The following is a 56,350-nucleotide window of genomic DNA, read 5'->3' as shown; positions in this document are numbered from 1 at the left end:
ACCATCAAGGTGGAAGGCGAGTACGCCTACGGCCTGCTGCGCACCGAAACCGGCGTGCACCGCCTGGTGCGCAAGTCGCCCTTCGACTCCTCGGGCGGCCGCCACACCAGCTTCTCCTCGCTGTTCGTCTACCCCGAGATCGACGACTCCATCGAGATCAACATCAACCCGTCCGACGTACGCACCGACACCTACCGTGCCTCGGGCGCGGGCGGCCAGCACATCAACAAGACCGATTCGGCCGTGCGCCTGACCCACATTCCAACGGGTATCGTGGTGCAATGCCAGGACGGCCGCAGCCAGCACAGCAACCGGGACGTGGCATGGCAGCGTCTGCGCTCGCGCCTGTATGACTTCGAGATGCGCAAGCGCATGGAAGAGCAGCAGAAGCTCGAAGACACCAAGACCGATGTGGGCTGGGGCCACCAGATCCGCTCCTATGTGCTGGACAACAGCCGCATCAAGGACTTGCGTACCAACGTGGAAGTCTCGGCCACCCAGAAGGTGCTGGACGGCGATCTGGACGTGTTCATCGAAGCCTCGCTCAAGCAAGGCCTCTGATCCTTTCGAAAGGAATCGATATGCTGCAACTGCGTGACGGGCAAGCTCCTGCCACCGCCATCCATCGTGCCGATTACCAGGCTCCGGCTTGGTGGATCGATACCGTGGACCTGACTTTTGACCTGGACCCCGCCAAGACCCGCGTGCTCAACAAGATGCGCGTGCGCCGCAACCCCGAGGTGCCGGCCCAGCCGCTGCGCCTGGACGGCGACGAGCTCAACCTGGCGCGCGTGCTGGTCAACGGCGCGGGCACCTCGTTCAAGATGGACGGCGACCAGCTGGTGCTGGAGAACCTGCCCGAAGGCCATGAGCCCGTGGAGCTGGAGATCTTCACCACCTGCGCGCCCGCCAAGAACACCAAGCTCATGGGCCTATATGTGAGCGAGGACACGTTCTTCACGCAGTGCGAGGCCGAGGGCTTCCGCCGTATCACCTACTTCCTGGACCGCCCCGACGTCATGGCCATGTACACCGTGACCCTGCGCGCCAGCAAGACCCAGTATCCGGTGCTGCTGTCCAACGGCAACCTGGTGGAATCGGGCGAGCTCGAAGACGGCCGTCACTTCGCCAAGTGGGTCGACCCGCACAAAAAACCCAGCTATCTGTTCGCCCTGGTGGCCGGCAAGCTGGTCGCACGCGAGCAGAAGATCAAGAGCCGCGCGGGCAAAAACCACCTGCTGCAGGTGTTCGTGCGCCCCGGCGACCTGGAGAAGACCGAGCACGCGATGAACTCGCTGATGCACTCCATCGCCTGGGACGAGGCGCGCTTCGGCCTGAGCCTGGACCTGGACCGCTTCATGATTGTCGCCACCAGCGACTTCAACATGGGCGCCATGGAAAACAAGGGCCTGAACATCTTCAACACCAAGTATGTTCTGGCCAGCCAGGCCACGGCCACCGACACCGACTACGCCAATATCGAGTCCGTGGTCGGCCACGAGTACTTCCACAACTGGACCGGCGACCGCGTCACCTGCCGCGACTGGTTCCAGCTCTCGCTCAAGGAAGGCCTGACCGTCTTCCGCGATCAGGAGTTCTCGATGGACATGGCGGGCACGGCTTCGGCACGCGCCGTCAAGCGCATTGACGACGTGCGCGTGCTGCGTACCGTGCAGTTCCCCGAGGACGCAGGCCCCATGGCCCACCCCGTGCGCCCCGACAGCTATATCGAGATCAACAACTTCTATACGGTCACGATCTACGAAAAAGGCGCAGAGGTCGTGCGCATGCAGCACAACTTGGTCGGCCGCGAAGGCTTTGCCAAGGGCATGAAGCTGTACTTCGAGCGTCATGACGGCCAGGCCGTGACCTGCGACGATTTCTCGCAGGCCATTGCCGATGCCAATCCCGGCTCGCCCCTGGCCCAGCATCTGCAGCAGTTCCGCCGCTGGTACAGCCAGGCCGGCACGCCGCATCTCAAGGCCACGGGCCGGTACGATGCGGCCGCCCAGACCTACACGCTGACGCTGGCGCAAAGCTGCGCGCCCACCGCGGGCCAGAGCGAGAAGCTACCCTTCGTGATTCCCGTGCAGATGGGCCTGCTCACGGCCGGCGGCCAGGAAATCGCCCTGCAGCTGCAGGGCGAAGATGCCGGCCAAGTAGCCAACAGCCGCATGCTGGTGGTGACCGAGGCCGAGCAGAGCTTTGTCTTCACCAATGTGCCCGAGGCGCCCGTGCCCTCGCTGCTGCGGGCTTTTAGCGCTCCCGTGGTGCTGGAGCATGATTTCAGCGACGCCGACCTGCTCACGCTGCTGGCCCACGACAGCGACCCGTTCAACCAATGGGAAGCCAGCCAGCGCCTGGGCCTGCGCATTGCGCTCAACGCTATTAATGCAGGAGCATCCGACGCCGACCTGCTGCCTGCCAGCTTTGTGCAAGCCATGCGCAGCGTGCTGCGCGACGACAGGCTGGACCCGTCCTTCAAGGACTTGGTGCTCACGCTGCCGTCCGAGAGCTATATCGCCGAACAGCTGGCCGAGGTCGATCCGCAGCGCGTGCATGCCGTGCGCGAAGCCATGCAGCTGCAGCTGGCCATCGCGCTGCAGGCCGACTGGGAAGCCACCTGGGAAGCCCACCGCGACACCGGCGCCTACCAGCCCGACCATGTGAGCGCCGGCCGCCGCGCACTGGCCGGCCGCGCCCTGTCCATGCTGTGCCTGAATGCCGTCAATACCGGCGACACGGTCTGGCCCGGCAAGGCCTATCAGCGCTGCAAGGACGCCGGCAATATGACGGACCGCACGGCCGCGCTCTCGGCGCTGATCTACAGCGCCAGCCCGCTGACAGAGCAGGCGCTCAAGCGCTTCCACGCCATGTTCCAGCACGATGCGCTGGTGCTGGACAAGTGGTTCGCCCTGCAAGGCGGCGCCGGCGATCGCAGCGGCAATGTGCTGCCCGCGGTAAAGGCGCTGATGAAGCACCCGGACTTCCAGATCAAGAACCCCAACCGCGCGCGCAGCCTGATCTTCAGCTACTGCAGCAACCCCGGTGCCTTCCACCGCACCGATGCGGCCGGCTATGTGTTCTGGAGCGAGCGCGTGATCGAGATCGACGGCTTCAACCCCCAGGTCGCGGCCCGCCTGGCCCGGGTACTGGACCGCTGGAAGAAGCTGGCCGAGCCCTACCGCACGGCCGCCCGCGAAGCGATTGCGCGCGTGGCCGCCAAGCCCGATCTGTCCAACGATGTGCGCGAAGTCGTGACGCGCGCGCTGGCCGACTGAGCGGCCTGAGCCCCGAACCGAATTTCAAGGAGTTGACACTATGAAGAAAAACATCAGCCTGACCCGCTATCTGGTCGAGCAGCAACGCGTGGACGGCCTGATCCCCGGCCAGCTGCGCCTGCTGCTGGAAGTGGTGGCCCGCGCCTGCAAGCGCATCAGCTTTGCAGTGAACAAGGGCGAACTCGGCGACGTGATGGGCACGGCCGGCAGCGAGAACGTGCAGGGCGAAGTGCAGAAGAAGCTGGACATCATCGCCAACGAGACCCTGATCGAAGCCAATGAATGGGGCGGCCACCTAGCGGCCATGGCTTCCGAGGAAATGGAAGGCATCTATGTGGTGCCCAACCGCTACCCCCAGGGCGAATACCTGCTGATGTTCGACCCCCTAGACGGCTCGTCCAACATCGACATCAACATGTCCATCGGCACCATCTTCAGCGTGCTCAAGAAGCCCGAAGGCCACCCCGGCGTGCACGACAGCGACTTCATGCAGCCCGGCACCCAGCAGGTGGCGGCCGGCTACTGCATCTACGGCCCTCAGACCACGCTGGTGCTGACCGTGGGCGACGGCGTGTCCATGTTCACGCTGGACCGCGAGCAAGGCTCTTTCGTGCTCATCGAGGAGAACGTCAAGATCCCCGAGGACACCAAGGAGTTCGCGATCAATATGTCCAATATGCGCCACTGGGATGCTCCCGTGAAGCGCTATGTGGACGAATGCCTGGCCGGCGTGGAAGGCCCACGCGGCAAGAACTTCAATATGCGCTGGGTCGCGGCCATGGTCGCCGATGTGCACCGCATCCTGTGCCGCGGCGGCATCTTCATGTACCCCTGGGACAAGCGCGAACCCCAGAAGGCCGGCAAGCTGCGCCTGATGTACGAAGCCAACCCCATGTCCTGGCTGATCGAGCAAGCCGGCGGCATGGCCACCAACGGCCGCCAGCGCATCATGGAAATCCAGCCCACGCAGCTGCACGAGCGTGTCAGCGTGATCCTGGGCTCCAAGAACGAAGTGGAACGCGTGACCGGCTACCATCTTGAAGCCGATAAAAACGCGCTATAATCTCTTCTTGTCGCCGGTGTAGCTCAGTCGGTAGAGCAGCTCATTCGTAATGAGAAGGTCGCGTGTTCGATTCATGTCTCCGGCACCAAGCAAATAAAAAAAGCCCGCTATCTAAAAAATAGCGGGCTTTTTCACACCCCATACTCGATGGCCAGATAGACCGCCCAGGCCACCAGCAGTATGACCAGCTGCAGAACCCAAAACTGGGACATAACCGAGGACATCGCCGCTCTCCTTCAAGTGCGTTGATGCACTCATAGTCTCACTGTGAGGCCTGCCAGCAAACGGAGACAGCTCGCCCAGCGCGGGCATTTTTGCATCTTCACCTTGGACCGCTTCACTGAGCTGCCAGACTCCGCGCCTCGACATGCTGTCGAACCAAGGCCTGATAGAGGTCAGGATCCAAACGGTAGCTAACCGTCATGAAAATTTGCTCAAGCTACCGTTTTGCCAGCTTAAGCGTATTGATACGCAGTTTTCTCAAGCCAACAATTCACCCATCGCAACAACAAACCGCGAAACACCCAAGGCCCAGCGACTCGATACCGAAGCCGACAGAAAGCAAAGGCGGGGTTAGCTCCTAGAGGAGCGCAGAAGGAGTTGCAGACGCGATGGGGCCAAGTGATCGGGCCAGCACCTCGGGTCTTTAGCAAGCAGCTGGTGTGATTCAGAGAGGATCAGGTGATCTCAAAGATGTCGCTATCTGACGAGGCGGCGCTCTCGTGATAGATATCGTAGAGATATTGAGGCAGTTCGTCATATGTGACTTCGGACGGAATAGCCAAGTCCACAGGGCCGCGCTTGCCATCTGCCCCTACGGAATAGCAGCGCCATTCAGCATTGATGCGCTCGATGGCCAGGATGTCGCCAAACACATTGAACCGGTATTTTTCCATGCTTGCTCCACTACTGAGCATTGCATCCTAGCCGCCACCTGTGCCTCCCTCAATCACATCAGCCCAGAAGGGTGAACAGTCCTCCTGTGATCTGTCGGCAGAAGCAAAAGACAGGTGGCGCGAGAACCAACACTCGCGATCCAGGCCCAGCTGGGCTAGATCAGAAAAGCACCATTCGCCCGCCCGAGTGGAAATCAGGAGGCTGGTAGCGGTTCAACCGACATATATGCCAGCCGCCACGCACGCCTGAAAGCGACCTGTTTGGACTGCATCTATGCAACATACAAACGCCACTCCGCATCCCCGAGCCATTTCAGTTCAGGAGCAACCATGGCCTGCCTAGGCATGAGCTCTGGCAAAGGCTCCAATGCACACAGCGCCAGGCACAGATACTCTCCCGTTCCCGTATACGCCTGCCACAGGCGTCCATAGGCGGTGAGTGCCACTTTCTCATCACACGCGGCACGAGGTTCGGTGCGCGAGGTGCCATAGTGCCATGTCAATTGGCGAATTTTCTCAAAATCCACTCCTGTGCCCAGGCACTTGAAGTAGGCCTCTTTCAAACACCACAGCTGCAAGAAGCACTGCTGTTGAACATCAGCAGGTTGCGCCAACAGCCACTCTTGCTCGGCTGGTGCACAAACCAAGGCAGCAAGTGCCGGTACATCACGCTTGCGTGAGCATGCTTGTATCTCAAGATCGACCCCAACTGGTATCGGTGCCTTGGCACATGCGAGCCATGTCCCACTGTGGGATAGCGACAGTCTTGGCAGCAAGGCCGCGCGAGCCTCCTCCGCCACACTACATCGTTCAACCCAGGGCGCTCGCTCGGCCGCACTCCCCAAGCTCCACTCTGAAACTGTCGCCTTTTCTTGTGCCAGTAGCAGGCGCAATGCATAACGGCAGCTCACAAACAAAGACTGGCGGGCGGGTGTATGCAGTCCCGCCAGTCTCCGCCGCTCCGAATCGCTCAACCATCTCGGAAAGGATTCTTGCGCTTGCGCGGCAATAGTCTCCTGCGTGGTCAACAACAGACCCCAGGGAACCGTCACACTCACTCGGCTACGCGGGCATAGGTTCCTTTGAGTGCCACGCCCGCCATGATGTTGCCGGCATGGCATTCAAAGTTCACCGAATCCTTGTGCGGATTTTTCTTGTAGAAGCTGTGCAGGTTGATCACAGCGTTGGCACCTCTTTGCTTGGCTGAGGCTTCAAACGCAATCAAGGCCGACAGCGCAACCCAGTTGCAAGCCGTGGCGTCATCCTTGCCGACACCATTGGTTTTTTTGTTCGAGACATCATCCCCCAGCATGGCACTGGCCTTGGGCGTTGCCGCACCAGACAGATAAAATTTCACGCTGCCGTCAAGTTTTCCTTGGCTCATGCCCATCTGCACCACATCGGCCAACGGCAACATCACCACGTCATCGCGCGCCTGTGCCAGGCTGGCAGCGGCCAGCGCCAGCACGCACATTGCTGTTTTTTTCATAATTTCTCCTTCTCTTATGTCAGACGGCAAATAGTCAAACAACGAAAAACGCAGTTTGTGCCGCTTATGCGGTACCGATTTGCTTTATCAGGTTGCGAATCCAACGGTTGTAGTTCGGGTGAATCCTACGCACGCCATTGGCATCTTCATAGTCGAGATTCACGCTGTTCAGATAAGCGATTTGATAGCCAGCATCGTCGTATTGCACAGCGATCGTGACCTGGTGCTTGCCTTGCTTGTTGTAGTGCAGCTCCAGACGGCCTGGTTCTTCCTTTGCTACCGCCCAGCCCAGCGGCTGGCTGGCCGCCACGATGCGATCACGCAGTTGCTGCTGTGTGGATGCCGCCCCCGTGGCCCACATGATCTGCGACGGCTCATAGATTTCTGTATTGCGCGCCATGGCACTGCCCATAACCAAGGCCATGGTGATTCCCAGGGCGACTTTGCGTACTGCTTGCATACTTCCTCTCTTGGTTGTTAATCGTTCCAGCGTCGGAAAATCAATGAGGTATTGATTCCGCCAAACGCAAAGTTATTGCTCATGATCACATCGGTCTGCAGCGCACGCGGGCCGTCCATGATGTAATCCAGTGCGGCACAGCGAGGATCGGGTTGGCTCAGGTTGGCATTGGCTGCAAACCAGCCCTCACGCATCATCTCAATGGACATCCAGGCTTCCAGCGCTCCACAAGCGCCCAATGTATGGCCCATATAACCTTTGAGCGTGCTGATGGGCACCTGCTGGCCAAACAACTGGTGTGTAGCCTGCGACTCTGCGATATCGCCCTGGTCCGTGGCCGTGCCATGGGCGTTGATATAGCCCACGGCCTCGGGCGCCAGGCCGGCATCGTCCAGCGCCATGCGCATGGCCTGGGCCATGGTTGCAGGGTTGGGGTGGGTCACATGTGTGCCATCGGAATTGCTAGCAAAGCCGATCAACTCGGCGTAGATGCGCGCCCCACGGGCACGGGCATGCCCCAACTCTTCCAGCACAAAGGTGCAAGCACCCTCGCCCAGCACCAGACCGTCGCGCTGCGCATCAAAGGGGCGCGGCGTAAGTTCGGGTGTCTCGTTTTTCACGCTGGTAGCAAACAAGGTATCGAACACCGCGGCCTGCGTGGCATCCAGCTCCTCGGCGCCACCAGCCAGCATGGCCAGTTGCTTGCCGCTCTGTATGGCCTCGAAGGCATAGCCCAGCCCCTGACTGCCCGAAGTGCAGGCGCTGGAGGTGGTGATGATGCGCCCCGTGGTGCCGAAAAACACGCCGATGTTCACCGCCGCCGTGTGCGACATCATCTTGATATAGGTGTTCGCGTTGATGCCCTCGGTGCTTTTCTCGGCCATCATGCGGCCGAAGTCGCCGATGGCGGCCGGTGTGCCAGCGGACGAACCGAAGGAAACCCCCATCTGCCCGCTTTTCACGAAGGGATCGCCCAGCAGGCCGGCATCTTCCAACGCCAGCTCGCTGGCACGGGTGGCCATCAGCGCCACCCGGCCCATGCTGCGCATGGTCTTGCGGTTGTAATGCGCCGGCAGCTCAAAGGGTGGCACCGTGCTGCCCAGCTGGGTGCTCAGGCCTTCATAGTCCTTCCACTCCTCCATCACACGGATGGCCGTGTGCCCCTCGCGCAATCGCTCACGCACCGTTGCCCAATCATGGCCTAGTGGACTCAGCGCCCCCATGCCCGTAACTACCACACGCCGCTTGTTGGCTGCACTCATCCGAGCATGCCTCCGTTGACAGAGATGACCTGGCGCGTGATATAGGAGGCTTCTTTCCCCATCAAAAACGCCACCACGCCTGCGACTTCATCCACCGTTCCCATGCGGCGCATGGGAATCAGCGCCAGCGCATGCTCCAGCACCTCTTCGCTGACCATTTCGGTATCGATCAGCCCCGGCGCCACGCAGTTGACGGTGATGTCCCGCTTGGCCAATTCGATGGCCAGCGATTTGGTGGCTGCCACCACACCGGCCTTGGCCGCGCTGTAATTGGTCTGCCCTCGGTTGCCCATCAGCGCCGACACCGAGGCCAGCGTGACAATGCGCCCCGGCTGACGCCGGCGCACCATGGGCATGACGATGGGATGCAGCACGTTGTAGAAGGCATCCAGATTGGTGTGCACCACGGCATCCCATTCCTCGCCCGTCATCGCGGGAAAGGCGTTGTCCCGGGCAATACCAGCATTGCACACCACGCCGTAATAAGCGCCGTGCTCGGCCATATCGGCCTCCAACGCCTGGGCGCAGGCAGCGCGGTCCGCCACATCGAACTGCAGTACGCGAGCCTCGCGGCCCAACGCGCGTATGGCCTCTGCCGTTTGCTGGGCTGGTGCACCAGCGCTGCGGCCATGCACCACGATGTCAAAACCATCGCGCGCCAGGCGCAGGGCAATGGCGCGGCCAATGCCCCGGCTGGAGCCAGTCACCAGCACAGTGGCTGTTTGGGGGGCCCTATTCATATCGCTCACTCACTCCCTGTTTCTCTAGCGCGTGAATATATGCGCTTCCATCCACCGGCTCGTACACCGAAATACGCGCTTGTGCCAACATGCAGCGCTGGCCATCCGGGGCGTCCTGCACGATCTCGCAAGCAAACATGCCCAGGCCGTTGTCGCCCACCAGTTCGCTGCGCACCGCAACACGTACCACAGAGCCCGGCGCAAAGTGACTGCAATGAGCCTGGTATTTGCGCGTGCCCAGCAAAAAACCCAGCTTGACGGGCTGCTGGGCCTGCACGGCCTGCCAGCCGGCCCAGGCCGCCACGGTCTGGGCCATGTATTCCAGCCCCACCCAGGCGGGCATGCCCGCGTCCTGCAGAAACAGGCCGTCGCGCGGCACTGTCACCTGGGCTTGCGCGCTTTCTCTATCGGCCTGCAGCAGCCGATCCAGCAGCAGCATTACGCCGCGGTGGGGTACATAGTTCTCAATCGGTAAAAACACAGTCATATCCATCCCGCCTCAAGCCGAAGCCAACAACAGCGCACAGTTGCTGCCGCCAAAAGCGAAGGAGTTGCTCAACACGGCACGCAGTGGCCGCCCGAGCGCCATGCCAGGTTGCACCAGGCGCAACGCAGGCAACAGCGGGTCGGCCACCCCATCCGACCAATGCACAGGCAACAGACCTCGGGGGTTGTCCTGCAGCAGCCGCCAAGCCATGGCGGCTTCCAGCGCTCCGGCCGCGGCCAATGTGTGGCCGGTCAAAGGCTTGGTAGAACTCACCGCTGTTTCGCGGCCCAACACCTGAGCTACCGCCAGGCTTTCCATAGCGTCGTTATGCTGAGTGGCCGTGCCGTGCAGATTGACATAATCCACCTGCTGGGGTTGCATTCCGGCACGCTGCAGCGCCTGCTGCATGGCCATGGCCGCGCCCTGCCCCATGGGGTCCGGGGCAGACATATGGTGTGCATCCTGCGTTTCCCCCCAGCCTGCCAGACGCACGGCAGCTGCCTCGCGTGCCAGCACAAAAAAGGCCGCGCCCTCGCCCAGGTTGATGCCCCGGCGCTGGGCAGACAGCGGATTGCAACGGGCATCGGACACCGCTTCCAGCGCGCTGAATCCCGCCACCGTGAAGGTGCACAGTGCATCCACGCCCCCTGCCACCACGGCATCCACCAGCCCGGCACGCAGCCAACGCGCGGCCGAAGCCAGCGCCTTTGCGCCAGACGAGCAGGCCGTGGAAATCGTGTGTGCCGGCCCTTGCAAGCCCAGCTGCTGGGCAAGGAAAGCCGCCACATTGCCCATTTCCTGCACGGCGTAATCAAAGCCCTGGGGAAAGTTTCGCGAGCCGCGCCACTGTGCCGCCGCCCGCTCGCCTTCTTGCACGCCGGCCGTGCTGGTGCCCACCACCACGGCCACGCGGTGCGCGCCCCAGCGGGCCGCCGCCTGGTCTATATCGATTCGCAGTTTCTGCACCGTATGCCAGGCCAGGGCGTTGTTGCGCGAGCGCTGCGGCAGCGGGGCAAAGTCCAGCGTCGGCAAGACAATATGGGCGGGCAAACAGCCCAGCGGCAACGGACGGCCCGGGGAATAACGCTCGGTGATCTGCAGGCTCTCTGGCAGTTGTTGCGCCCACAGGCCCGCGCGCAGGCTGGCGGCATCGTCGCCCAGCGCGCTGCAGGCGGCCATAGCCGGTACAAACACGGCGCCGTTCATGGAGCCTCCTGCGCAGCCGTGCAAGGCCACATGCCACCTAGCGAGGCCACATGCAGCTGCCAATCCACGGAGGCATAGCGAATATCAAACGCCTGCGTGCCTGCAGCCTGTATCGCCACCCGCTCCTGTCCCTGAAAGGCCAGACGCCGTTGCTGTGCCTGCTCCTGCAATGTCCAGTCCGCAGGCAAGGCCTGTGCCACCGCAGACGCCGGCCACAGCGCCAACTGCATATCGCTTAGCACCTGTGCCGGTGGCAGCTGTGTCGGCCACCAGGCCGACAGCTGCGTCTGCAGTTGCCGACCGTCCCAGACCAGCGTGCCCATGTGCTGCCCTAGATGGAACAATGCCAGGCGCACGCTGTGCACATCCACCTCCAGCAGGGCATCCAGGGCCTGGGTAGGCTGGCCCGGTGCATGCACCATCAGCTGCTGTTGCACGGCCACGCTGCAACCCAACGCTTGCGGTGCCAGCGCCAATGTCAGCCGTAACGGCGCCGGGTTATGGACCACCTGGGGCACGGCTGGGCCATTGGCACAGCCCACCACAAAAATGGTCACCAGGGCACACGCAGCTTGCCAAGCCATGGACGCTCGCATCATGCAGCTTCTGCCTGGAGCTGTGCCGGCTGGCACAGCTCACGCAGCACACGCAGGCGACGCTGGGGCTCGGCCACATAGGGATTGTTCGCATCCCAGGCATAGCCCGCCAAGATGGACGCAATCATGCGGCGAATCTCCGGCGCGTGCGACTCATGGAAGATCACGTCCTGGAAGCCGCCGTCATACCAGCCCTGCACAAAAGCGCGGAAGGTGTTGACGCCGGCCTGTAGCGGTACGGCGTAATCGGCCTGCCAGTCCACGGCCTCGCCCTGCCACATGCGGGCAATGCATGCGGCCGCCAGGCTGGCGGACTTGAAGGCAATGGTCACACCGCTGGAGAACACAGGGTCCAGGAACTCGCCGGCATTGCCCAGCAGGGCATAGCCACTGCCCCACAGCGAAGTCACATTGGCCGAATAGCCGGTGATGGAGCGGCCCGGCGTGTCCCACTGGGCATGGCGCAGCACCTGCGACAGGCTGGGAGCTTCGGCAATGATGGCCTGCAGGCGTTCCACTTCCGTTCCCTGGTAGCGCGCCAGAAACTCCGGTGTGGCCACCACGCCCTGCGAGCAACGGCCGTTGGAGAACGGAATCGTCCAGAACCACACGTCTTGGTATTCGGGATGCACCGAGATCAGGATCTTGCTACGGTCCATGTCTTGAGCCACGATGCGGTCTTCGATATGGGTGAACAGCGCGCCACGTACCGGGAAGTCCGAGGGGCGCTCAAGGTCCAGCATGCGCGGCAGAATGCGGGCAAAGCCACTGGCATCCAGCAGAAAACGGGCTTGCACCACATATTCCTCGCCCTCAGGCGAGCGCACGGTGACCCGGGGCTGGGCTCCCGACACATCCACCGCCACCACGGTATGACGGTAGCGGATTTCCGTGCCAGCCTTCTCGGCCGCATCGGCCAGCACCTTGTCGAAATTGGCGCGCTGCACCTGGTAAGTGGTACCCCAGCCGGGCGAGAACTTGTCGCGAAAATCAAAGGCCGTACGCAGTGCACCCTTGGCAAAGGCCGCGCCGTTTTTGTATTGGAAGCCGGCTTCCACCACATCCTGCAGCATGCCGGCCTGCTCTATGTACTCCATGCTTTGCGGCAGCAGGCTTTCACCGATTGAAAACCGTGGAAAGATTTCTTTTTCCACAATCAGTACCTGGCGCCCCTGTTTGCGCAGCAGGCCTGCTGCCACCGATCCCGAAGGGCCAGCGCCCATGATCAAAATTTCGGTCTTTTCTATGCGTTGCATTTCCTCACTCCTTTGTGGCTGGGGTTGTACCCGAAGGCCTGCCCTCACCCTTCTCGGCTTTGTTGTTCTTGATCAAGCAATCGCCGCGTCCCAGCCCGGAACAGCGGTGCCAGCACCAGCACCAGGGGCAGGCCCAACATCAGCGTCACACCAAACGCCCGCAGCGCCGGTGTGCTGGACAGGCCCAGCAGGCCAAAAGACAACCAGGTGCTGCCCGCACCGATCACCACGGCCAGCCAAGCATGCGGATCATCCTCGTGCTCCTGCAGAAAAATCCCATAGTCAATGCCCACCCCCAGCAGCAGCATCAGCGCCAGCACATTGAACAGCTGCCAGGGTTGGCCCCATACGGCCATCACCACCACCACGGCCAGGCTGGCCAGCACCGTGGGCAACCAAGCACGCCAGGCCTTGCGGCCAAAGTGCAGCCACAGCGCACCCAGCACCAGGCCATGGCCCAGTAGCAGCAACTCCGTCATGGAGACGCGGTAGCCCTGCAGCAGGCCCGAGATTTCAGCAGGCTTGTCCACCCAGCTCACCCCTTCCAGACCTTGTGCAGCGGTTTCCAGCCGCGGCAGCGCGGCCAGGCCTTGCACGCCGCGCAGCATCAGCATGCTGCGCACGGCCCCATCGCGCTCACCCAGCCACAGCTGCCTGGCCGCGGCAGCAATGGGCTGGTTCAGCCAGTCCTGAACGGTGAGTGCTGGGCCGGCCACCGCCTGAGGCGCCGCAAAGGCTTCGCCCAATTGCTGGCTGATGCCTTGCAGCACATCGGTCTGTACCCCGCGCACCAGCGCTGCGTCCTGGGCCTGCTGCTGTGCCGAAGGCACCCAGTCCGAAACAGCGGCATAGCCTGCCAGCTGATGCTGTTGCACCAGAGCATCCAGTCGCTGCTTGAGAGCCTCTTCCCGCTGGAGCACCTGTTCTGCATCGTGCCCCTGAATCAGGTAGAACTGCGCCGGGCTGGGCAAGCCAAGCATTTCGCTGACCCGCCGCTGCTGTGCCACCAAAGTTGGATCGCCGTTTTGCAGCTGGCGCACATCGTCCTGGATGCGCACTCCACCGCCCAACCACAGACCGGTCAGCATCAGCGCGCACAGCACAACCGAGCCTCGGGCCGCATGCCGCCAGCGCGGCCAGGCATTGAGCGTCTGCCCTATGCGCCAGGCCAGCCGGCTTTGCGGCACCTCGTTGCGATCCAGCCAGGGGAACCAGCACACCACCGTGACCATGGCGGCCGCCAAGCCCACCACGGAAAACAAGGCCATCTGCCGCAGGCCGGGAAAGGCCGCGGCACCCAGCGCCATATAGGCGATCACGCTGGTGCCCAGGGCCAGCCACAGCGCGGGCTGCAGCGCCCGCATCAAGGCATGTGGTGTGCGCTGCGGCTCGCCCTGGCGAGCCGCGAAATAGTGAATGCCATAGTCCTCGGCCACGCCCACTAGGCTGGCACCAAACACCAGGGTCAGCAAATGCACCTTGTCAAAAAACAAGGCCGTCACCGACAGTGCTACGGCTGTGCCCACCAGCAGCGACAACGCCACCAACGCCACCGGCCGCAGGGAACGAAAGGCCAGCCAGGCCAGCAGCAGCACTCCCGCCAGCGAACCCCAGCCTATGGTGTTGATCTCGCCATGGGCTTGCGTGGCAGCGGCTTCGGCATGCAAAGGCACGCCAGCCACCAGTAGCTGGGCATCGGGCCATTGCTGGCGCACCTGTGCCAGGGCTTCTTGCAGCGCTTCCTGCAACACCGGCTCGCCCGACAGCCTGAAGGCCGAGCCGGTCAGGCCGTACTGCAGCAACACCCATTGCTGCCCCTCGGCCGCCACCCACAGCTCGCCATCGCGCGGGCGAGCCTGACTTTGCGCGGCACGGGCCGCCCACCACTGAGTCCAAAGACCCAAGGGATCGCTGACCCAGTCCGTCAGGCGGGCCTGCATACCAGGCTGGTACAGGTCCTGCAAGGCCTGCTGCACCAGGACCTCGCGTGGCTGCTGCAGGTGTGCACGCTGCTGCGGAGTGAGCAAGCCTTGGCGCCAGGGCTGGTAGAAATCCAGCGCCGACTGCATGGCCGTCTGCCGCGCCAGCGGCTCCTCACGCAAAAGCGCTTGCTGTGCGACCAGGCTGGCGCGAAAGCGCTGCGCTGCCTGTCGGCTGTCGGACCACTGCGCCGTGCCCAAGAGCACCACCACCTGGCGCGACAGCTGTTCGGACAGTTGCTGCGTGGCCTGCGCCACATCCGGCGCCTGCTCGTTCAGCGGCAGCAGAGCCAGTACATCGGTGTCTATGCGGCTGTCTTGCCAAAAACGCCACTGGTGACCAGCCACAGCCAATGCCAGCAGCAGCCAGAGCAGCGCGGCCGCACGCCACAGCCGGCCAGGGCCTAGCGCAGTAGCAGAATGCGAGGAACTCATCTAGGCGACTTACTCAAAAAGCGAAGTATCTTGCGTGCGCAGTGCTTGCTCCGCAGCCGGATTCTCAATGAAGATCTGACTGCGATCACCGCGTGCTTCCTGCAACTGCACTTCCTGCACAAACTGCTGACCGCTCAGGTCCACTGCCTGTAGCCACTGAGCCAGCAGGGCGTCACGCGGCACCAGATGCAGCTTCCAACTGGAACCTCGTACCTGGCCGCTGACCTCGAAATACTGATCCAGCTGCACCAGGTCAGCAGCCATCACGGCAAACAGCATGGCGTTGATGGTGCGCAGCACGGGCTCGTCCTGGGCCTTCATCTGCATGGCCACGCTGCCATCAGCCCCGCGCGACATCAGGCTGTCGGGCTTGACGATCAAGGTAGAGGCAAAGGGTTGGCGTATCTGCCAGGCAATGCCTTTGCCGCGCGCCACCACAAAATCGCCAGAGGATTGCAGCGGCTGCTTGAAACCTTGCACCGTCTTGCGCTGGGTAAACTGGCCGCGCACCACTGGCGCATCCTGCACCCGCTGACGCACCTGGGCCAGCAAGACCTGGGCGGTATCGGCCTTGGGCGCTTCGGTTTTTGCAGCCGCTTGTACTGCACTGATGGGCACTACAAGGCCGAAAGCCATATACGCCGCCACGGCGGAACCGCGCAGCCATGAACCTAGACCTTGGCATAGAGACTGGCATATCACGGCTGCACTCCCAGTCGCTCCCACAGCACCGGCGGGCAGACAAAGCACATTTCACGCTTGGCCATGTCCACGGCCACCTGGATGGTGTGGGCCGTGTTCACCTTCTGCCCCGTGGCCGCGTCGCGGATTTCGTAGTCGATACGCAAGCGGTTTTCCCATTCGGTGATGGTGGCCCTGATGCGCAGCTTCTGGCCGAACACGGCCGGGCGCACGTATTTGAGGCGCATGTCCACCACCGGCCAGCCATAGCCGGAATCGCGCATGCGCGGGTAGTCGTAGTCAAACCGGGCCAGCAGCTCGCTACGGGCCAGCTCCAGGTAGCGCACATAGTTGCCGTGGTAGACGATCTCCATCACATCGATGTCGTAAAACGCCGGTGTGACCTCGATCTCGCAGCTCAGCCGCTCACGCGAAGCGATTTCTGGTTCAGTGGGCATACATGCTCCAGGCACGGTCGCGGATATCGGCCAGCAGCCGTTGCAGGTCCTGGTCCAGCGCACGATCTTCCTCCACCAGCGGCACGCGGGCGGCCAAGTCGGCCACCCAGGCACGCATAGCGTCGCCCACCGGCACATCGGCCTGCACACGCTGGCGCAGCACCACGGCTTGGCGCGCAGCAATCAGCATGGCGGCCACCACCTGCTCTGTCAGCTCCAGCACGCGCAGCGCATCGCGAGCCGCGATCGTGCCCATGCTGACCTTGTCCTGGTTATGGCATTCGGTGGAACGAGAGAACACAGAAGCCGGCATGGTGAGCTTGAGCGCCTCGGCCGTCCAGGCCGAGGCGCTGATCTGCACCGCCTTCAACCCATGGTTGATGGCACGGCGCTCGCCCTGGGCCGCCGACAGATTGGACGGCAGGCCCTGGTTGTAGCGCGTGTCCACCAACTGGGCCAGCTGGCGATCCAACAGATCGGCCACATTGGCCACGGCGTTCTTCAACCCGTCCATGGCGAAAGCGATATGGCCACCGTAGAAATGGCCGCCATGCAGCACACGCTCCTGCTCAGGATCGATCAGCGGGTTGTCGTTGGCAGAGTTCAGCTCGCCTTCCACCAGCTGACGCATAAAGGGCAGCGCATCTTCCAGCACACCGATGACATGCGGGGCACAGCGCAGCGAATAACGGTCTTGCAGGCGATGCGAGTTGCGCAGCGGTGCTTCGGCCACCAGGTCGGAGCGGATGCGTGCTGCCACGCGCTGCTGGCCAGGGTGGGGTTTGGCCGCAAACAGGGTTTCATCAAAGTGGTGGGCGTTGCCCGCAATCCCCACCACATTGGCCGCGGTGATGCGGCAGGCCAGTTGCCCCACATACTGGGCTCGCAGCCAGGCCAGGCAGGCCAGCGCCGTCATCACGGCCGTGCCGTTCATCAGCGCCAGGCCTTCCTTGGGGCGCAGCTTCAATGGCGTAGTGCCGGTCAGGCGCAGGGCCTCGGCTGCGGGCATACGTTCATTTTTGTAGAGCACCTCACGCTCGCCGCACAAAACGGCCGCCACATACGACAGCGGTGTCAGATCACCGCTGGCGCCCACCGAGCCTTCGGCCGGGATCAGCGGCAGGATGTCATGTTGCAGCAGGTGTTCCAGTTGCTGCAGCAGCGCCCAGCTCACGCCGGACAGGCCTTGCGCCAACGACGCCAAGCGGCAGGCCAGCACGGCACGTGTTTCCACCGGTGTCAGATAGCGTCCTGCGCCGCAGCCGTGGTAGGCATACAGGTGGTGGGGCAGCTCGGGCACCAGCGCGGGCGGAATTTCCACCGTGCACGAATCGCCATAGCCCGTGGTTACGCCGTACACCACGCCGTCCTCGGCCAACAGGCGGTCCAGAAAATCAGCACCTTTCTGGATTCGAGCACGAAACTCCGGCTGCGACGACAGCGCAGCTTGCGCCTGTTGGTAGGCAATGGCAGTGATCTGCTCGATCTGCAAGGGGGTGCCATCAAAAAAGATGAGCACAGGGCGAACATTCTGGGTCATATGGGGCACTCAAGACAAACCGGTCAAGGAGCGGATGGGGAAGCCGTGGCGGCCAACGCACCCTGCTCCCAGAACGGGAAAAAGTTGAACCAGTCATAGGGCGCTTTGCACAACAAACATTCCAGCTGCATCGCATACTGCTGGGCGTAGTGGACTAGGGCCTCGTTGCGCCGCGCACGCGGCAGTTCGACCTGGGTGGCAATGAGTACAAACTTCACGGCATAGCCCAGACCTTCGTGCACGCAGCCCATGAAGTACAGCGGGCATTTGAGCAGCGCGGCCAGTACATAAGGTCCACAGGGGAAAAGAGCTTTATGGCCCAGGAACTGGGCTTGCGTGGTCTTGCTGTCATGCACGGGCACACGGTCACCGGCGATGGCGATGAATTCGCCTCGCGCCACTCGCTCGGCAAGTAGCATGGCCGTTGCCGCGCTGAAGTCGGACACTTGCAGCAGACAAACGCCGCTGTTGGGTGCAAGGCGCTGCAGCAGTCTGTTGAATTGCTCGGCATGCCGGGTATGCACCAAGATATTCAGTCGCAAATTGGGGCGTTGCTTGGCAAGCTCCTGACACAGCTCTATACAGCCGATGTGCGCGGTGACAATGACGGCCCCCTGCCCGCGCTCCAGCAGCTCCACTAAAGGCTGGTGACCTTCAAGACGCACACGTTCCGCACCGTAGCTGCCCGTCAGTGCCAGCAACTTGTCCAAAATCACCTGTGCAAACATGCGGAAGTGCTTCTGACTCTGCCGCCAACCCGGCATGCGTGGCCACAGCCCATGGGCCCGTTGCAGACGCTGCAAATACTGCAGCGAGGCATGGCGCGCCAAGGGACGCGACAACCAGTAATACATCACCACCGGATACAGGCATAGCAGGAACGGCCAGCGCCCCAATATGCGGTACAAGTGGTACAGCAGCCACACGCCAGCCACAAAGGTGCTTTCGCCGATCTGCGCCCAATGGGTGCTTGCGTTCCTGCTAGACGATGGCGTCCCCCGCCCGTTGCGAGAGCGTGCTGCACTCATGCCGCGCGCCTTCCGATCAGCTTGCGCACCAACAACCACGGGCTGCGTAGCAGCATGCCGCCGAACAGGCGGGCATGCATGCCCGAGATCAGCAGGTTGTCGCGCCAGACCTGGAAATGCGACAGTCCATCTTGGGGATAGGTCACCGCCGTGGACTGGGTCACAAAGCGCAGGCCACGCCAGTGCATGCGCACCAGCACCTCGATATCGAACTCCATGCGCCTGCCGATGGTGGCGCTGTCCAGCACGGCCACGGTAGCTGGCAAGGGGTAGACGCGGTAGCCGCACATGGCGTCGCGTATGTCCAGCGACAAGGTATTGATCCACACCCACACATGGGTGAGATAGCGCCCATACAAGCGGCCCTTGGGCACGCTGGCGTCATACACCGGCGCACCGCACACCATAGCCTGAGGGTGCTGGCGGGCCTGGTCCACAAAAGCCGGAATATCGGCCACGGCATGCTGGCCGTCGGCATCGATCTGCAGTGCATGGCTATAGCCCTGGGCCAGCGCCTGGCGCAGGCCGGCCATCACGGCCCCCCCCTTGCCCAGATTCTGGGCCAGGCGCAGCAGTTGCACCTGGGGCTCATGAAGGGCTGTCAGCGCCTCCAGCACGGCGGCGCAGCGCGGCTCGGAGCCGTCGTCGACCAGCAGACAAGGCAGGCCTGACTGCAGCACGCCGTCCACCATAGGGCCCACGGTGTCCGGGTGGTTGTAGACGGGAATCACGGCAATGGGGAGAAAGTCCTGCATCAGGCCCTCCACTGAAGCAAGCGGCCGCTGGCATGGGTACCACGCACCGAACTGAGGCTGAACTGCAAACAACCGCTGTCAGCCTGCCAGCACAGCTGCAGCTCCACGGTATCGCCCGGCACAATAGGCTGCTGAAACTTGAGCAGCTGGGCATCGGCAAAACCAAAGGCCAAACCAAAGGCCTGCTGACCTAAGCTGGCTGCCCAGTGCAGCTGGGCCACGCCGGGTACCAGGGCCGCGCCGGGGAAATGCCCCTCCAGCACACGCAGCTGTGGTTGCACCTGTAACTGGGCCTTGGCCTGATTTTCCGAACGCTCCAACCAATGCGGCACAGGCACCACCGGGTTGAACAAGGTCTGCAGGCTTTGCTGCGTGGTCTTGCCCTGGCTATTCATGGGCATACGCGCCACATAGCGCCAACTGCGCGGCAAGGCCACCCGCTCCACCACATCTTCCAGCAATTGACGTAAGGCCAGACCCATGACGCGGCGGCCATGCTGCTGCAGGGCCTGCCAGCCGGCTTCGGTCAGTTCCACCGCCATGCCCACGCGGGCCATGGCAGCGCTGCCTTCCGCCCCCTGCTCCAATACCACGGCCTTGGCCAGCTGCACCCAGGCATGGGTTTGCAAGACTTGCTCCATGCCTGTCAGCGACACGCGTTTTTCCGCAATCTTCACCACCCGGTCGGCCCGGCCCTGCAAAACAAAGCTGCGCCCATCGGCGCTGGGCTGGGCACGGTCGGCGGTTTCCCACCAGGCCTGCGGATCAGGCAGGTGGGCCGAACGCACGGCCAGCCTCCCCCCATCTGCCATGCGCAGCGCCACGCCAGGCAGGCTTTGCCAGACATCGCCCTGCTCGGCACGGCGCCGCCAGGCAATGCCGCCGGTTTCCGAGCTGCCAAACACCTCGATGGGCGAATGGCCCAGTAGTTGTCGGCCATGCTCCGAAGCTTGGGCCGCCAGCGGCCCGCCCGAGGAAAACACGCCGCGCAAACATGCGCGGACCGGCGCCCAATCCAACTGGGTCGGCAAGCGCCCCAGCATGGCCGGGCTGGACACCAGCATGCTGGGCCAGGCCGACTGCAGCTGCTGTAGCAACTCTTCCGGATAGCACGCAAACTGCGTGCCCAGCAAACGCCCTGCCGACAGCGGCCACAGAATGCGGAACAGCAAGCCGTAAATATGGTGGTGGGATACAGTGGCCAGCACCTGCATGTCCGGTGCGTTCAGGTCCGCACCAAAAACGGCTTGCAACGCATGGACTTCGGCATCCAGCTGCGTGAGCTTTTTTTCAATTCGCTCCGGCATGCCCGTAGAGCCCGAGGTAAACAGTACCAACCTCGCCTGCGCCATATCCAGTGGCTGCAGCGCCACGGCATCCACAGCGACTGCGTCAAGGCAAGCGTCTATGGCACCGGGCAATTGCCCCGCACAAGCCTCCACCTGCGGCAACAGATGCGCCAGGGTCTGGGCCTGGGTGTCGCTGACCAGCACCGGGGTCTTACCCGCATGCCATGCACCCCACAGGGCGGCAGCAAAATCCAGCGTGCCCTCCATGTGCAAGGCCACATCGCGGCCCGGCAACGGCTGCAAAGCAGCACACCAGGCCTTTACCGCGTGTACCCATTGTTCATGCGTGAACATGCCGGCTGCAGACCGGGCCACGGCATGCGTGGGCGTCCGGGCCTGCGGCAAGGCCACCTGGGCCAACGTCAACGCTTGATTTGCCAGGCCTTGATTCACTGGGCTTTCATCCTCTGTTCTGTTTCTATGTTTGCACGATGGCGGGCTTGCACCCGTCGGCGCACCAGCCACTCCCCCGCCATCAGCAGCCCCATGGCCACATAGGCCAGCAAACCGTTGTACAGCGCCCAAGTGGCATCACTGCTGTAGAGCGCCGTATAGGCCGCTACCGCGCCATTGAGCACAAAAAATCCGCACCATAGCGCCGTGACACGGGCGGTATAGGCCACGGCCGCTGCCGGCAAATCCGACTGTTGCAGCCTTGCCAGGCGTTCGACCACGGAAGGTGGACGCCGCAGGCTCCAGCCGAACACGACCAGCAGCACGGTATTCACCAACACCGGATAGAGCTTGACAGCTCGGGCATCGCCCTGCCACCAGGACGCCAGCGCCAGCACGGCCGCACCTGCGGCCACCAGCCCCCAAAAGCCCTGACGGCTGCTCCATGCCCGCGCCAGGGCCAGCAGCACCAGTGCAGTGGCCAGCCAGTGGGCCGACAGACGGCCTAGCGCGGCATACACACCCAAGGGGTAAAGCAGCGTCAACACCAGCAAGGCCCAGGCAGCGCCTTTGCGCATGATGAGGAGCTCCTTTAGTGAACGGCGAGGTCTTCGCTGACCAGTCGCTGCAAGGCATCCACCACATCCTGTATGGTGCGTACCGACTTGAATGCCTCGGCATTCAGACGCTTGCCCACCAGGGGCTTGAGCTGCACGATCAGGTCCACGGCATCGATGCTGTCGATGTCCAGATCTTCATATAGACGGGCTTCGGGTGTGATGCGTGCAGCGTCGATATCAAAAGTGTCCTGAAGGATCTGGACAATGCGTTCGTAAATGGCGGCTTGGTTCATGAGGGCTCCAGGATCAAGACTCTGTGCGTGCAGTGGCTACAAAGGCGGCCAAGGCCTGAACGCTGCGGAAATGCTGGCGAGTCTGTTCAGAGTCGGCCGACATGCTCACGCCATAGCGCTTTTGCAGCGCAAGGCCCAGCTCCAGCGCATCAATGGAGTCCAGGCCCAGGCCGTCGACAAACAGCGGCGCGGCGACATCTATATCCTGCGTAGTGATGTCTTCCAGCGCCAGGCTGGAGATGATGAGTTCCTTGATTTCTTGCTCAAGCTGAAGCACTAGAAGTTTCCCCAAAAAATTGTTCCGACAGATGTTCCATGACCTGGCGCGCGGCCAGCGCTTCGCTGGTCGCGGCCTGGCAGAAAGGTTCGATGGCAATGTCATCCCGCACTTCGATGCGAAAGTGGGGTTTACGCACAGGCACCTGCCACCAAGGCATGCCCTTGGTCAGCAGGGGCGCGCTGCAATGGATATGGACCGGCGTGATGGCCACGCGGCCTTTCACCGCCACATGGGCCGCGCCACGCTGCAAGCGCACAGGGCCGCTCAAGGGCGTGCGCGTGCCTTCGGGAAAGACGATCAGGTTGTGGCCTGCCCGCAGCGAGCGCAGACAGTCGTGCAGCAGATCGGCACCGCCGCTGTTGGTGATAAAGCCCGCCGCCGCGATAGGACCACGTGTAAAAGGATTGCGGGCCAGCGCCGCCTTGACAATGCAGTCCGCCGAACGCACAAAAGCCATCAAAAACACTACATCAATCAAGGTGGGGTGGTTAGCCAGAATCAATAGACCGCGGCGCTGCAGTCGCTCCAGACCACGCACATCGTAGGAAAGCACGCCCAGGCCTTGCATCAGCGCCACAAAGCCGCGAAAGCTATAGTGAATCGCATGCTGCACCAGCCATTGACGCCGCTGCAGATGGCGCACAACCAGCCACAGCAGCGGGTATACCCCGCAGCGCACCACCAGGCCGCCCAGGCCAAAAACGGCAAAGCACAGCCCGGTGGCCAGCACACGCCAGCCACGATTCAGCCGTTCAATCATGGCAGCGCTCCCACAGCCATTGGCCTGTTCCGGCCTGCGCCCGAGCGTCTCGTGCCTGCGGGCTGTACAGCCTCGCCTGCTGGTCGTGCAATAAAAATTGCAGCACCTCCAGCCCATGGGGCAAGTGCGGCACAGACTTGGGAACGCAAGTTTCGCAGGTAGCCGCAGGCAGGGCCTGCAGCGTGAAACCGGGCTCCCCCGGCTCGGCCAGCGCCAGCAAGACGGCCCAGGCAAAAGGCAGGGCAGGCTCGTCGTGAAAGCATTCGTAGGGCGCAGGCAGCGGTGAGTCATAGCACACCACCATGACCTCGGCAGCGCCATCATGCAGCAGGCCCAAGGCCTCCATCACGCCAGCTTCGGGGGCTGCATGCATGGATGCAACGCATACTGCATTGGCGCGCATGCCACGCAAAATAGAGTGCTGCGCTCCTATACCGTTATGCACCGACAAGCCAAATGCCGTGGGAGACAACGGCTCCCCTGCCACCAAGTCCCGCAGCAAGGCTAGGGATTTTTCGGCATCGCCATAGCGCGAAGCCCAGACTATGGGCAGGTCCGCCTGCGCCGCCTCAGCCAGTACAGCATCGACCACGGAGACTGCCCACCTAGCCTGCGTTCCCAACCGGCGCCGCGCCATGGCGGGAATATGCGACAAATCCAGCGTCACCTCACCACACGGCCTCACAGGCTGCCTAGCCCATTGCTGCCAGCTCGCTGATGTTTGCAGTCCAGGCGCCAACGCCGACCATGCCTTCAGAGCCCAAACAAGGCGCACCCAATTCCCTCAATGATTGTTTTTATCGAAAATATCACCGCATAGCGAATGCGCCATGCGACCACCACCCTCAAAGAGGCGTCATTATACATATTGATACAACATTCCGGTCACGCCATGAGGTACTGCGCGACAGATACTGCTCACCCTTGAAAAAATTCCTGTTTTCAAGCCCCTTTATCGCACCATGCTTTTCCGCGTCACCTGTTTCCCCTATTTGAGGGAAACGGCTTCAACAGAATTTCCGTCAAACCCTGTGTCCCTGTCCCCAGACCCGTCAAACTGCCTGCAGCGGCCAAGACATCAAGGCGAATCACTAATACCCCCTCCAGCCCAAGACTAAGCAAGCACTGCCAGGTACCACGCCAGCAGCGTCTTTCTCAATAACATGCATCCGAAATTGCATGAGTAGAGGTAAGTTAGGCCGCCTGCTCCAACTCACCCTCTATGCAAGAACCCAAGAACAATCCCAACGCTCTGAAATTTATCGTCCGGATATCGCGCATCTCTCAAATATTCTCCACAAGATATTTGAAATATTCTCAATATGATTTTCAAAAACTTTAGTCAAAAACTATGATTTGAAGCATTTTTTGCCAATCAGCGCTTTTGAAAGCCATTAGAGCAGCTAACAACATCAACCCACAAAGCGTGCGCAAATGCTTGCAGTCGCCGGTTTCAACAACGCTTCGTGAATATCCAACCACCTTTCAAGACGGATACGCAGCTTGCCAAAGCCCGCAAACCATCCGCGCGCGCTCTCCACTAGCCGGCGATGCCTGCCTAGCTTTTCGCTGCTCTCGATACCTCGTCTTGCAAGCTTGCCGGCGATACCGCGTTGCCTCAGAGCGTGTTCAAAGTCTCCTGAGCAAGAGCACTAAGAATGCCAAGTGGACGAACTGCAAGCTGGTGTTGAGCCCCCGCTCGCAGTTCTTCCACAGCCTCCTATTCTTGTCCAGCCACGCAAAGCTGCGCTCGACGATCCAGCGCTTGGGCATGACCTTGAAGGTGTGCAGCTCGCTTCTCTTGGCGATCTGCACCGTCACGTGAGTGCCCAGAATCTCCTGCACGCCTTGCACGAACGGCCGGCCGATGTAGCCTGCATCGCACAGCAGGCTTTGTACTCGGCTCAAAGAAGGCTTGCAGCGCTTGAGGGCCTGCAGCACGCCCTTGCGGTCCGTCACCTCTGCCGTGGTCACCGCGACCGCATGCGGTAACCCCTGGGTGTCCACCGCTATGTGGCGCTTGATGCCCGAGACCTTCTTGCCAGCGTCATAACCCTTCAGGCCCGCCGTGTCCGTGTTCTTCACGCTCTGCGCGTCCACGATCAAGAACGCGCTGCATGCGTTGCGCCCCAGTTTCTCGCGGGCCGCGCCAACCCGATTTTTTTAACGCCTGCTCCAGCAGGCTGCCACCCTCGCGTGGCTCGCTCCAGATGGCAAAGTACGAATGCACGGTGCGCCACTTGGGAAAGTCACTGGGCAGTGCCCGCCACTGACAGCCTGTGCGCAGCAGATACAGAATTGCGCAGAACACCTCGTACAGTTCCACCTTGCGCGGGGCCGTCTTTCTGCGCGCGCTCTCCAACAGGGGCCGGATCACTTCAAACTGCTCGCGCTTGATGTCGCTGGGGTAGCCTTTTCTCACCCTGCGAGCTTCTCACATCAAGCAGACGAGACTTTGAACAGGTTCTCAGATAGAAACGGCCGCGTTTGCAGCCGCAACCTTTCCGGTTGCTTGCGCACCACCCCGGCAAGCCAGCAATGGCTGGAACCAGTCGCGCCTGTTTGCGCTGCTGACAAGGATCACCCAGCGGAATGCCTCTGGCATCTACGACAAGGCGACACTTGATGCCAAGCTTGCCTCCCTCTGTGGGGTAGGGGGCCCGTTTCCTGCCCTCCCGGGGGCTCGGCACCAGGGCGACGTCGTTTGCCCCGGGGAGCCCCCTCAGTACCGAGGCTCGCCCAGCGACAGCATGAGCCGGTTGGCCCAGTTGAAAAAGGCGGCCGCATGCAGCAGATCGGCCGCGGCCTGGGCGTCCAGGCCCTGCCTGCGCAGCTGCGCGATGTGGCCGGCAGCAAGCCCGTGCGGCGTATTTGTCAGCGCCACGGCCGCATCGACGATGGCATTCCAGCGCGGGTCCAGATCGGCCTGAACGCCCTCATCCAGCAGCCGCTGCACATCCTCCCGACGCTGCGCGAAATGGCTGGCAAAGCGCGCATGCACCGAAGCGCAGTAGATGCAGCCGTTGTGGCGCGAGGTGGCCGCCGCCGCCAGCTCGCGCTCGGCGCGTGGCAGACCGGCCTCGGGGTTGTAGAAGATGTCCTTGTCGGTGCGCGTGCGCGCGCCCAGCGTGTCCGGATCGCGCGCCAGCAGCCGGAAGTACGGCGACTTGGCGCGTGCAGCATCCACCAGGCCGGCGAGGTGGCGCGGTGTCAGTTCCGCTTCGTCCAGCGGCGCGAGCCAGGGTCGCCAGTCCAGCTCGACCTGGGTGAAGACCACGGGTTCGGAGCCAGGCACCACGGTCTCCTGCACCGGTACGACCGCCTTCACGGATGTGCTGCGCTGTGGCGCGGGGGCATCGCTGTCCCAGCCGGCCTCCAGCGCCTGCAGGCCGGCCACTACGCGCAACTGGAAGCTCAGAAAAGCCACCAGTTGCGAGAGCACGACGATATCGTCCGCCGCCCAGCCCGCGGCCTCCAGCGCGCGCAGCCGCCCGGGCTGCACGTCGCGCGGATGAAAGACCAGAAAATGCGCGTGCCGCAAGGCGGCCTGCAGACGGGTACCCAGCACGGCCTGCTGCGCCTCGGGCAGTTCGAACTCCAGGCCCGCACGGTTCTCGGCGGCCAGCGGCCCCGCAGGATAGTGGCCGTAGGGGCCCTGGGTTTGGCCGGCGGCTACCGCCTGTTCCAGGGCCAGGGCCCATTGCGGCGCCAGCGCCTGCAGTGCGCGCCGATGGAAGTCCGCCACGCGCGGCTGCTGGTGCAGCCAGGCCACAAAGGCCGCCAGCGCGTGGCGCTCGGCCGGCGTCACCCGAGCTGCCACCGGGGCCAGCGGCGTGAACAAGGCCTCGTAGCTTTTCTGGGCCTGGGCGCGGGTCTCGGGCCGCGTACGGCGCAGGCCGTCCAGCCAGCTGCCTGCGGCAATGCCGGCCAGTTGGTCGATCACATCGGCGGGCTCGCCGTGCGCAGATGCGGCAGGCGTTTGGGGTTCTTGCAGCAATTCGGTCATATGGGGTTCTCTCTTCAGGCAGCCTGCAGCGCGGGTTCGATGGCTGCAGATGCGGTGGCCGCCGGGCCGGCCCAGCCCAGGGCCGGAGCCACCGCGGAGGCGGTCAACTCCAGCGAGCGCAGGATGGCCTGGTGCGGCGGGTCTATGGAGTGCACCTGAAATACCAGGTCCGTGGTGCGCGCCAGCGCCGTATCGGCCCGCAGCGAGGCGATCACGTCGTCGGGCGTGCCCAGGTGCACGTCGTAGGCGGCAATCAGTTGCTCCAGCGGCGCCTGCGGGTCGACACGCGGAAACGGGCCGGCGACAGCCTGGGCATGGCGCTGGGCCAGACGGCGCAGCCCGATCTCGGCCCAGTGCAGCGCGTCCTCGCGGTGATCGGTCACGAACAGCGTGCGCGACCCCAGGATGCGCGGCGCGCCGCCTGGCGGCAGCGCGGCCAGGTAGGCGTCGATGATGGGGTTCTGGATCTCCGGCAGGGATAGCCCCGGCGCCTGGTCCGGTCGCGGCTGAGTGCGCGAGAGCATCAGCCCCTCGCCCGCCACTCCGGCACGTTGCGCCCCTTCCACGGAGAACGTGGCCTGCCACAGGCGCTGCAGCAGCTGCGGCGCCTGTGGATAGACGCGCACGCCGCCCGGCAGCACATCGCCGCGCCAGGCAGCGCGCAGCCGCTGCAGATTGCGCCCGAAGACGGCGCCGCGCTCGCTGCCGTCCACGCCGAAGGCCGCAAAGGATTCGGCCGTGCCGCCGGTGCCCAGGCCCACTTCCAGCCGCCCGCCGGACAGCAGGTCGAGCACGGCAGCGTCCTCGGCCACACGGATGGCGTTTTCCATGCTCAGCGTCACCACGCCCGTACCCAGGCGTATGCGCTGCGTGCGCTGGGCCACATGGGCCAGGAACACCAGAGGCGACGGCAGGCCGCCCTCGTTCTCGTGAAAATGGTGCTGCGCCACCCAGACGGAATCGAAGCCCAGGGCTTCGGCATGGATGATCTGCTCGGTCACAAGGCGATAGCGTTCGCCGGCGGGCGTGTCATCCAGCAAGCGGCTGAAGAAGCCCAGGCGTTTTTTCTGAGGAGTGGCGGGGTTGGACAAAATCAAGACTCCTTGTGCCGGGAATGGCGGCAATCAGTTCACGGGTGTAGTTGCTCTTGGGCTGGGTGAAGACCTGCTCCACCGTGCCCGCCTCCACCACCTGTCCGTGCTGCAGCACGGACACGGTGTGGGCGATCTGGCGCACCACCGACAGGTCGTGCGTCACGAATACATAGGTCAGCCGCAGTTGCTGCTGCAGCTCTTCCAGCAGGCGCAGGATCTGGGCCTGCACCGTCACGTCCAGTGCCGAAACGGCCTCGTCCAGCACCAGCACCTCGGGCTGCAGCACCAGGGCGCGGGCTATGGCCACACGCTGGCGCTGGCCGCCGGACAGGGCCTGCGGGCGGCGTTGCTGCAGCTCGGGCGCCAGGCCCACGCGGGCCAGGGTGTCTTCCACCAGCCGACGGCGCTCGGCCGCTGGCAAAGCATCGAAGTTGCGCAGCGGCTCCTCGACGATCGCGAATACCGTCTGGCGCGGATCGAGCGAGGCAAACGGGTTCTGATAGACCAGCTGCACCTTGCGCCGGAACTGGCGCAGCGCCTCGCGGCGCAGCGCGGTCACGTCCTCGCCCGCGATGCGGATCTGGCCGCCCGTGGGTCGCAGCAAGCCGACCAGCGCACGGATGGTGGTGGTCTTGCCCGACCCCGACTCGCCGACGATGGCATGCGTGCTGCCACGCCGCACCTCGAAGCCCACGCCATCCACCGCCTTGAACGGTGCACGCTGGCCGGGCACGGCGAACTCCTGGCGCAGCCCCTGGACCTGCACGGCCCAGTCGGGCTCTGCTGCATCCGCCGGCAATAGCCGCGCCGCAGCCACCGACAGCGCCGGTGCATCGGCCAGCAGCTGGCGCGCATAGGCGCTCTGCGGCTGGCGCAGCACCTCCAGCGTGTCCCCGGCTTCCTGCACCTGCCCCTGACGCAGCACCACGATGCGATGCGCCCGGTCGGCAGCCACCCCCAGGTCGTGCGTGACCAGCAACACGGCGGTGCCGGTCTCGCGCCGCAGCGTGTCGATCAGATCCAGGATACGGCGCTGCACCGTCACATCCAGCGCGCTGGTGGGCTCGTCGGCAATGATCAGCGCCGGCCGCAGCGCCACGGCCATGGCGATCAGCACGCGCTGCTTCATGCCGCCCGACAGCTCGTGCGGATACTGGCGCACGCGCAGCTCGGGCCGCGTCAGCCCCACCTTGCGCAGCAGCTCCACCACCTGCAGCTCTATGGCAGCGCGGTCCCTCCAGCCATGCAGCTGCAGCACCTCGGCCACCTGGGCGCCGATGGTGCGCACCGGATTCAGCGATGCCGTGGGGTCCTGCGGCACCAGGCTCACCACGCGGCCGCGCAGGCCGCGCCACTGCGCCTCGCCGGCATGGGTCACATCCTCGCCCAGCAGGCGTACACGGCCGGCCACCACCTGGCCGTTGGCCGGCAGCAGGCCGATGGCGGCCTGCGAAGTGGTCGATTTGCCGGAGCCAGACTCCCCCACCAAAGCCACCACCTCACCGGGGCGCACCGTCAGCGAGACACCGTGCACCACGCGGCGCAGCTGGCCGGCTTCGCGATAGGCAATCTGCAGATCGTCGATCTCCAGCACCGCAGCATCCGCTGGCACTGTGGAAGCGGAAGGAGCCGGCCCCGTCCAGGCCGCCTGCAGCAGGCGCTGCCGAAATCTCTGCCAGGCACTCATGATGGATCTCCCGACAACGCAACGCTGATGCGGTTGACCGCCAGCACCACGGCCACCACCGCCAGACCGGGCACCGTGGTCAGCCACCAGGCGGTGGACAGGTAGTTGCGGCCCTCGGCGATCAGCAGTCCCCATTCCGGCGTAGGCGGCGGTGCGCCATAGCCGAGAAAGCCCAGCGTGGCGATGGCCAGAATGGCCGTGCCGAACTGCAGCGCCGCCAGCGCCACCACCGAGGTCAGCGAGTTGGGCAGTACATGGCGCCACAGCACGGCACCGAAGCGCCCACCGCTGCCGAAGGCTGCCTCCACATATTCCGTGCGGCGCACGCGCACGACTTCGGAGCGCACCAGCCGGGCAAAGCTGGCCACCGAAGCCACGCCCACGGCAATCGCCGCGTTCACCGTACCGAAACCCAGCACGATGATGATGGTCAGCGACAGCAGCAGCGAAGGCACGGCCAGCAGCACGTCCACCAGGCGCATCAGCGCATCGTCGAGGCGGCCGCCTGCAGCACCCGCGAGCAAGCCCAGTGCGGTGCCCCCGAGCAGGCCCACGCCCACGGCGACCAGGGCCCCGGACAGCGAATGCACCGAGCCATGGACCACGCGGGCCCAGACATCGCGGCCCAGCGCGTCGGTGCCCAGCCAATGGCCTGATGCGGGCGCGCGCAGCTGCTGGCCGGCCAGGCCCACCAGCGGATCGTGGCCGCTGAACCAGCCCGGTACCACGGCCCACAGCAGCACCAAGGCCACCACGCTCCAGGCCAGCCACAGGCCCGCAGGCACCAGGGCCGCACGCCGCAGCAGGGGCTGCAGCGTCCGGCGTGATTTGGGTATGGCCGCCGCCGGAGCTGCAGCTTGCGTTCCGGCGCGCGGCGACGGCGTGGCCGGCGGCATCTGCAACGCCAGTCCTTTCTTGTGTGTCAATGCATTCATGGCTTCAGCTTCCCGCCCCATGGGCAAGCCGTGGATCCAGCCAGGGGTAGAGCAGATCCACGATCAGATTGATGGTCACAAAGGCCGTGGCGGACACCATCACCACCGCTTGCAGCACGGCCGTGTCCTGGTTGCCCACAGCCTGCTGGGTCAGGCTGCCCAGGCCGTTGAGGCCGAAGACCGCTTCGGTCACCACGGCGCCGGCCAGCAGCTCGCCGAACAGCATTCCGCCCATGGTCAGCACGGGCAAAAGCGCGTTGCGTGCCGCGTGCCGCAGCAGCACCTGCAGCTGCGATGCGCCCTTGGCCCGTGCCACGGCCACATAGGGCTGGGCCAGTGCGGCATCCAGGTTGCGCATCAGAATCTGCGCCAGGGGCGCGGAGATGGGGACCGCCAGCGTCAGCGTCGGCAGGATCAGGCCCTGCCATGGGCCGGGATTGATGACCGGCACCCAGCCCAGGCGGAAAGACACCCACTGGATCAGCATGATGCCCAGCCAGAACACCGGGATCGAGGCGAAGAGCGAGGGCAGCGACTGCAGCAGCATGCGCAGCATCCGCACCCTGGCCACGCTGGCCGCCAGCGCCAACCCCAGGGCCAGCAGCAGCGCCGCAACCAGCCCCAGCGCGGCCAGGCGCAGCGTGGGCGGCAGATTCGTGGCCAGGCCCTGGCTGACCGGGACGCCGGCCTGCAGCGAGTAGCCGAAATGCCCCGTCAGGAACTGCCCCAGCGTATGCAGATACTGGCGCCAGACCGGCTGATCGGCACCGTAGGCCGCCTGGATCTCGGCGATCTGCTCCGGCCCCAGGCCCAGGTCGGGGTTGAGGAACTTGATCAGCACCGCATCGCCTGGCATCAGCTGCAGCAGCACGAAGGACACCGAGAAAGCCGCCCACAGCACCACCAGAGCCTGGCCGCTGCGCCGCAACAGGTAGGCAGTCATCGCTTGGCCAGCCAGGTAGCGTAGAAGCTGGGCCGGCCCACGGCCTCGAAGTCCACATCGCGGACCCAGGTGGCGCCCGCGAAGGCTTGCGGCTCCTCGAAGATAGGAATCACATAGGCCTGGGCGATCAGGTAGCGCTGCACCTCCGCCGTGAGCTGCAATCGCTTGGCGCCATCGGTCTCGGCCGCAATCGCATCCAGCAGGCTATTGAGCTTGGCATCGACAAAGCCGTTGACCTTCTGGCTGACCCCGCCTTTTTGCAGCAGCACGTTGCGATTGGTGGGGTAGTAATTGCTCTTGATCACGTCCGGATCGGCACGTCCCACCATGTTCGGCGCCACCGGCGTCTTGGCGGGATCCAGGCCGTCCAGCGTCCTGCTGCCAGCATCTCCGGCCAGCACATTGAGCTTGACGCCCAGCCGGCTCCACTGCTGGGCCACCAGCTGCAGCGTCTCCTTGTTCTGCGGCTGCGGCAGCGACTCATAGGCCGTCAGCACCAGCTCCTGCCCGCCCTTCTGGCGTAGCCCGCTGGCGCCCACGGTCCAGCCGGCCTCGTCCAGCAGGCGCCGGGATTGCTCGGGGTCGAACTTGAGCTCGGACGCCAGGTCCACATAGCCGGCGGCCGATCTGGCGACCACCGATGTCGCCTGCGGGTAATTGGCCGAGAACAAAGTCTGCACCACCTCGGCCGTGTTCGTGCCGTGCAGCAGGGCCTGGCGCACGCGCAGATCGGCCACCAGCGGGTTGTCGGGACGGAAAGCGATGCTGTTGTTCACGCCGCGCGTGGAAGGCGCATAGATCTGGAAGCTGTGCTCCTGCACGCGCTTTTCGTCATAGGCCTGGACCTGGCGAATCAGGCCGGCCTGGCCCGACAACAGGGCGCCTATGCGCACGCTGTCCTCGGGCGTGACCACAAAGCGGATGCTGTCCAGCCGCGCGCGGCCCTGGTGCGCATGTTTGGCCGGGCCCCAGTTGTAGTCGGCACGGGCCTTAAGCAGCAGCTCCTTGCCCAGGGTCTCGCTGGCCACCACAAACGGGCCGGAACCGATGATGCGCGTGGCGTCGCCCAGCTCTTCGAAAGGCCGGTCCAGCGTGGCCAGCGACACCAGTCCCGAGCCGATCACCGAAGTGGCCTGCAGAAAGCCCGGCGACGGCTTGCTGAAGTAGAACTTCACGGTCAGCGGGTCCAGGACCTCGCTGCGCTGGTAGTTGTTGATGGCCTCCGAAACCGGCAGTTTCAAGGCCTTGTTGCCCAGGCCGTAGGTGTCGAAATTCTTGGCCACGGCGGCGGCATCCAGCGGCGTGCCGTCGGAGAAACTGACCCCGGGACGCAGCTTGAAGGTGAACTCCGTGGCGTTGCCGTTGATGCTCCAGGACTCGGCAATCCAGGGCTGGATTTCCAGCGTCTTCGGGTCCTGGTAAGTCAGCTTGTCCGTGATCTGGTTGAGCACGCCACCGTTGGGGTAGAAGCCGCCGGCTGGCGGATACAGATTGCTATGCGCCTGCTGCTCCAGATACACCAGTTCCCCGCCCTGCGCCACAGCTGCCTGCTGCGCACCTGGCTTGCCCGCGCCTTGCGGCGAGCAGCCCGCCAGCCAGACTCCCGCAGCCATCGCTGCCAGCCACAACCAATGGTTATTTCTTCTGTATTGCTTTTGCACTAGATCATCCACCCTTCATGCCATCGAGGCGCTGTAACGCAAGAACCGGAAAAGCTCTCCGGATGGCATGCATGCTAGGAAGCACTCTCGTTTTCCCGAACTGCTGTTTTCGCACTTGGATATGCAACCAGCAGATATGCGCATCCGGCGCAAACCGCATAAGCAAAACCGCATTCGGCATTTGCGCGCCGCAGGCCGCGGCGCCAGCATGGCGCTTTCACACACAGGAGAAAGCCCATGTCATTGCCTCTGGACCACATCGTGATTGCCGTGCACGACCTGCAGAAAGCCATAACCGATTACCGCAGCCTGGGATTCACGGTGACGCCCGGCGGAGACCACCCGGGGCGGGCCACCCACAATGCGCTGGTGGTGTTCCAGGACGGCTCCTATTTCGAGCTGATTGCCTGGAAAGCTCCCGAAGAGGTTCACCCCTGGTGGCCCAAGCTCGACCGCTTCGGCCCGGGCATCGTTGATTTCGCGCTGCTGCCCTCCTCCACTCCCAAGGTCGTGGCGCAGGCACTGTCGCGCGGTCTGGCCTACCAGCCTCCCGTCGACGGCGGGCGCTTGCGCCCCGACGGCGTGGAACTGCAATGGCAGAACGCCAGACCCGCCACGCCGGACCTGCCTTTTCTGTGCGGCGACCTGACGCCGCGCGCCCTGCGCGTACCGGAGGGCGGCGTGCGCGAGCACGCCAACGGCGTGCAGGGCGTGGCCTATCTGCATATCGCCGTCCACGATGCAGCCGCTTCGCTTGCACGCTATCGCGCCCTGCTGGACCTGCAGGATACCGCCGTCACCCACAACGACGCAGGCACCGCGAGCCTGCAACTGGGCAACACCCAGCTGAAGCTGGAAAGCGCCAGCAGCAGCCGCGCCGCGGCCGCGCGCCTGGCGCAGCAGGGCGAAGGCCCATTCGCCATCGGCCTGTACACAACGCAGGCCGGTCCGCTTGGGGCCATCACGCAGGGCGACACGCACGGGGCCCACATCGTGCTGCTGCCGCAGGACGACAGCGCGCCCCGGGCCACTCATACCCAAAGCGTATTTGCATAGCCGCAAAGCTTCGTTGCCATGCCCGGGCATGGCTCTCGATACTGCGGCATCCCATCACAGACGAACAGATTTTCACCATGAACAAGCGCGACTTTCTCCGTACCTCTGCGGCCTTCCTGCTTCCGGCGGCAGGCATCGTGAGCCGGCCCGCATCGGCCGCGACCACGGCTCCCGCGCTGATCCGCGTGGGGGTGCGCGGCGGCGTGGATGAGGAGATCTGGGAAGTGGTCACCAAGGTTGCCAGGGAGCGCGGCCTCAATGTCAAGCCGGTGGTGCTGAGCGGTTCGGTCAGCCCCAACGAAGGCGTGCACAACGGCGACCTCGAAGCCAACTCCTTCCAGCACCAGCCATACCTGCGCGACCAGAACCAGCAGCGCGGCTACCAGTTGGTCTCCGCGGGCGATACCTATATCTCGCCGATCGCCTTCTACTCCAGGAAATTCAAGCGCCTCGCCGATCTGCCTGCCGGTGCGCGCATTGGCATACCCAACGACCCCAGCAACCAGACCCGCGCCCTGGTGGTGCTGCGCGACCAGGGCCTGCTCGACCTGCGCGCCGGCTTCGACCCCTTCACCGGCACGGCATCGCTGGCCGATGTGACGGCGCTGCGCCAGAAGGTGGAGCTGGTGGAAGTGGCCTCGGTGGTGCTGGCCCGCTCTCTGGACGACCTGGCGGCCGCTGCCATCGTCAACAGCTTTGCCTACCAGGCGGGGCTGATCGCCACGCGCGACGGCATCGCCGTGGAAAAACGCGAGCGCAACCCCTACGTCAACATCATTGCCATACGAGCCAGGGACAAGGAGGCGCCATGGACCCGGCAGTTGGTCGCGGCCTACCAGTCCGAGCCCGTGCGCCAGTTCATCCAGCAGAAGTACCAGGGCTCGGTGATCCCCGCGTTCTGAGGAAGGCTCTGCCATGACCCATCTCCCCAAGACTTCGCGCCGCACCGCGCTCACGACGCTGCTGGGCGTCGGCACCGCTGCCCTGCTGCCGATCTCCACCCATGCGGCGCAACGCGTGCGCGTCGGCATTCGCGGCGGCATCGGCGAGGAAATCTGGGCCGAAGTGGCCAAGGCCGCCAGGACCAGAGGCCTCGATGTGCAACCGGTCGTGCTGGGCGGCTCGGTCAGCCCCAACGAGGCGCTGAACAACGGCGATCTGGAGGCCAATGCGTTTCAGCATCTGCCCTTCCTGCAGGACCAGGTGCGCCAGCGCGGCTACCGGATCGTGTCCGTGGCTAACACGTTGATTGCGCCCATCGCCTTCTATTCGCGCCGACACAAGCGCCTGGAAGACCTTCCCGCCAAGGCGCGGGTGGGCGTGCCGAACGACCCCAGCAACCAGACCCGCGCCCTGGTGATTCTGCGCGACCACGGCCTGATCCGGCTGCGCGATGGCTTCGACCCCTTCACCGGCACGGCCGGCCTGGCCGACGTCACGGCCAATCCGCGCCAGCTCCAGCTGGTGGAGGCGGCCTCCAATGTGCTGGCCCGCTCCGTGCCCGACCTCGACGCCGCGGCCGTCATCAACACCTTTGCCTACCAGGTGGGGCTGATCGCCACACGCGACGGCATCGCCGTGGAAAAGCGCGAGCACAACCCCTACGTCAACATCATCGCGGTGCGCAGCAAGGACCAGGATGCGCCCTGGGTCAAGGCCCTGGTCGCATCCTTCCAGACCGACAGCGTGCGCCGCTTCATCGAGACCCAATACCAAGGCACGCTGATTCCGGCGTTCTGACTGACCGCATGACCACACTCCCTCCCGCGGTGCAGCTGGCGCCGCATATCGTGTTCGACGGCGTGGCCAAGGCCTACGCGGGCCGCAGCGGCCCGGTCCAGGCCCTGTCGGCCGTGGATTTCGACATCCGCCATGGCGAGGTGTTCGGCATCATAGGCCGCAGCGGCGCCGGCAAATCCACGCTGCTGCGTACCATCAACGCACTCGAAACCCCGTCCGCGGGCCGGGTGCAGATCCATGGCGTGGATCCGGCCCAGCTGGACGAAGATGCGCTGGTCGCGCTGCGCCGGCGCATCGGCATGATCTTTCAGCACTTCAATCTGCTGTCGGCCAAGACCGTGCGCGAGAACGTGGCCCTGCCGCTGCGCGTGGCCGGCGAGCGCCCGGCCGTCATCAAGGCCCGCGTGGACGAGCTGCTGCAGCTGGTCGGCCTCGCCGACAAGGGCCACGCCTATCCGGCCCAGCTGTCGGGCGGGCAGAAACAGCGCGTGGGCATTGCCCGTGCGCTGGTGCACGCCCCCGAGGTGCTGCTGTGCGACGAAGCCACCAGCGCACTGGATCCCGAGACCACCCAGTCGATACTGGCCTTACTGCGCGACATCAACCGCCAGCTCGGGCTGACCGTGGTGCTGATCACCCACGACATGGCGGTGATCCGTGCCATCTGCGACCGCGTGCTGGTGCTGGACCAGGGACAGGTGCAGGAGATAGGCGAAGTCTGGCGCGTCTTCGGCGCGCCTCTGTCGGCCGCCACCCAAGCCCTGCTGCAGCCGCTGCTGCAGGGACTGCCGCCCGATCTTGCACAGCGCTTGCAGCCAGGGCCTGCGGGCACGGCAGACCGCGCCGTGCTCAGCCTGCGCTTTGCCGGCTCCCGGCGGCCGCAAGGCCTGCCGCTGCAGGCCCTGGCTGCGCTGGGCCCGCAGACGACGCTGCTGCATGGGGGCCTGGACCGCCTGCGCGGCCACTCCCTGGGCCAGTTGCTGGTCTCGGCGCCCGCCGCCGGACTACCTTCGCTCGATGCCTTGCGCCAGTCCACCGGCGCCGACCAACTGGAGCTGCTGGGCTATGTCCGCGCCGATTGACAAATACATTCAGGCCTTTGTCGAGACCCTGCTGATGGTGCTCTCCTCCTCGGTGATTGCCATCAGCCTCGGCCTGGCACTGGCCATTGTGCTCACCGTCACCGGGCCGCGCGGTCTGTATGCGCGCCCGCGCTTCTACAAGGGGCTGTCGGTCACGGTGAACATCTTCCGGGCCATACCCTTCATCATCCTGCTCGTGGCCCTGCTGCCGGTCACGCGCAGCATCGTCGGCACCACGCTGGGCACCTGGGCCGCGGTGGTTCCGCTATCGGCCAACCTGATCCCGTTCTATGCCCGCATCGCCCAGGTCAGCCTAAACGATGTGGACTCCGGGCTGGTGGAGGCCGCGCGCGCCATGGGCTGCAAGCGCTGGCATATCGTGCGCCATGTGCTGCTGCCCGAGGCCCTGCCCGGCATCATCGGCGGCATGACGGTCAGCGTGATCGCCATGGTCAATGCCTCGGCCATGGCCGGCGCCGTGGGCGCCGGCGGCCTGGGCGACCTGGCCATACGCTACGGCTACGAACGCTATGAGACCCGCGTGATGTTCGAGGTCATCGTGATCCTCGTGGCACTGGTGTCCGTGGTCCAGTTCGCGGGCGAGTCGCTGTCGCGCAAAACCGATCACCGGCGCTGAATCCGGCCGCCGCAAATCGGCCGGACGCAAACATCAAAGAGCCTTCCCGCTTGCCAGGCAAGCGCTGAAGGCTCTTTTTACATGGCGCCTGAGTTTGAATTCCATGCATTCAAACGCTTTAAATATCTTTAAGTAATTAAGAAGTGAAAAAACATTAATTGTTTTTATAAACAAGCTTTTTTATAGTGGCGGCCAAACAGAACTTTCCAAGGCAACACCTGATGAATGCCTCTCACCCGCAACTGCACACAGGACTGCACTGTCCTCGACCCTGAAGCCTTCACGGCCTCCAGCCCAAGCCATTCCCGAGAATGCAGCAGGCTGCAGCCACCGCCTCAGACCTTCTACGCCTAAACGACAGATATGGCCGGGAAGGCGCCTCCCTGCCAGCACAGGCATGCAGTCCCATGAACATCAAGTCCGTCAACCATATCCACTTCCACTTCCATCCCCGGTCCAGGGAGGAAATCCGCTTCTTCTACGCCACCGTGCTCGGGGCCCATGAACTGCGCACACCCGAGAAAAAACAGCTGCTGCAGTTCGAGATGGGCGACCAGCTGCTGTGCTTCACGCCGGATGCCGGCGCTCAGAGCCGCAGCAGGACGCAGCATGTCGCCTTCAACGTCGAGGGCATGGGCGATCTCAGAAAGCGCCTGACCGCCTTTGACCTGTGCTTCATCGAAAGCCACCCGGAGGCTGCGGCGGCGCAGCAGATCTACATCAAGGACCCGGCGGGCAATCAGCTGGAATTTCTTGAATGGCGAGACCAGCTCGCGGCTGCCGGGATTGCGGACGATGGAGCCAGGCCATGAACTTCCAGCAACTGCGCTCCATCCGTGAAGCTGCGCGCAACAACTACAACCTGACCGAGGTGGCGTCCGTTCTCTTCACCTCCCAGCCCGCCATCAGCCGGCAGATCCGTGAACTCGAGGAAGAGCTTGGCGTGGAGATCTTCACGCGTGCGGGCAAGCGGCTCACGGGGCTGACGCCGCCCGGCAAGACGCTGCTGCCCATCATCGACCGGCTGCTGCTGGAGGCCGGCAACCTCAAGAACGCGGGCAAGGATTTCAAGGAAAAGGACACGGGGGTCTTCTTCGTGGCAGCCACCCACTCCCAGGCCCGCTACGCGCTGCCGGCCGTGGTGCGGGACTTCCGCAAGATCTACCCGGGCGTGACCCTGCATCTGCGCCAGGGCTCGCCGCAGCAGATTGCCGAAATGCTGCTGGCCGGAGAGGCCGACATCGGCGTGGCGACCGAAGCCCTGGCCAACTACCAGCAGTTGCTCACCCTGCCCGGCTATCGCTGGTCGCACAGCGTGATCGTGCCGCCCGGGCATCCCCTGCTGCTGCAGACAACGCCGATTTCCCTCGAAGATCTGGCCAGCTACCCCATCATCACCTACGAGCATGGATTCACGGGACGTGCGCATATCGACGAAGCCTTCGCCCGCGAAGGCCTGGCCCCGGAAATCGTTCTGACGGCCATGGACGCGGACGTGATCAAGACCTATGTGGAACTGGACATGGGCATAGGCATCGTGGCCTCCATTGCCTTCGATGCCGAACGGGACCGCTTGCTGCGTGCCATTGACGCGCGCCACCTGTTCGAGATCAATCTCACGCGCATTGCCGTGCGCCGCGGGATCTGGCTGCGCGACTATGCCTATCATTTCATCGAGAGCTTCGTGCCGACGCTGACGCCGGAGGTCGTGCGCCAGAAACTAAGCGAAGGCCACGAAGACTGAAGCCGTCCGGGGCGGCAACCGCTACGCCGCACCGGATCAGCGCACACCGTGCACCCGCCCGCCCTTGATATAGAGCACCGGCTCCACATCCATGAGCCGCAGAATGCGGGTCAGGCTGTCCTCGGCCACCGGCGTCCCAGGGTTTGCCGGCACTTGCGTGCTGCGGCACAGCAGGTCCTCGTCACTCCAGTTGCCCACGGCCCGGCTGTTGCGCGCCCGCAGCCAGCCGGCCTTGTCCGCCAGCAGTTGCACATCGCGCATCGCGGCATCGGCGTTCACCAGACCCAGGGCCTGCCGCGCCGTCGCTGCCGAAGTGACGATGCAGTCCACCTGCTCCGGAATGGCCGGCAGTTGCTGCCCTGCCGGCGGCAGCCACAGCGTCACCATGCGCGGGTCGGGCGGCAGCCCCTCGGCATCGGCCAGGCTGACCAGCCGCAAGCGCTGCCCCTGCCAGTCCCGCACCCGCGTCTTGTCGGAGCGGTGGCAGCGCAATGCCATGTCCGGCAGGGCTATGGGCTGGGCCCAGTTGCCGGTGGCGTTCAGCAACTGGCCCGCCGCCTGGGCACGCAGAAAATGCAGCAGCTCCCAGCTCTGGTCCACCGATAGCTGCCCCGCAAAGCCCGGCATTGTCGTGTGCCCCTGGCCGTCCCGCACGCCATGGCGCACGGCCTGCAGCAGCTCGCCGTCTGCACGGCGCCATAGCAGCGGGCCGATGAAGCTGGGCGGCCACACGGCCTGGGCCGCCGCATCCGGCCCCTGGCCGTTGCCCGCGGCGCCATGGCACTGCAGGCACAGGCGCTGGTACTGTGCCGCGCCGCGGACGATGGCGACGTCGGTGAACGGCAAAGGATTGCGGTGAAAGCTCGCAGGCCCGGCCTGCACCAGCACCACCTGGTGCGAAGGCCAGGGCGCCAGCACGACGGCAGCCAGTGCCAGCCCCAGCAGGCATAGGCTGTAGCCGCGCCTGCGCCGCCACAGCACCGCCAGAACCAGCAGTGCCAGTGTGGCAATCACGGCCGCCAGACTCCAGACCAGCTGGCGTGCCTGGCCCTGGTCCAGCAGCAGATATTCGCCGGCCAGTCGCTGCGTCCATGGCCAGGCCGGCTGTCCATCCACGTCTCCCGTCCAGCCCAGGCCGTGCAGCAGCTGCAGCAGGCCGGACTGCCCGCGATGGATGGCTTCCAGCAGCCAGACCAGCCATGGGGCATCCGCTACACGCTCGGGCATCAGGCCACTTCATCCAGTCCGAGATGGTGCAGCGCCTGCTGACGCAGCTCGACAAAGCGCGGCTGCGTACGATGGCGCGGATGGGGCAGATCCACCGCCAGCTCCTTGACCGTGCGCGCCGGGCGCGGCGAGAACACCACCACGCGGTCGGCCAAGAACAGCGCCTCTTCCACATCGTGCGTGACCAGCAGCACCGAAAAGCCGGCACGCTGCCACAGCTTGAGCAGCTCGCCCTGCATGGACAGCCGGGTCAGCGAATCGAGCTTGCCCAGGGGTTCGTCCAGTATCAGCAGCTGCGGTTCGTTGACCAGCGCACGCGCCAGGGCCGCACGCTGGGCCATGCCGCCCGAGAGCTGGTGCGGATAGCTGGCCGCGAACTCGGACAGACCCACCAGCGCCAGAGCTTCGTCGACGCGCGCATGCTGGTCCTTGGGCACCTTGCGGGCCTGCAGGCCCAGGGCCACGTTGTCACGCACCGTGCGCCAGGGAAACAGCGTCGGATCCTGGAAGACCACGATGCGCGAGGGATCGGGCCGCTCTATGGGCTGGCCGTCCTGTGTGATCTGGCCGTGCGCAGGCGGTTCGAGGCCTGCGACCAGGCGCAGCAACGTGGATTTGCCGCAGCCGCTGGGGCCCAACAGCGCCACGAACTCACCGGGCCTCACCTGCAGGCTGACATGATCGAGCACCGGCAGGCTGGCCCCGCCGGGCTGGGCAAAGTGGTGCGACACATTGGCGATCTCAATGCGCGCACCTGCGGTGATGGAGGCCTGCGCAGACGGCTGCAGCTCTCTTGCGATATTCACCATTTCACGGTTCCTTTCTGCCAGCCCAGCAGCCGGTCACGCAGGGTGAACAACAGGGTGATCAGCCCCGAGCACAGCACCGCCATCACCAGCAGCGCGCCATACATATTGGCGTAGGCGGCCCAGCCCTGGGCCCACTGCAGATACCAGCCCAGCCCCGCCTTCACGCCCATCATCTCGGCCGTGATCAGCACCGAGAATGAAGCGCCCAGCCCCATGAACAGGCCCACGAAGACCTGAGGCAGAGCAGCGGGGATGGCCACGCGCAGCACCAGAAACCACTCCGAGGCACCCAGAGTGCGGGCCACGTCGTAATAGCTCTTGCTGACGTTGGCCACGCCGGACCAGGTCAGAACGGCCACCGGGAAAAAGGTGGCCAGCGCAATCAGGAACACCGCGGCACTGTGGCTGCTGGGCGCAAAGAAGAAGGCAAGCGGCAGCAGCGCCGATGCCGGCACCGGCCCCAGGAAACGCAGCAGCGGGTGCACCCAGTAGCCGGCCACGCGCGACCAGCCCACCCACACACCGGTGACAAAGCCCACCACGCTGCCGATCACAATGCCCTGCAGCAGCAGGCGCAGCGAGTAGGCCACCGATATGCCCAGCCGGGCCGAGTCGTCCAGATAGACTTCCAGCAGGCTTTGCGGCGGCGCGAAGAACGGCGGTGGCAGCAGCCCCAGCTTGGCCGTCACCACCTCCCACACGGCCAGCAGCAGGGGCGCAGCGACCAGCCAGGCACCGGCAGGACGCAGCCAGCGCAGCAGCCGCCCCGCTCGCCCTCCCGCCAGGGCCACGGCCGCCAGCAGCGCCGCGATGGCGGCCGTGAGCGCGGCAAACTCCGTGGTGTAGGCCCAGTCGCTGAAGCCGATTTCCTTGTTCGGCCACAGCCAGGTCAGCGCCCCCAGCAGCAGCCAGGCCAGGGCTGCAACCAGGCCCTGGCGCCACAGGCCTTGGCGGATGGAAGGGGCCGGCGCTTCTGCACGCGCTTCGACAACCGCCGGCGCACCCAGGTCCAGAACGGCTTGGGCGCCGCTCATGACAGCACGTCCTGCGTGATGTGGCGCGCAAAGCGTGCCGGGTCGGTGCTCTTCTTCAGAATGCCAGCGGAGCGGAAGTCGGCCACGAAGTCGCGCACCTCGTCATGCAGGCGGCCGCCGTGCGGATGGTGCTTGTAGGTCAGCTCCGCAATCAGGCGCTGCAGGTCCGGCACTTCGAACTTGGGCGTGTAGCGCGCAAAGATCCTGGCCGCCTCGTTCGGGTTCTCGGCCACATAGTCCGATGCCTGGGCCAGGGCGCGCACCACGGCCGCAGCGCTCTTGCGGTCATCGCGCACGAACTTGGCGCTGGCACCCAGCACGCAGCAGATCTTCTCGGCGTATTCGCCGGTGGCGCTGTTGCCCAGTTCGGTGAACACGCCGGGGTTGCGCTTTTCGATCAGATAGAGATTGGGGTCGCCGTCGGCAATGGCGTGGATCTCGCCCTTCTTCACGGCCACATCCAGCAGATCCGCGGGGAAGACTCGCCACTCCACGTCCTTGTCGATGTTCAGCCCCCTTCTGGCCAGGTGGATGCCGTAGAACTGCTTGGCCGGGCTGTTCAGGTCGGACACGCCTATCACCTTGCCCTTGAGCGTCTTCACATCCTGCGTCACGCCCGCGGCGTTGACGCCGACCAGGCGCAGGCAGCCGCCGTGCACGCTGCCCACGATCTTCACATCCAGCCCCGCCTCCAGCGGCTTGACCCAGCGGTGGATCAGACCCACGCCGACCTCGGCCTTGCCGGTGGCCAGCGCTTCCAGCAACTGGTCGGCAGAGCCTCCCCAGTTCAGCACCTCCACCTGCAGGCCGTTCTTCTCGAAGAAGCCGCGCTCCAGCGCAATCGGCACGGGCACCTGGCAGAAACTGGCCTGGCTCCAGGCCAGGGTGATCTTGCGCGGCTGCGAGCGCGCGGCCAGCGGCAGCAGGCCTGCCGCGGTTGCGGCCCCCAGGAAATGGCGCCGTTTCCAGGACTCACCCTGGGTCAGGGGCAAAAATCCATCCATGTCGTCCCTCCGGAAGTCAGTGAAAGTGCAAGCACGATAGGTCCGCGGCCAGCACCACGCCAACGAAGGAATCCGTGTATCGATATGCAGAAATTCGGCAGCCGGCCCCAGGGGCTTTCGCATGCGAAAAGCGCATATGCAAACTCAAAAAGCTTCGTAGCCCGCGCCGCGGGCTTGGCCGACCATGGCGTCATCCCAACCGGAGAAACACCATGAGCCTGAACGACTACCTGCATCACAAACGCCACGCCGTCCTGGGGCGCCAGCAACGCATTGCCGAAGGCCGTGCCGAAGCCGCCTCGCTGCACGCCCATGTCAGCGCCGAAGGACGCAGCGGCATACGCCGCCTGCGCATCCGCGAGCACCAGGTGATCAGCGACAGCCCTTACGACTTCGCCGGCTTCAACCTGGGCCCGTCCTCGCCCGAGCTGCAGCTGGGCGTGCTCGGCACCTGCGTCACCCACATATTTGAAATCCAGGCGGCGCTGCTGCAGGTGCCGCTGGACAGCGTGGAAGTCGATGTGCGCGGCACCATAGACCCGCGCGGCGGCCACCCCGGCCACGAGTCCACGCCCATCTGGCCCCATGACATCCGCTATGAAGTCCAGGTCGCATCCAGCGCATCGGATGCACAGCTGCAGGAGCTGTTCGCGGCCGTGGAAAAGAACTGCCCCATCCTGAATCTGCTGCGCAACCCGCAGCACATCGTGGGCACCCTGGTGCGCGCCGCACCGGCGGCTCAGGCGGCGGCCGCCTCCGCGCAAAAGGAAGCACTCCCCGCATGAGCCACGCACCTGCTTCCAGCCAGAGCGCCGCCTGGCGGCCTGACACCATCGTGCTCCATGCGGGCTACGACGGGCTGCAGCACCAGCGCAGCGCCGCGGTTCCCATCTACCAGACCAGCTCTTTCCTCTTCGAGAATGCCCAGCATGGAGCGGAGCTGTTCGACCTGGTGCAGGAAGGGCCGGTGTACGCACGCACCGGCAACCCCACGCAGGTCGTGCTGGAGCAGCGCATCGCCCAGCTGGAAGGCGGTGCGGCCGCATTGGCCGTGGCCTCCGGCATGGCGGCCATCGACATCACCCTGGCCACGCTGGCCCAGGCCGGGGACCATGTGATCCTGGCCTCGGCCCTGTATGGCGGCACCCACAACCTGGTGGTGCACGTGCTGCAAGGCCGCGGCATTGCCAGCACCGTGGTGGCGCGCGGCGACAGCGACGCCTTGCGCGCGGCCATCACAGAGCGCACCAAGGCCGTGTTCCTGGAGTCCGTCGGCAACCCCTCGGGGGAAGTGGCGGACATTGCCGCGATTGCCGCACTGGCCCATGACCACGGCGTTGCGGTGGTGGTGGACAACACCAGTGCCACGCCTCTGCTCATCCGCCCCCTGGAGCATGGCGCCGATGTGGTGCTGCACTCCGCGACCAAATACATAGGCGGCCACGGGGCCGTCATCGGGGGGCTGATCGTGGACGGCGGCCGCTTCGACTGGAATGCGCAGACCCAGCGCTACCCGCAGCTCACGCGCCCGGACCCGGCCTTCCACCACGTGGTGTTCACCGAGCGCTACCCCGAGGCTCCGCTGCTCGCACGCGCGCGCACCGTCATGCTGCGCAATGCGGGAGCCACGCTGGCCGCACACTCGGCCTTTTTGCTGCTGCAAGGGCTGGAAACACTGGCACTGCGCATGGAGCGCATCAGCAACAACACGCTGGCCGTGCTGGACTTTCTGCAGGTCCAGCCCCAGGTGGCACGCGTTTTCCATGCTGCCGTCTCCGGCCACGCGGACCGCGAGCAAGCCCGGCGCTATCTGCGTGGCGGCCTGATCCCCGGCCTGCTGTCCTTCGAGCTGCATGGAGGCAGGGCTGCGGCCCGGCAGTTCTATGACGCGCTGCAGCTCTTCCTGCGCCTGGTCAACATCGGGGACAGCAAATCCCTGGCGGCCATTCCCGCCGAAACCACCCACCACCTGCTCAGCGATGCGGAACTGGCGCGCGTGGGCATTGCTCCGGGCCTGGTGCGCCTGTCCATAGGCATAGAGCACCCCGACGACCTGCTGGCCGATCTGGGGCAGGCCTTGAAGCAGGCGACCGCCACCAGCGATTCATCACCCTCTTCCATCGACGGCCTTCAGGAGCCTGCATGAGCACCGCCGCACCAGCCATTCCCCCTGCGCCCTCCGCACCACAGGACTCCCTGCCGGTCATCGACCTGGCGGAACTCGGTGACTCCGCGCGCCACACCCCAGCCCATGCGCGACTGGCGCGCATCGCACGCGATATCGGCTTTTTCTACCTCGAAGGACATGGCATAGACAGCGCACAGATCGAGCGGATGGAAACCATTACCCGCCAGTTCTTCGCCCTGCCGCCCGAAGCCAAGCAGCGCATTGCCATGCGCAACTCCCGTCATTTTCGCGGCTATACCGGGGTGGGCGGCGAAATCACCCGCCTGCGGCCCGACCTGCGCGAGCAGATCGACTTCGGCGAGGAGCTGCCTCCAATACACCAGGCGCCCGAGACGCCGGCCTGGTGGGGTTTGCAAGGCCCCAACCAGTGGCCCGAGGAACTGCCCGCACTGCAAGGCGAAATCCTGGCCTGGCTGGAGACCACGCGCAAGGCGGCCAAGCGCCTGCTGCAGGCCTTTCTGGTGGCGCTGGAGCAGCCGGCCACGGCACTCGACGCCCTAGTCGCTCAGCCGCACAACAACCGCCTGAAGATCATCCACTACCCCGGCCAGGCACAGTCGCAGTCCGACCAGGGCGTGGGCACGCACAAGGACGGCGGCCTGCTGACTCTGCTGCTGCAGGACGAGGTCGGCGGGCTGCAGGTGCAGACAGCACATGGCTGGCTGGACGTTCCGCCCCGCAAGAACGCTTTCGTCGTGAACATCGGCGAGATGCTGGAGCTGGCCACCAACGGCTATCTGCGCGCCAATGTGCACCGCGTGGTCTCGCCGCGCTCTGGAGCCAGCCGCTACTCCATCGCCTATTTCTTCTCGCCCAGCCTGCAGGCCCGGGAAGTGCCTCTGCTGGATCTGCCCCCCCACCTCGCGCAACAGGCACGCGGCCCGGAAAGCGATCCGCTCAACCCCTTGTTCAGCCATATCGGCACCAATGCGCTGAAGGGCCGCGTGCGCTCCCACCTGGATGTGGCCGAGAAGTTCTATCCCGCACAGTTCGCGCAGCTCGATGCCAAGGCCCCGAGCGCCTACTGAGGCCCTCTGTCGACGGCGTCGCCGTCAACGCAGGCATGGCAACAGCCCGGCGCAGCTTGCCATGCCTTCTATTGCTGAACCCGTGCCCGATTGAGCAGCTGCCGGCTCAATCGCATTCAGGCGCGCGCCGAAGAAACCGCGCTCCGCAATGCCACTGCGGGCTTCATTGCGATTTGCATATAAAACCGCAGTACTTTATAATCCATAACCTTGCTGCATTGCACTTGCCTTTTGCAGCAATTTCCCCGGCAGTTCTCACGTTGCCTCACGCTCGACTCTCCCCTGAGTCTTGAGTGCTCTCTTCGGCAAGAAAGCAAGCCACCCGCAAGCGGCTGGCGTTCATGGTCCAGGTCTTCGGACCGGATCCGTTTTCACCCTTACTGGCAGGCGCAGCCCATGCATGGGCCGGCGCCGCCGTTGACACGATATGCATACAGAACAAATCACTGAGCGTGTCGGCAACTACATTGTTACTGCCCTCACCCAGATCACTCACACCGGCAAGGTGGCTGCAGCGGTTTCCATCCGCCGCGGCAAATACGACCGGATTTTCAGGTTTATCCGCCAGTTCGACAGCGCTGGGACGGCCAGCCGCTATGCCCTCGCCGAAGGGCGCGGCATGGTGCTGAAAAACCAGCTGAACTGACTCTCTCTAGAAAGGAAATATTTTGGCCAAAGAAGAATTGATTGAAATGCAAGGCAGAGTGGACGAGGTTTTGCCGGACGCCCGTTTTCGCGTAACGCTGGACAACGGCCACCAGCTGATTGCCTACTCCGGCGGCAAAATGCGCAAGCACCGCATTCGCGTGCTGGCCGGCGACAAGGTGACGCTGGAAATGTCGCCTTATGACCTGAACAAGGGTCGCCTGACCTTCCGCCATATCGAACGCTCGGGCGGCGGCCAGCCTCCTCAGCAGCGCCGGCACTAAGCGCTGCCACCGCTGCCGCAGGCCCCCAACTGCGCTCCTTGGCAGCCCTCCTTATCCGGCCGCAGCGCCGGATACAGCCGCAGATGCGTGGCGCCCGGCAGCAGGCGCGCGGGCCTGGAGACCGCAATTCCCGGCTCGCCTTTATGGCACAACCCCGTAAAAACAACTATCAATGAAATAACTGGTGGCGCGCATATATAGCCACATTCATTGCAGATACCCTCTGAAATCAAGGCAGGATCAGCGTAATTCGCTTCTATTTTGAAAGCAACGCCCGCATATCGCGATGAACCGGGCAGGCGCTGCTCATGATTTGATACAGCATCTCGAGTGCATTGGCCTTAAGCTTGCGGCTTTCCAAGTCACTTCCGTAGCGCCCTGCTCGCGCGCCGCGCCATTTCTGATGCATCTGATTCTTGCCACACTCTCCGTCTGCCTGCCTGTTGCACTGCTGGTCACGCCTTTGAGCAGCCTGGCTCACGGCCATGGACACCATGGCCACAAGCACAAGGAGGAGTACTGGGATGGCCAGTGCAAGGTCGAGCGCAAGTGGAAGGGCAATGGCGAATACAAGGAAAAGCGCAAATGCCGCGACCGCCCCATGGTCTACGCTCCGCAACCGGTCTATATCGCGCCGCCCCAGCCCGTGTATGTGGCGCCCCAGCCCCAAGGGCTGGTGATCGATTCGCGCATCGTGATCCGTCCCTGAACCGGGGCTAGCCGTCCAACCGGCGTGCGGCCTCGTCGGCAATCAGCTCCCACACCCTGTGCGCCACGGGCGAGAGCTCGCGCTGCTGGCGCCGCACCAGCATGATGCCGCGCTCCACCCGCGGCACCAGCTGGCGGCTGACCAGCACGGCGGGCTCGCCCGATCTGGCAGCGGTCGCGGCCAGCCTCTTCCAGGCCGCGGGAATCGCCAACTGCGGCACCACGCTCAGGCCAAGGCCCTGCTGCACCATGCTGTAGATGGTGGTGGTATGCCCCACGTCCTGCACCACCGATGCGGCCGCGCCATGGGCCTGCAGCGCCGCATCGATCAGCCGGCGGCTGCCGGAAGCATGGTCTAGCAGCACCAGGGGCTCGCCGGCCAGCTCGGCCCAGGACACCTCTTTTTTGCGCGCCAGCCGGTGCGAGGACAGGCAGACCAGGCAGAAGGGCTCGGTCAGAATCGTCTGCACATGCAGGTCCTGCTTTTCCGACGGGTCTATCACCACGCCAAAGTCCACCTCGCCGCTGCGCACGCTGAGCAGCACATCGCTTTGGATGCGGTCCAGCAGTTTGATGTCCACCCCCGGTGATTGCTGCTTGCTGCGCGCAATGCACTGCGGCAGCAGATTGGCCGACAGCGTGGGGCTGCTGGCCACCTTGACCCGGCCCTTGCGCTGCGTGGCCAGACCTTGCACCTCCAGCAGGCAGGCATCCAGATCTTCCAGAACCCGCGTGACATTGCCCAGCAGCACGCGGCCCGCATCGGTCGGCTCCACCTCGCGCGTGGTGCGGTGCAGCAGCTGCAGCCCCATGGCCTGCTCCAGCTCCGTCACATTGCGGCTGACGGCGGGCTGCGTCAGGGCCAGCGCCTCGGCCGCGCGGCTGAAGCTGCGGCTCTCGGCCACGGCCACAAAGGTGCGCAACTGGCGCAGGCTGATATTCATATCAAAAAATTATAGAACTATCGAATAAATCCATTTCTCTTTTGAATTGAATGCGTGTCCAATACGCAGCCATCGCGCCCCATGCGCGCCCGCCTTGATGGCTTTGAAGCAGAAATATGTCCCGTCCTCGTTTTCTTCCCGACAACTTCACCCTGGCCCTGCTCACCACCGTGGTGCTGGCCAGCTTTTTCCCGGCGTCCGGCAAATTTGCCGACTATGTGGAGCTGGCCACCACGGCCATCGTCAGCCTGCTGTTCTTTCTGCATGGCGCCAAGCTCTCGCGCCAGGCCATTTTTGCGGGCATAGGCCACTGGCGGCTGCATGTGTGGATCTTCATCGCCACGTTTGTGCTGTTCCCGCTCCTGGGTCTGGCGCTGCGCCCTCTGCTCTCGCCCCTGGTCACGCCCGAGATGTATATAGGCGTACTGTTTCTCTGCACCCTGCCCGCCACCGTGCAGTCGGCCATCGCCTTTACCTCCATGGCGCGCGGCAACGTGCCCGCGGCCGTGTGCAGCGCTTCGGCCTCCACTCTGCTGGGCATCCTGGTCACGCCGGTGCTGGTGAGCCTGGTGCTGAACAAAAACGCTGAGGGCGGCGATGCGCTGCATGCGATCGGCAAGATCGCCATGCAGCTGCTGCTGCCCTTCATCGTGGGCCATCTGCTGCGCCCCGTGATAGGCGGCTTTTTGCAGCGCCGCGCCTCCATCATCAAGCTGGTGGACCAGGGCTCTATCCTGTTCGTGGTCTATGCGGCGTTCAGCGCGGCCGTCATCAGCGGCCTGTGGCAGCAGACGCCCATCCCTTCGCTCCTCGGCCTGATCGCGCTGTGCGGCATCTTGCTGGCCGTGGTGCTGGCCATCACCACCTGGGGCGCGCGCCGCCTGGGCTTCAACAAGGAAGACGAGATCACGCTGGTGTTCTGCGGCTCCAAGAAAAGCATGGTCAGCGGCATCCCCATGGCCAATGTGCTGTTTCCGGCCGCATCGGTGGGCGCGATCGTGCTGCCGTTGATGCTGTTCCACCAGATCCAGCTCATGGTCTGCGCGGTGCTTGCGCAGCGCTATGCCCGGCGGGTGCAGATCAGCGACGACACCGCGGCTCACTGAACGCGAACCGCAGACCTGACAAGGGGCGCCAAAGCGCCCCTTTGTTTTTTGCAGCGGCCGGCCCTCAGCCCCAGAGGGTCAGAGCGTTTTGCTTGTGCAGCAGGCGTGCCGTTTCCGCATTCACCGAGTCGGCCACCACGACCCGGATGCCGAGCACGGCCGCGGTTTCCGTCATGGCCTGCAGCAGATGCAGCGCGCCGGGGCTTTGCCAGGATTGCTCGGAGAAATCTCCGCCCAGCTTCACATAGCGCAGCGGCAGGGTGTGCAGCTGCACCAGAGCCATGGGCTGCTGGTCCAGGCGGCGCAGGCCCACGCCCACACCGGCCAGCGCCATGCTGCTGCAGAACTCGCTGACCTCGTGCGGATAGGCCATGAGGCCGTGCGCATCCAGCTCCAGGCACAGGCCCGGCAGATGCGGCTGCCACTGCGGCGCTTGCAGCAGCTCGCGCAGACGCGCCAGAAAATCCGTTTGCGCCAGGGATGGCAGGGAGATGCGGATGACCAGCTCGGATTTTTCGGACTGCTGCTGCAGCCAGCCCAGGCCCAGCGAGACCGCGCGCAGATCGAAGTCCGCAGACAGGCCCAGGCGCACGGCCACGGGCAGGAATAGCGAGCCCATCAAGGTCTCGCCCGATGCGGCGCGCAGGGTCAGCGACGCTTCGCTGTGCTTTTGCGCGCCATCCTGCCCCTGGAAAGCCATGGGCTTGACGGCCAGGGCCAGCATGCTGGGCGTTTCCAGCGCAGCCATCAGCATCTGGCGCCACAGGGTCTCGCCCGCCATATTCGAGACCACCTCCTCGTCGCCATAAGCCACATACTCCACGTCGGCTTGGCCCGAGCTTTCGGCGCGCATCAAACCGTAGTCCAGACGCGAGAGCACGCCGGTCACCGAGCTGGACGAGGAGTAGTCGGTCAGCGCAAAACTCCAGCGGCACCAGTGGCCGTCGTTCAAGGTCACGCGCATGGACAGCAGCACCTGACGAATCTGCTGCACCAGGGACATGGCCTGCGGCCCGAGCAGCGCGGGCATGAGCACCACGAAATCCGAGCCGTTCAGGCGCGCCAGCTGCGGGCCGCCCTCGCCATGGCTCTTGAGGACCTGGCTCACGTTCTCGCCCACCGAGGTCAGCCAGGCATCGGCGCTGGCGCGCGACATCTGGGCATTGAGGGCCAGCAAGTCGCGCTGGCGAAACAGCATCACATGGCCACCCGTTGCCGCGCCCAGCGCCCGGCGCAGCTCGTTGACGAAGTACTTGCGGTTGGGCAGCTGCGTGACCGGGTCTCGGTTGACCTCCAGCTCCAGCGATTCGATGCGCGCGGTCTGCTCCTGCGCCGTGGCCTGCACCCGCTCGCGCGTATCGGCAATGGCCGTGAGCACGGGCACCAGTTCGGCCACCATCGCCCTGGCCGGCAGGGCAGGCCTGACCGAAGTCCCGGAGCGGCTGTCGATGGCCCGCACCTGGGCCGTAATCTCCTGCTGCAAGACCTTGCGGAACCACTTGAGCAGCAGCACCACGAACAGGGCCCAGGCCAATCCGGCCGCCACCACCAGCCCCGCCATGCGCACGCTGCTGCGCCACAGCGCTTCGCGCGCATAGCCGTTGTCCACGGCCACCGACAGCCGTCCCACCTGTCGCCAGCCGTCGCTGACCTCGCGCAGCGCCTCGGGCTGGCTCAGCGGCAGCAACTGCGAGAACCAAGCCGGCGCCTTGAGGTCCGCGGCCTGATCGTCGCGGCTGCGCTCGAACAGCAGCTTGCCATCGGGAGCCGTCAAGCGGATGGCGTGAAACTGGCCGCTGTCGAACAAGGCCATCATCAGCAGCTCCTGCGTCACCGGGTCCTGGTTTGACGGCTGGGACAGCGAAAGCGCCAGCGACGAAGCGGCGTTCTCGCTTTCCGACTGCAACTGTCCGTCCAGATACTGCTTCGCCGCTCCGATGCTGAATGCCAGCGTGCCACTGAGGATGGCCAAGATCGCCACCGTCACGCTAAGCAGTAGCTGCTTCAACAAAGACATGTTTGCCGCCTTTCGATTACCAAATCATCCACCACGCTGCTCCCCGTAGTCCCGCGCGCCCTGCTCCCGGATGCGCGGAAAGCGCTAGCGGCGTGCCTCCTCCAACCCAGCGCTGCCCTCATGGCATGAAGCCCTCTTGCTGCATCCGCGACAGCAATCCCCGCCAACGGCTGATGCGCTCCACCGGAGCCGCCTTGCTGGCCCCGGCCACATAAATGCCCTGGCCGTTGAAGCTGAACGCAGGCGTCAGATCGCTGCGCTGGCTGGCCGGCATGATGTCGGCCACGAGGTTGTCCAGCACCAGCGGGTCCGAGGTCGGCTTTTCGTAGTAGCCGAGCACCATATGCGCAATGCTCTGCGTGCTGCCGACGCCGCCCACACGCGCGCGCACATAGATCAGCCTGAGCTTCTCGACCGGAACCCCGAGCCGCATCAGCGAAAAATACTTGCCGATCACGAAGTCCTCGCAATCGCCGGCGCGTTTGCCCAGGCTCTCCAGCGGCGTGGCCCAGTAGTCGGCCTCGCCCCAGACCACCGTGTCGTCCGATCCCAGCACCGTGTGGTTCCAGAAATCGTTGACCGCCTGCAATTGCCGTGCCGGCGGTCGGCCGGCCTGGGCCTCCAGCATGCGCAGCCAGTCCTGCAGCGCCTGCACCCCCTGGGCGCCGAAGCGCGACTGCATGGTCTGCTGCACGCGGGCCAGGTCGAATTCCAGAGCGCTGCGCCCGGGCACGGGCGCCAGCCACGCCAGTACCAGCGCGGCCACTCCCACGCGGCAAACCGCCGCCCAACGACGGCGAGACAACAGTGCCCCGGCCAGCCCCATGCTTGTTCCTATCCAGAATTCGACGCACACCCAGCGCCCAAGAGCGGGCCATCCGGACATTGTCCACCACCTTTGAGGCATTCAACGCCAGCCATATGGCGGCGCACAAAGGCAGACATTCCTACGACAAAAGGCGTATGCACCAGGGATGCATGCGCCTTTTGCATGGCTTGAGAAAGCGGCCTCGAGAACGATCTCTCAAGGCCATGCCCCTCAATGCTGGCCGTCCAGCGTCAGCTTGCCCTGATCGATCAGCTGCTTGATCATCGCATTCTGATCGGTCACTGCCCCCACCAGATCCACCCCCTTGAGCGTGATCTCCTGGTTGAAGTTGCTGCCATCGGTATTCAGGTGGCCGTCCGTCGAAATCTTGATCACGGTATCGGTCTGACCATTTGCCGTAACCTTCTCCAGATGCAGGAACTTGCTGAGATCCGTTGCATTTTCCTCGCCTTGCAACAGGTCATGCAGGTCCAGCTTGTCCTTGCCGTTGGGGTCTGTGCCACCGAGGCCAAAGTCCAAGATCACATCCCTGGCGGGCGCGGCCACCGTGCCTTCATCCCCCTTGTCCCAGACAAACAGGTCGTCACCCGCACCGCCGATCAGGGTATCGTTACCCTTGCCTCCATGCAGCTCGTCATTGCCCGCGCCACCGTACAGGATGTCATTGCCATCGCCGCCATACAGCTTGTCGTCTCCACCCTGGCCGTAGAGGATGTCGTCACCGCCATCGCCATACAGGGTATCGTTGCCGCCACGGGTGTCACCGCTGACGTTGAAGTCCGCATGGTGGCCCTTGATGTAGTCGTAGATATCCTTGTCGGTAGGCACATGATGATCCGCGCTGGACAGGGTCAGGAACACTTTCAGTGCCTCCAGACCCGAGCCATTCGGCAAATTGGCAGGACGCCCGCCCACAGAGGCCCAGTTCAGCACATTGCCATCGGTATTGATGACGTCGCCGAAGAGGATGTCGTTGCCGTCGCCACCGTGGATGATGTCGTTGCCAACGGGTGCCGGGTCTGTGCTGCTGGAGCCCCCCTGCAGCGCCATCGCCAACTGGTCCGCAGTATTGACGATATCGACATGTCCTTGCTGTGCAGCAGGCAACAGCGTGACATTGTCGATCTGCAGCTGCGCTGCATTACCGTTGGCGCTGTGATCGTCAACGGAATACACAAAGCGGTAAGTGCCCGCGCCCAGCAAGTCCGTCGTGATCGTCGTCCAGTTGCCGTTAATGCCCAGCGAATGCTCAGTGCCAAGAGCTCCGACATCGGTCCATACACCGCTCACCAGCATTTGCAGCTTCCATGTGAAGAGATCTCCGCTGCCCGTGTTGGCGGTACGGTACTGGAATGTTGCAAAACTGTGATCGTTTGCCGCAAGCGTGAACTGCGGCGACCCGGCTTTGTATGCATTCGCACCAGCGCTCTGTGTCGTATCGGTGATGGCCATATAGCCGCCAGTGCGACTGATGGTTCCCGTGCCTGCCGAGCCTGTATCCGCAACGGACCAGCTGCTGCTGTTGCCCCAGCCATTCCCATTAGAGAAATTAGCCAATGTAGTAGCTGTCGCGTAACTGTTCACGACCCACTGCTGGTCTCCAGTATTGTCGAAATATTGCAATTGGCTTTCAGTCACGCCGTTACCAACGCCAATCGCATACACACCACTCTTGCTACTCAGTGAGTTGAAGGCATTGATAGAGTCATTCATGACGTTGCCACCCGAGCTGCTGGTATTCGGGTCTCCATCCGTCAAGAAATAGGTCACGTTTTCAAACGTCTTGCCACCCGACTGTTGCGCACTGGCTTGAGCATTGAACCAGTTCGTAGCCTCTTTAAAAGCCGCCTCGTAGTTTGTATTGCCATTAGCCGACAACGCCTTGATCGCATTCACCAAACTATCCAGGTTGCTAGCCGTCAAACCTTTCACTTCGAAAGTCGATTTGACACCCGAGGCGAAGCTGATCAGGTCCACATTCACAGTGCCGAGATTGCTTCCCTTTGTCAGAGACGTGACCAGATTGACAAGCGCATCGATTTCCAACTGCATGCGCGTCTTGCCAGGCGTTCCAGAGGCACTGCCCATACTGCCCGATGTGTCGACGATCAATGCAATGTTGTAGTTCTTGCCCGGCTGGATAACGGTGTTTGTGCCACCGGCATCGCCCAGAATGACATCGTCACCTGCACCGCCGTTGATCGTGTCCGAGGTATTGCCTCCGCCGATGAACTGGTTGACATTGATGGTCAACGTTGCCGACTTCATGTCACCATCACCATCCTTGACCGTGTAGGTGAACACGTCCTGAGCATTTCCGCTCACATTGGGATTAGCCGTGTAGGTGTAGCTGCCGTCGGCATGCAGTGTCAGCTTGCCGTAGGAGCCCGTGATCTCGCTATTCACGCCCGTGGTCACATTGCTTGTCGTATCCGAGCCGGCCTTTACACCCACCACGGCGTTGCCGCCATTGGCCCAGCCATCCGCTCCGGACTTGTCGTTGGCCAGCACGCCATCGGCCGCCGCCACGGTCAGTGCACCTCCTTCGGTCACCTTGCCCAGGTCATTCACGGCCACCGGCACGTCGTCCACGATGGTGACGACGATGTTGCCTGCGGCCGAGCTGCCGCCCACGCCGTGCACCGTCACACCGATGGTGTCGGTGACGCTGCCGTCGGTGGCCGTGCCCGAGGCG

55 protein-coding genes, 1 tRNA gene and 3 pseudogenes (1 of these 59 cut by a window edge) are annotated in these 56,350 nt (G+C 64.2%); 18 read left to right on the top strand and 41 right to left on the bottom strand.

Translation table 11 applies throughout. The features are described from left to right. The 4 genes from prfB to AB6724_RS17735 all read left to right on the top strand — a co-directional run. Window positions 1-561, top strand: a protein-coding gene (gene prfB / locus AB6724_RS17750; protein ID WP_369339857.1) for a peptide chain release factor 2; it begins 544 nt to the left of the window's first position. Within the gene, window positions 1-561 belong to an annotated coding region that runs on past the window's edge; the region does not span the whole gene. Between the two features lie 20 nt (window positions 562-581). Further along, on the top strand, window positions 582-3,281 hold the full coding sequence (pepN, locus tag AB6724_RS17745) for an aminopeptidase N (protein ID WP_369339856.1): 2,700 nt from the start codon (window positions 582-584) through the stop codon (window positions 3,279-3,281). 40 nt (window positions 3,282-3,321) lie between these two features. Further along, complete coding sequence (locus tag AB6724_RS17740) at window positions 3,322-4,344, top strand: class 1 fructose-bisphosphatase (protein WP_369339855.1); 1,023 nt, start codon at window positions 3,322-3,324, stop codon at window positions 4,342-4,344. A gap of 12 nt (window positions 4,345-4,356) precedes the next feature. Beyond that, window positions 4,357-4,432: transfer RNA gene (locus tag AB6724_RS17735), tRNA-Thr, on the top strand. A 589-nt stretch (window positions 4,433-5,021) separates the two neighbouring features. Here AB6724_RS17735 and AB6724_RS17730 read toward each other — a convergent pair. From AB6724_RS17730 to AB6724_RS17580, 32 genes and pseudogenes are all read right to left on the bottom strand, one after another. Then, window positions 5,022-5,240 (bottom strand): DUF7661 family protein, encoded by a 219-nt coding sequence (locus AB6724_RS17730; protein WP_369339854.1) that lies wholly within the window; start codon window positions 5,238-5,240, stop codon window positions 5,022-5,024. A gap of 272 nt (window positions 5,241-5,512) precedes the next feature. Then, window positions 5,513-6,361 carry a 4'-phosphopantetheinyl transferase family protein gene (locus AB6724_RS17725; protein ID WP_369339853.1) on the bottom strand — a complete coding sequence of 283 codons (849 nt, stop codon included), beginning with the start codon at window positions 6,359-6,361 and terminating at the stop codon, window positions 5,513-5,515. Beyond that, window positions 6,295-6,729, bottom strand: a complete 435-nt coding sequence (locus AB6724_RS17720; RefSeq protein WP_369339852.1) for an excinuclease ATPase subunit — start codon at window positions 6,727-6,729, stop codon at window positions 6,295-6,297. Before AB6724_RS17720 ends, AB6724_RS17725 begins: the two co-directional genes overlap by 67 nt. A gap of 64 nt (window positions 6,730-6,793) precedes the next feature. Further along, window positions 6,794-7,189 (bottom strand): hypothetical protein, encoded by a 396-nt coding sequence (locus tag AB6724_RS17715; RefSeq protein ID WP_369339851.1) that lies wholly within the window; start codon window positions 7,187-7,189, stop codon window positions 6,794-6,796. Window positions 7,190-7,206: 17 nt separating this feature from the next. Then, entirely contained in the window at window positions 7,207-8,451 is a 1,245-nt protein-coding gene (locus AB6724_RS17710) for a beta-ketoacyl-ACP synthase (protein WP_369339850.1), read from the bottom strand. After that, window positions 8,448-9,191: a 3-ketoacyl-ACP reductase FabG2 gene (locus AB6724_RS17705; protein WP_369339849.1), complete on the bottom strand. Its 744-nt coding sequence runs from the start codon at window positions 9,189-9,191 to the stop codon at window positions 8,448-8,450. The genes AB6724_RS17710 and AB6724_RS17705 overlap by 4 nt, the downstream gene beginning before the upstream one ends. Next, on the bottom strand, window positions 9,184-9,678 hold the full coding sequence (locus AB6724_RS17700; RefSeq protein WP_369339848.1) for a hotdog family protein: 495 nt from the start codon (window positions 9,676-9,678) through the stop codon (window positions 9,184-9,186). Before AB6724_RS17700 ends, AB6724_RS17705 begins: the two co-directional genes overlap by 8 nt. Before the next feature lie 12 nt (window positions 9,679-9,690). Then, window positions 9,691-10,884, bottom strand: coding sequence for a beta-ketoacyl-ACP synthase (locus AB6724_RS17695; RefSeq protein WP_369339847.1), 1,194 nt, complete (start codon window positions 10,882-10,884; stop codon window positions 9,691-9,693). After that, complete coding sequence (locus AB6724_RS17690) at window positions 10,881-11,468, bottom strand: DUF3261 domain-containing protein (protein WP_369339846.1); 588 nt, start codon at window positions 11,466-11,468, stop codon at window positions 10,881-10,883. Before AB6724_RS17690 ends, AB6724_RS17695 begins: the two co-directional genes overlap by 4 nt. Window positions 11,469-11,479: 11 nt before the next feature. Then, on the bottom strand, window positions 11,480-12,736 hold the full coding sequence (locus AB6724_RS17685) for an NAD(P)/FAD-dependent oxidoreductase (protein WP_369339845.1): 1,257 nt from the start codon (window positions 12,734-12,736) through the stop codon (window positions 11,480-11,482). Between the two features lie 44 nt (window positions 12,737-12,780). After that, a complete protein-coding gene (locus AB6724_RS17680; protein ID WP_369339844.1) occupies window positions 12,781-15,150 on the bottom strand; it encodes an MMPL family transporter in 2,370 nt (789 codons plus the stop codon). Window positions 15,151-15,159: 9 nt separating this feature from the next. Next, window positions 15,160-15,786, bottom strand: a complete 627-nt coding sequence (locus AB6724_RS17675) for an outer membrane lipoprotein carrier protein LolA (RefSeq protein WP_369339843.1) — start codon at window positions 15,784-15,786, stop codon at window positions 15,160-15,162. A gap of 62 nt (window positions 15,787-15,848) precedes the next feature. Beyond that, entirely contained in the window at window positions 15,849-16,289 is a 441-nt protein-coding gene (locus AB6724_RS17670; protein WP_369339842.1) for an acyl-CoA thioesterase, read from the bottom strand. Next, on the bottom strand, window positions 16,279-17,829 hold the full coding sequence (locus AB6724_RS17665; RefSeq protein WP_369339841.1) for an HAL/PAL/TAL family ammonia-lyase: 1,551 nt from the start codon (window positions 17,827-17,829) through the stop codon (window positions 16,279-16,281). Before AB6724_RS17665 ends, AB6724_RS17670 begins: the two co-directional genes overlap by 11 nt. 23 nt (window positions 17,830-17,852) lie before the next feature. Continuing rightward, window positions 17,853-18,857 (bottom strand): lysophospholipid acyltransferase family protein, encoded by a 1,005-nt coding sequence (locus AB6724_RS17660; protein ID WP_369339840.1) that lies wholly within the window; start codon window positions 18,855-18,857, stop codon window positions 17,853-17,855. Continuing rightward, entirely contained in the window at window positions 18,854-19,612 is a 759-nt protein-coding gene (locus tag AB6724_RS17655; protein ID WP_369339839.1) for a glycosyltransferase family 2 protein, read from the bottom strand. The genes AB6724_RS17660 and AB6724_RS17655 overlap by 4 nt, the downstream gene beginning before the upstream one ends. Next, window positions 19,612-21,327: an ApeI family dehydratase gene (locus tag AB6724_RS17650; RefSeq protein ID WP_369339838.1), complete on the bottom strand. Its 1,716-nt coding sequence runs from the start codon at window positions 21,325-21,327 to the stop codon at window positions 19,612-19,614. The genes AB6724_RS17655 and AB6724_RS17650 overlap by 1 nt, the downstream gene beginning before the upstream one ends. 23 nt (window positions 21,328-21,350) lie before the next feature. Further along, complete coding sequence (locus AB6724_RS17645) at window positions 21,351-21,932, bottom strand: COG4648 family protein (RefSeq protein WP_369339837.1); 582 nt, start codon at window positions 21,930-21,932, stop codon at window positions 21,351-21,353. Between the two features lie 14 nt (window positions 21,933-21,946). Then, complete coding sequence (locus tag AB6724_RS17640; RefSeq protein WP_369339836.1) at window positions 21,947-22,207, bottom strand: acyl carrier protein; 261 nt, start codon at window positions 22,205-22,207, stop codon at window positions 21,947-21,949. 13 nt (window positions 22,208-22,220) lie between these two features. After that, on the bottom strand, window positions 22,221-22,484 hold the full coding sequence (locus AB6724_RS17635; protein ID WP_369339835.1) for a phosphopantetheine-binding protein: 264 nt from the start codon (window positions 22,482-22,484) through the stop codon (window positions 22,221-22,223). Further along, window positions 22,471-23,247 (bottom strand): lysophospholipid acyltransferase family protein, encoded by a 777-nt coding sequence (locus tag AB6724_RS17630; RefSeq protein WP_369339834.1) that lies wholly within the window; start codon window positions 23,245-23,247, stop codon window positions 22,471-22,473. Before AB6724_RS17630 ends, AB6724_RS17635 begins: the two co-directional genes overlap by 14 nt. Beyond that, entirely contained in the window at window positions 23,240-24,022 is a 783-nt protein-coding gene (locus AB6724_RS17625; protein WP_439329891.1) for a beta-ketoacyl synthase chain length factor, read from the bottom strand. Before AB6724_RS17625 ends, AB6724_RS17630 begins: the two co-directional genes overlap by 8 nt. Before the next feature lie 637 nt (window positions 24,023-24,659). Continuing rightward, window positions 24,660-24,869, bottom strand: a pseudogene (locus AB6724_RS17620) (IS5/IS1182 family transposase); the annotation flags it as partial. A 7-nt stretch (window positions 24,870-24,876) separates the two neighbouring features. Continuing rightward, window positions 24,877-25,669 (bottom strand): IS5 family transposase gene (locus AB6724_RS17615; protein ID WP_369339832.1). Its coding sequence is split into 2 segments (ribosomal slippage): window positions 24,877-25,411 and window positions 25,410-25,669, totalling 795 coding nucleotides; the frame shifts between segments, so codons are not numbered across the junction. A gap of 129 nt (window positions 25,670-25,798) precedes the next feature. After that, a pseudogene (locus AB6724_RS21850) lies at window positions 25,799-25,949 on the bottom strand (IS5/IS1182 family transposase); the annotation flags it as partial. Between the two features lie 20 nt (window positions 25,950-25,969). After that, window positions 25,970-26,545 (bottom strand): alkylhydroperoxidase domain protein, encoded by a 576-nt coding sequence (locus tag AB6724_RS17610; RefSeq protein ID WP_439329892.1) that lies wholly within the window; start codon window positions 26,543-26,545, stop codon window positions 25,970-25,972. A 90-nt stretch (window positions 26,546-26,635) separates the two neighbouring features. Further along, window positions 26,636-27,253 (bottom strand): annotated as a pseudogene (locus AB6724_RS17605) (CMD domain protein); the annotation flags it as partial. A 14-nt stretch (window positions 27,254-27,267) separates the two neighbouring features. Next, window positions 27,268-28,350, bottom strand: a complete 1,083-nt coding sequence (locus tag AB6724_RS17600) for a putative FMN-dependent luciferase-like monooxygenase (RefSeq protein ID WP_439329890.1) — start codon at window positions 28,348-28,350, stop codon at window positions 27,268-27,270. After that, window positions 28,283-30,034 (bottom strand): dipeptide ABC transporter ATP-binding protein, encoded by a 1,752-nt coding sequence (locus AB6724_RS17595; protein ID WP_369339830.1) that lies wholly within the window; start codon window positions 30,032-30,034, stop codon window positions 28,283-28,285. Before AB6724_RS17595 ends, AB6724_RS17600 begins: the two co-directional genes overlap by 68 nt. Beyond that, window positions 30,031-30,969 (bottom strand): ABC transporter permease, encoded by a 939-nt coding sequence (locus AB6724_RS17590; protein ID WP_369339829.1) that lies wholly within the window; start codon window positions 30,967-30,969, stop codon window positions 30,031-30,033. Before AB6724_RS17590 ends, AB6724_RS17595 begins: the two co-directional genes overlap by 4 nt. A gap of 4 nt (window positions 30,970-30,973) precedes the next feature. Continuing rightward, the gene (locus tag AB6724_RS17585) at window positions 30,974-31,912 is read right to left on the bottom strand and encodes an ABC transporter permease (RefSeq protein WP_369339828.1); all 939 of its coding nucleotides are present in this window, start codon (window positions 31,910-31,912) and stop codon (window positions 30,974-30,976) included. Next, on the bottom strand, window positions 31,909-33,525 hold the full coding sequence (locus tag AB6724_RS17580) for a TIGR04028 family ABC transporter substrate-binding protein (protein WP_369339827.1): 1,617 nt from the start codon (window positions 33,523-33,525) through the stop codon (window positions 31,909-31,911). Before AB6724_RS17580 ends, AB6724_RS17585 begins: the two co-directional genes overlap by 4 nt. A 285-nt stretch (window positions 33,526-33,810) precedes the next feature. Here AB6724_RS17580 and AB6724_RS17575 point away from each other — a divergent pair, with 285 nt between their 5' ends. The 7 genes from AB6724_RS17575 to AB6724_RS17545 all read left to right on the top strand — a co-directional run bounded on the left by AB6724_RS17575 (window position 33,811) and on the right by AB6724_RS17545 (window position 39,832). Beyond that, the gene (locus AB6724_RS17575; RefSeq protein ID WP_369339826.1) at window positions 33,811-34,629 is read left to right on the top strand and encodes a VOC family protein; all 819 of its coding nucleotides are present in this window, start codon (window positions 33,811-33,813) and stop codon (window positions 34,627-34,629) included. Between the two features lie 77 nt (window positions 34,630-34,706). Beyond that, a complete protein-coding gene (locus tag AB6724_RS17570; protein ID WP_369339825.1) occupies window positions 34,707-35,531 on the top strand; it encodes a MetQ/NlpA family ABC transporter substrate-binding protein in 825 nt (274 codons plus the stop codon). Between the two features lie 13 nt (window positions 35,532-35,544). Next, a complete protein-coding gene (locus AB6724_RS17565) occupies window positions 35,545-36,369 on the top strand; it encodes a MetQ/NlpA family ABC transporter substrate-binding protein (protein ID WP_369339824.1) in 825 nt (274 codons plus the stop codon). A gap of 8 nt (window positions 36,370-36,377) precedes the next feature. Next, window positions 36,378-37,451: a methionine ABC transporter ATP-binding protein gene (locus AB6724_RS17560; protein ID WP_369339823.1), complete on the top strand. Its 1,074-nt coding sequence runs from the start codon at window positions 36,378-36,380 to the stop codon at window positions 37,449-37,451. Then, a complete protein-coding gene (locus AB6724_RS17555; RefSeq protein ID WP_369339822.1) occupies window positions 37,435-38,088 on the top strand; it encodes a methionine ABC transporter permease in 654 nt (217 codons plus the stop codon). Before AB6724_RS17560 ends, AB6724_RS17555 begins: the two co-directional genes overlap by 17 nt. A 407-nt stretch (window positions 38,089-38,495) precedes the next feature. Next, window positions 38,496-38,900: a VOC family protein gene (locus AB6724_RS17550; protein ID WP_369339821.1), complete on the top strand. Its 405-nt coding sequence runs from the start codon at window positions 38,496-38,498 to the stop codon at window positions 38,898-38,900. Then, the gene (locus AB6724_RS17545) at window positions 38,897-39,832 is read left to right on the top strand and encodes a CysB family HTH-type transcriptional regulator (protein ID WP_369339820.1); all 936 of its coding nucleotides are present in this window, start codon (window positions 38,897-38,899) and stop codon (window positions 39,830-39,832) included. Before AB6724_RS17550 ends, AB6724_RS17545 begins: the two co-directional genes overlap by 4 nt. A 36-nt stretch (window positions 39,833-39,868) precedes the next feature. Here the strand turns inward: AB6724_RS17545 and AB6724_RS17540 are convergent, their stop codons facing one another. Genes AB6724_RS17540 through AB6724_RS17525 form a run of 4 tightly spaced genes read right to left on the bottom strand, consistent with a single transcriptional unit; the run spans window position 39,869 to window position 43,906 of the window. After that, the gene (locus AB6724_RS17540) at window positions 39,869-41,059 is read right to left on the bottom strand and encodes a c-type cytochrome (protein WP_369339819.1); all 1,191 of its coding nucleotides are present in this window, start codon (window positions 41,057-41,059) and stop codon (window positions 39,869-39,871) included. Next, window positions 41,059-41,868 carry an ABC transporter ATP-binding protein gene (locus AB6724_RS17535; RefSeq protein ID WP_369339818.1) on the bottom strand — a complete coding sequence of 270 codons (810 nt, stop codon included), beginning with the start codon at window positions 41,866-41,868 and terminating at the stop codon, window positions 41,059-41,061. The genes AB6724_RS17540 and AB6724_RS17535 overlap by 1 nt, the downstream gene beginning before the upstream one ends. Beyond that, a complete protein-coding gene (locus AB6724_RS17530; RefSeq protein ID WP_369339817.1) occupies window positions 41,862-42,902 on the bottom strand; it encodes an ABC transporter permease in 1,041 nt (346 codons plus the stop codon). The genes AB6724_RS17535 and AB6724_RS17530 overlap by 7 nt, the downstream gene beginning before the upstream one ends. Beyond that, a complete protein-coding gene (locus AB6724_RS17525) occupies window positions 42,899-43,906 on the bottom strand; it encodes an ABC transporter substrate-binding protein (RefSeq protein WP_369339816.1) in 1,008 nt (335 codons plus the stop codon). Before AB6724_RS17525 ends, AB6724_RS17530 begins: the two co-directional genes overlap by 4 nt. 212 nt (window positions 43,907-44,118) lie before the next feature. Here AB6724_RS17525 and AB6724_RS17520 point away from each other — a divergent pair, with 212 nt between their 5' ends. The 5 genes from AB6724_RS17520 (at window position 44,119) to infA (ending at window position 48,051) form a co-directional block, all read left to right on the top strand. Next, window positions 44,119-44,691: an OsmC family protein gene (locus tag AB6724_RS17520; protein ID WP_369339815.1), complete on the top strand. Its 573-nt coding sequence runs from the start codon at window positions 44,119-44,121 to the stop codon at window positions 44,689-44,691. Further along, a complete protein-coding gene (locus AB6724_RS17515) occupies window positions 44,688-46,052 on the top strand; it encodes an O-acetylhomoserine aminocarboxypropyltransferase/cysteine synthase family protein (protein WP_369339814.1) in 1,365 nt (454 codons plus the stop codon). The genes AB6724_RS17520 and AB6724_RS17515 overlap by 4 nt, the downstream gene beginning before the upstream one ends. Continuing rightward, on the top strand, window positions 46,049-47,122 hold the full coding sequence (locus tag AB6724_RS17510) for an isopenicillin N synthase family dioxygenase (RefSeq protein ID WP_369339813.1): 1,074 nt from the start codon (window positions 46,049-46,051) through the stop codon (window positions 47,120-47,122). Before AB6724_RS17515 ends, AB6724_RS17510 begins: the two co-directional genes overlap by 4 nt. 427 nt (window positions 47,123-47,549) lie before the next feature. After that, window positions 47,550-47,768: a hypothetical protein gene (locus AB6724_RS17505; protein WP_369339812.1), complete on the top strand. Its 219-nt coding sequence runs from the start codon at window positions 47,550-47,552 to the stop codon at window positions 47,766-47,768. 22 nt (window positions 47,769-47,790) lie between these two features. Continuing rightward, entirely contained in the window at window positions 47,791-48,051 is a 261-nt protein-coding gene (gene infA, locus AB6724_RS17500) for a translation initiation factor IF-1 (RefSeq protein WP_369339811.1), read from the top strand. Window positions 48,052-48,307: 256 nt separating this feature from the next. Here infA and AB6724_RS17495 read toward each other — a convergent pair whose 3' ends face one another. Beyond that, complete coding sequence (locus AB6724_RS17495; protein ID WP_369339810.1) at window positions 48,308-48,460, bottom strand: hypothetical protein; 153 nt, start codon at window positions 48,458-48,460, stop codon at window positions 48,308-48,310. On the opposite strand from AB6724_RS17495, the gene AB6724_RS17490 reads away from it, so the two are divergent. After that, window positions 48,455-48,760 carry a hypothetical protein gene (locus AB6724_RS17490; protein WP_369339809.1) on the top strand — a complete coding sequence of 102 codons (306 nt, stop codon included), beginning with the start codon at window positions 48,455-48,457 and terminating at the stop codon, window positions 48,758-48,760. The two genes, AB6724_RS17495 and AB6724_RS17490, sit on opposite strands and share 6 nt — an antisense overlap. Before the next feature lie 7 nt (window positions 48,761-48,767). Here AB6724_RS17490 and AB6724_RS17485 read toward each other — a convergent pair whose 3' ends face one another. Further along, window positions 48,768-49,703 (bottom strand): LysR family transcriptional regulator, encoded by a 936-nt coding sequence (locus tag AB6724_RS17485; RefSeq protein ID WP_369339808.1) that lies wholly within the window; start codon window positions 49,701-49,703, stop codon window positions 48,768-48,770. Between the two features lie 116 nt (window positions 49,704-49,819). Here AB6724_RS17485 and AB6724_RS17480 point away from each other — a divergent pair, with 116 nt between their 5' ends. Then, complete coding sequence (locus AB6724_RS17480) at window positions 49,820-50,809, top strand: bile acid:sodium symporter family protein (protein ID WP_369339807.1); 990 nt, start codon at window positions 49,820-49,822, stop codon at window positions 50,807-50,809. A gap of 64 nt (window positions 50,810-50,873) precedes the next feature. On the opposite strand, the gene AB6724_RS17475 is transcribed toward AB6724_RS17480, so the two are convergent. The 3 genes from AB6724_RS17475 to AB6724_RS17465 form a co-directional block, all read right to left on the bottom strand. Then, complete coding sequence (locus tag AB6724_RS17475; RefSeq protein ID WP_369339806.1) at window positions 50,874-52,826, bottom strand: bifunctional diguanylate cyclase/phosphodiesterase; 1,953 nt, start codon at window positions 52,824-52,826, stop codon at window positions 50,874-50,876. Between the two features lie 118 nt (window positions 52,827-52,944). Next, a complete protein-coding gene (locus tag AB6724_RS17470; RefSeq protein ID WP_369339871.1) occupies window positions 52,945-53,598 on the bottom strand; it encodes a transglutaminase-like cysteine peptidase in 654 nt (217 codons plus the stop codon). 267 nt (window positions 53,599-53,865) lie between these two features. Next, window positions 53,866-56,350: cadherin-like domain-containing protein (locus AB6724_RS17465; protein ID WP_369339805.1), on the bottom strand; the 2,485-nt coding region annotated here is incomplete at its 5' end.

The sequence above is a fragment of the Comamonas guangdongensis genome (assembly GCF_041079535.1).
Classification (GTDB): domain Bacteria; phylum Pseudomonadota; class Gammaproteobacteria; order Burkholderiales; family Burkholderiaceae_C; genus Comamonas; species Comamonas guangdongensis.
Note: the sequence above shows the minus strand (reverse complement) of the source record. Positions and strands in the feature narration are given on the sequence as shown.

Coding starts and splice junctions, on each gene's coding strand:
- AB6724_RS17640 (WP_369339836.1), bottom strand. CDS start 22,207: ATGAACCAAGCCGCCATTTACGAACGCATTGTCCAGATCCTTCAGGAC.
- AB6724_RS17550 (WP_369339821.1), top strand. CDS start 38,496: ATGAACATCAAGTCCGTCAACCATATCCACTTCCACTTCCATCCCCGG.
- AB6724_RS17720 (WP_369339852.1), bottom strand. CDS start 6,729: ATGAAAAAAACAGCAATGTGCGTGCTGGCGCTGGCCGCTGCCAGCCTG.
- AB6724_RS17630 (WP_369339834.1), bottom strand. CDS start 23,247: ATGATTGAACGGCTGAATCGTGGCTGGCGTGTGCTGGCCACCGGGCTG.
- AB6724_RS17675 (WP_369339843.1), bottom strand. CDS start 15,786: ATGGCTTTCGGCCTTGTAGTGCCCATCAGTGCAGTACAAGCGGCTGCA.
- AB6724_RS17680 (WP_369339844.1), bottom strand. CDS start 15,150: ATGAGTTCCTCGCATTCTGCTACTGCGCTAGGCCCTGGCCGGCTGTGG.
- AB6724_RS17525 (WP_369339816.1), bottom strand. CDS start 43,906: ATGGATGGATTTTTGCCCCTGACCCAGGGTGAGTCCTGGAAACGGCGC.
- AB6724_RS17595 (WP_369339830.1), bottom strand. CDS start 30,034: ATGAGTGCCTGGCAGAGATTTCGGCAGCGCCTGCTGCAGGCGGCCTGG.
- AB6724_RS17715 (WP_369339851.1), bottom strand. CDS start 7,189: ATGCAAGCAGTACGCAAAGTCGCCCTGGGAATCACCATGGCCTTGGTT.
- AB6724_RS17530 (WP_369339817.1), bottom strand. CDS start 42,902: ATGAGCGGCGCCCAAGCCGTTCTGGACCTGGGTGCGCCGGCGGTTGTC.
- AB6724_RS17670 (WP_369339842.1), bottom strand. CDS start 16,289: ATGCCCACTGAACCAGAAATCGCTTCGCGTGAGCGGCTGAGCTGCGAG.
- AB6724_RS17695 (WP_369339847.1), bottom strand. CDS start 10,884: ATGAACGGCGCCGTGTTTGTACCGGCTATGGCCGCCTGCAGCGCGCTG.
- AB6724_RS17700 (WP_369339848.1), bottom strand. CDS start 9,678: ATGACTGTGTTTTTACCGATTGAGAACTATGTACCCCACCGCGGCGTA.
- AB6724_RS17560 (WP_369339823.1), top strand. CDS start 36,378: ATGACCACACTCCCTCCCGCGGTGCAGCTGGCGCCGCATATCGTGTTC.
- AB6724_RS17485 (WP_369339808.1), bottom strand. CDS start 49,703: ATGAATATCAGCCTGCGCCAGTTGCGCACCTTTGTGGCCGTGGCCGAG.
- AB6724_RS17710 (WP_369339850.1), bottom strand. CDS start 8,451: ATGAGTGCAGCCAACAAGCGGCGTGTGGTAGTTACGGGCATGGGGGCG.
- AB6724_RS17515 (WP_369339814.1), top strand. CDS start 44,688: ATGAGCCACGCACCTGCTTCCAGCCAGAGCGCCGCCTGGCGGCCTGAC.
- pepN (WP_369339856.1), top strand. CDS start 582: ATGCTGCAACTGCGTGACGGGCAAGCTCCTGCCACCGCCATCCATCGT.
- AB6724_RS17580 (WP_369339827.1), bottom strand. CDS start 33,525: ATGGCTGCGGGAGTCTGGCTGGCGGGCTGCTCGCCGCAAGGCGCGGGC.
- AB6724_RS17665 (WP_369339841.1), bottom strand. CDS start 17,829: ATGACCCAGAATGTTCGCCCTGTGCTCATCTTTTTTGATGGCACCCCC.
- AB6724_RS17555 (WP_369339822.1), top strand. CDS start 37,435: ATGTCCGCGCCGATTGACAAATACATTCAGGCCTTTGTCGAGACCCTG.
- AB6724_RS17585 (WP_369339828.1), bottom strand. CDS start 31,912: ATGACTGCCTACCTGTTGCGGCGCAGCGGCCAGGCTCTGGTGGTGCTG.
- AB6724_RS17510 (WP_369339813.1), top strand. CDS start 46,049: ATGAGCACCGCCGCACCAGCCATTCCCCCTGCGCCCTCCGCACCACAG.
- AB6724_RS17490 (WP_369339809.1), top strand. CDS start 48,455: ATGCATCTGATTCTTGCCACACTCTCCGTCTGCCTGCCTGTTGCACTG.
- AB6724_RS17480 (WP_369339807.1), top strand. CDS start 49,820: ATGTCCCGTCCTCGTTTTCTTCCCGACAACTTCACCCTGGCCCTGCTC.
- AB6724_RS17690 (WP_369339846.1), bottom strand. CDS start 11,468: ATGGCTTGGCAAGCTGCGTGTGCCCTGGTGACCATTTTTGTGGTGGGC.
- AB6724_RS17730 (WP_369339854.1), bottom strand. CDS start 5,240: ATGGAAAAATACCGGTTCAATGTGTTTGGCGACATCCTGGCCATCGAG.
- AB6724_RS17660 (WP_369339840.1), bottom strand. CDS start 18,857: ATGAGTGCAGCACGCTCTCGCAACGGGCGGGGGACGCCATCGTCTAGC.
- AB6724_RS17475 (WP_369339806.1), bottom strand. CDS start 52,826: ATGTCTTTGTTGAAGCAGCTACTGCTTAGCGTGACGGTGGCGATCTTG.
- AB6724_RS17575 (WP_369339826.1), top strand. CDS start 33,811: ATGTCATTGCCTCTGGACCACATCGTGATTGCCGTGCACGACCTGCAG.
- AB6724_RS17505 (WP_369339812.1), top strand. CDS start 47,550: ATGCATACAGAACAAATCACTGAGCGTGTCGGCAACTACATTGTTACT.
- AB6724_RS17590 (WP_369339829.1), bottom strand. CDS start 30,969: ATGAATGCATTGACACACAAGAAAGGACTGGCGTTGCAGATGCCGCCG.
- AB6724_RS17545 (WP_369339820.1), top strand. CDS start 38,897: ATGAACTTCCAGCAACTGCGCTCCATCCGTGAAGCTGCGCGCAACAAC.
- AB6724_RS17725 (WP_369339853.1), bottom strand. CDS start 6,361: ATGCCATGCCGGCAACATCATGGCGGGCGTGGCACTCAAAGGAACCTA.
- AB6724_RS17495 (WP_369339810.1), bottom strand. CDS start 48,460: ATGCATCAGAAATGGCGCGGCGCGCGAGCAGGGCGCTACGGAAGTGAC.
- AB6724_RS17540 (WP_369339819.1), bottom strand. CDS start 41,059: ATGCCCGAGCGTGTAGCGGATGCCCCATGGCTGGTCTGGCTGCTGGAA.
- AB6724_RS17705 (WP_369339849.1), bottom strand. CDS start 9,191: ATGAATAGGGCCCCCCAAACAGCCACTGTGCTGGTGACTGGCTCCAGC.
- AB6724_RS17740 (WP_369339855.1), top strand. CDS start 3,322: ATGAAGAAAAACATCAGCCTGACCCGCTATCTGGTCGAGCAGCAACGC.
- AB6724_RS17570 (WP_369339825.1), top strand. CDS start 34,707: ATGAACAAGCGCGACTTTCTCCGTACCTCTGCGGCCTTCCTGCTTCCG.
- AB6724_RS17655 (WP_369339839.1), bottom strand. CDS start 19,612: ATGCAGGACTTTCTCCCCATTGCCGTGATTCCCGTCTACAACCACCCG.
- AB6724_RS17565 (WP_369339824.1), top strand. CDS start 35,545: ATGACCCATCTCCCCAAGACTTCGCGCCGCACCGCGCTCACGACGCTG.
- AB6724_RS17535 (WP_369339818.1), bottom strand. CDS start 41,868: ATGGTGAATATCGCAAGAGAGCTGCAGCCGTCTGCGCAGGCCTCCATC.
- AB6724_RS17685 (WP_369339845.1), bottom strand. CDS start 12,736: ATGCAACGCATAGAAAAGACCGAAATTTTGATCATGGGCGCTGGCCCT.
- AB6724_RS17520 (WP_369339815.1), top strand. CDS start 44,119: ATGAGCCTGAACGACTACCTGCATCACAAACGCCACGCCGTCCTGGGG.
- AB6724_RS17645 (WP_369339837.1), bottom strand. CDS start 21,932: ATGCGCAAAGGCGCTGCCTGGGCCTTGCTGGTGTTGACGCTGCTTTAC.